Source organism: Ruminococcus turbiniformis (assembly GCF_020687545.1).
GTDB classification, from domain to species: Bacteria; Bacillota; Clostridia; order Lachnospirales; family Lachnospiraceae; genus Mediterraneibacter; species Mediterraneibacter turbiniformis.
In genome coordinates, this window is sequence record NZ_JAJEQX010000004.1 from 113,218 (window position 1) to 158,125 (window position 44,908).

The following is a 44,908-nucleotide window of genomic DNA, read 5'->3' on the forward strand; positions in this document are numbered from 1 at the left end:
GCTTTCTTTCTCATCGGTTCTCCCGTCAGAATTTTGGAAAGTCCGGTTCTTTTCGCCCCTTCAATATCGCATACCCCGTCGTTTCCGACCATAATGGCTCTCTCAGGCAGAATATGATACTGATCGATAAGTTTTGAGAAAAAAGCCGGATATGCTCTATGGACAGAATCCGGAAAAACTGCCCCGCCTGGCGGACCAGCGATTCGTCCGCGCTGATGCCTTTCTCTGAAAAGAGGGCGCTGAACACATCCTCGATCCGGATCTCCGGGTGGGACTCGTGGGCGTCGTTTCTGATTCCTTTTTTCCCTCTCCCGAACGTATCCACCAGCCTCTCATACGACTGTCTCAATTCATCCGGCAGATACTGCGCCCCATAGCAGGCATAAAAGAGCGTCATTTTCTCCCAAAGCAGCGGACTGCTCTCGTCCGTCCGGATATCCACAAGGGTCCCGTACAGATCAAAGATACATGTCTCGTACACACTATACACAGCGCTCCATCTCCTCCTGAATCTGCTTTTCAGAACATTTCATCGCTTCCAGCGTCTTCTCAAAGAGCATGTTCAGCTCCCATCCAAGCTGCTCCGCCCCGGTGCGGATAATATCTCTCGAACATCCTGCGGCAAACCGTTTGTCCTTGAACTTTTTCTTCACACTGGAAACTTCCATATCGCAGACACTTTTTGACGGACGCATGAGAGCCGCCGCCCAGATCAGACCTGTCAGCTCGTCTGCCGCAAAGAGTACTTTCTCCATCTCATGCTCCGGTTCTATATCGCTGCAGATTCCGTATCCGTGGGAGCAGACCGTGCGGATCATATCCTCACCGACGCCCGCCGGCGCGAGAAGTTCCGGAGCCTTTTTGCAGTGTTCTTCCGGGTACATCTCAAAGTCAATATCGTGCAGCAGCCCGCAGATTCCCCAGTAGTCCTTTTCCTCTCCGTATCCGAGATCGTCCGCATACCAGCGCATGACCGCCTCCACGGTGAGCCCGTGCTGAATATGAAATGCCTCTTTGTTGTACTCCTTTAAAAGCGCAAGCGCTTCCTCTCTTGTAATTTTACTTGTTCTCATCACTGTTTCCTCCATTCTCCACTCCGTATACATACAGCTCCTGCAGCGCTCTCGTGGCGCAGATATATGCCGCCTGAGAAGCCAGCGGATTGTCCTTTTCCGGCTGAATCATAAACACCTGGTCAAATTCCAGCCCTTTGGCCAGATAAAACGTCGTCACGGTCAGCCCCCGCTTAAACGCGGAGCTGTCCCGGTCCACATAGGACGCCTCTGTGCCGCGGTTCTTAAGCAGCCGGTACACGTCATATGCCTCTTCCTCTGTCAGAGTCAGGACCGCACCCGTCTCATAGCCGTCCTCTCCCAGATTCAGATTTTCTGACACCGCATCCAGAAGCGCGTCAGCAGACGAGAATGTTTCTTCCTCCACCGGCTTTCCATGTCTCTCCAGCAGATCGAGATCCGTGATTCCGCTGATCTTTCCCGCATATCTGGCAATCTCGTACGTGTTTCTGTAGCTTTTCTTAAGGATCACCGTCCGGATATCACGTCCAAGTATTTTCGGCAGGAACTTCAGCACATCATGCTGTTTCGTATCCAGAGTCTGCGCATAGTCGCCGAGGATTGTCATCCTGCACTCGAAAAGACTTTTCAGAATCGTGTACTGAAGGAAAGAATAATCCTGCATCTCATCGATGACAAGATGTTTGATATTTTTCCTCGAGTTTCGTCCTGTAAGCCGGTATTTCAGATACAGCATGGGGAACACGTCCTCATACTGCAGTTTTCTCCTCTCATACGGCACATCCGGAAGGGGATCGAATCCGTAATCCTCAAGGAGCCACCCATAGATCTCATAAAGGTCTTTCGACACATACATGCTGTCAAATTTCCCTTGAAGAAGTTCCCTGTCCTCATCGGAAATATCGCGGCCTTTCAGCGTCTCATAGGCGTCCACAAAATATTCCATGACCGCGTCCATTCTTTTGAGCAGCGGCGTCTCCTGAAACTTAAAGTAGAACAGGCGGATCAGATCTTCCTCCGTCAGTTTAGCCCCACGGAAACTCACCTCTTTAAAATCAATCAGCCTGTCTTCCAGTGTGGCGAGAAAACCTTCTGTCATTCCGACGAAATCCTCGGACTGTTTCAGACGGAACCGCTCTTTCTCCCCGCTGTCCGGAAATTTCATGATGCGCTCCAGATGATCATACCGGTCTTCACAGTCCGGCACCGCGCCTTTCAGCTCATGGTAGGCGTATATATCAAAGCTCATCTCCTGAATATTTTCCTCGCCCAGCTCCGGAAGAATATGGGAGATATAATCCGCAAACACACTGTTGGGCGACAGGATCAGTACGTTGGACGACTTCAGATTCTCCCGGTCGTGGTACAGAAGATAGGCAATCCGGTGGAGCGCGATGGACGTCTTCCCGCTCCCCGCCGCTCCCTGAATTACAAGGATCCGGTCCTTTGTGTTCCGGATGATGGCATTCTGTTCCTTCTGGATTGTCCGCACGATATTTTTCAGCTTTACATCCCCGCTGCTTCCGAGTTCCTGGCGCAATATCTCATCATCAATCTTCGTATCGCTCTCAAATGCGTAGACCATCTTTCCGCCGCGGATCTTGTACTGCCACTTTGAGGTAATCTCCCCTCTGATCTCTCCCGCCGGAGCCTCGTAAGACGCCTCTCCTTTGTCGTAGTCGTAGAAAAGGCTGCTCACCGGGGCTCTCCAGTCGTAAATAAGAGGTGTCATTCCGGTCTTTTCCGCGAAGTTCCCGATTCCGATATAAAACGGCTCGGATTCCTCCTCCCCTTCAAATGCGAAGTCAACCCGTCCGAAAAACGGCGCGTCCAGCATCTTCTCGAAGCGATGCTTCAGCTTCAGCTTCTCGGTGTTTGCATTCGTCTGCTGAAGAAGCGCCTGCCGGTTGTCATACTCTTCGTACCCGTACTGGTCCATCTCAGTGTAGTTGTCCCAGTAGTACTCGTGCATGTTCTCGATCTCTTTCTGGCCTTCGCTTAAGTCCTCCCTAATCTCCTTCAGTCTGTTTTCTATTTTCACTGTAACATCTTTCAGAAAAAGTGTACCGTCTGTGTTTTTCTCATTTATGGTCATACCTGTTTCTCCAGTCTGGCTTTTCCCGCTCTGCAGCGTCAGTGTACAAGGGGACGGCCGTATTGTCTCCTTTGTGCACTGAAGCTATTCAAACGCGGTATACTCAATAGTATAACATGTATTTTTTGAAAAAAAATCACAAATTAATCATATTTTCCTTTTATGATACTGTAACAGAATAATCACAGAGAAATGAGGTAAGGGATATGAAGAAGGAAAACCGGAAGATGGCACAGGAACGAAGGGCAAAGGAGCGCCGCAAAAAAGAGCTCAGAAGAAAAATAAGCAAAGGCATTGTCATAGGAGTTCCTTCCCTTGCAGCTATCATTCTGATCATCGCCATTGTTGTCTCTGCCTTTACTTCGGATTCTGCTTCCGAAAGTGATTCTGCAAACAGTTCCGACAGCTCTTCCGCAGACTCTTCCTCCGGCAGTTCCGATACTGAAGGAAGTCAGGGTACAGACAGCACGGATTCTGAAGAGGAGACTGATTCCGAAGCCGCATCGGCAGAATACTCCACGGACACGTCTCTCACCGTGGAGGACGGAGACACGGTAAACATCGACTATGTAGGATCCGTTGACGGCGTGGAGTTTGACGGAGGCAGCACAAACGGCGCAGGGACGGATCTTGTCATCGGCTCCGGTTCTTATATCGATGATTTTGAGGAGCAGCTCATCGGATATCACCCGGGCGATCAGGTCGACGTATACGTCACTTTCCCGGATGACTACAGCAATAATCCGGATTTGAGCGGCGCGGAGGCACTGTTCGAAGTGACGATCAACGGGATCTACAAATAAAAACACAGACAGACGGGAAGAAATAGCATCTTCCCGCCTGTCTGCATTCTCCTATTTTCTTTTCAGACTGTTTAAATACGCTTTCTCCTCCGGACTCACCCGATAAGATTCCCGGATCTTCTGGATCGCCTTGTTGTGTGTGAAATCATCCATCGCACTGTTTTCAATCAGGCTCCTTGTCTTCTCGGGAAATTTCACATAGCAGACCTGGATTGTCCAGGCTACCCCCATCTTCGTATAGTAACCCTCATGCCGGATCTCATTGCAGAGCGAAAGGATTTCATCAATATGCGTCTCATCCACAAAGTGGGACATCATTGACACGATCATGTACCGGAGTTCAAATTCTTCTTTGCTGTTTTTGAACTCAAGAAGATAGGAAAACCAGTAGTCCGGCTCCTTTTCCATAAACTTATAGCCATTCACGGAGCTGTCGCATACCGCCCAGTTCCGGATATGGGGAACGAAGCGGTCCAGATAGCTTCTGCGCTCTTCCCGCTCCATTTTCGCCGCTCCGATCACCAGTCCGGCCAGCATGATCTCCTCGTGAAAGGAGTCCTCGCCAAGCTCATCCAGAGCCTCCTGCAAATACGTCCTGAAATCTTCTTTCACAATCTCCTTCGCAAGTTTCCGTAGCGCCGGAAGGCGGATTCCAAGAACATGTTTTTCGTCCGGAATCAGCTTCTGACTGAACTCTTTATAATCTTCCTCCACAAGGCTGTGCATCCTATCTCTGATTGCTTCTAACATTCGTAAACTCCTTACCTTCCAGAATTATTTCTTTCTCTGTACGCATTTTATCACCTGTCATGCCTTTGAAGGAAAAGCGAAACTTATGACTGCAACGAGCCAGCCCAGCGCACAGATCATCCATGACAGTTTTTTACCTTTTCCGCTCCTCATAAGCATCCCCTCCGATCCGCTGCATTAAAATGAGGAAACCGTACCCGCGATACAGCTTCACGCCGTATCCGGGCACGGTTTCCTCCTTCCGCCTGATTTTCCGGAAAATTACTCTTTGCTCTTGATGTACTCGTCGATTCCCTTTGCTCCGGCTTTTCCCGCACCCATGGCAAGGATAACCGTAGCCGCGCCTGTCACGGCGTCTCCGCCTGCGAATACGCCTTCTTTGGAAGTCTGTCCGTTTTCCTCGTCAGCGACGATACATTTTCTGCGGTTTGTCTCCAGACCTTTCGTCGTGGAGGAAATAAGCGGGTTCGGAGATGTACCAAGAGACATGATTACCGTATCCACCTCGATATCATACTCAGATCCCGGAATTTCCACCGGACGTCTTCTTCCGGAAGCGTCAGGCTCTCCCAGCTCCATCTTGATAACCGTCATGCTGGTGATGTTTCCGTTCTCATCTACATTGATCTTCTTCGGGTTTGTCAGAAGATCAAAGATCACGCCCTCTTCCTTCGCGTGGTGTACCTCTTCCACTCTGGCCGGAAGCTCTGCCTCGCTTCTTCTGTACACAATGTGAACGTCCGCACCGAGACGAAGCGCTGTTCTGGCAGCATCCATAGCCACATTTCCTCCGCCGACTACGGCCACTTTCTTTCCTGCCGCGATCGGTGTGTCGTAGGAATCGTCAAATGCCTTCATCAGGTTGCTTCTTGTCAGGTACTCGTTTGCGGAGAACACTTCGTTCGCGTTCTCTCCCGGGATTCCCATGAACATCGGAAGACCTGCGCCTGAGCCGATAAATACCGCCTCAAATCCTTCTTCCTCCATCAGCATATCGATCGTCGTGGACTTTCCGATCACAACGTTTGTCTCGAATTTTACGCCCAGCTCTTTGACTTTCTCGATCTCTTTTGCAACGACTTTCTGCTTCGGAAGACGGAATTCCGGAATACCGTACACAAGAACGCCGCCCAGCTCGTGGAGCGCCTCGAATACAGTCACGTCATATCCCATCTTCGCCAGATCTCCGGCGCATGTAAGTCCGGACGGACCGGAACCGATGACAGCCACTTTGTGTCCGTTCTTCCTCTCCGCGCCAACCGGTTTGATGTCGTTTTCAAGCGCATAGTCTGCCACGAATCGCTCCAGCTTTCCGATGGAAACCGGCTCGCCCTTGATTCCGCGTATACATTTTCCCTCACACTGTGATTCCTGAGGGCACACACGCCCGCAGATTGCCGGAAGCGCGCTTGACTTTCCGATCACCTTATACGCTTCCTCGATATTTCCTTCTTTTACCTCATGGATAAACGCCGGTATATCAATTGCCACAGGACATCCCTGCACGCATTTCGCGTTCTTGCAGTTTAAGCATCTTGTGGCTTCTTCCATAGCTTCTTCTTTATTATATCCGAGACAAACCTCTTCGAAGTTCGTCGCGCGTACTTTCGGATCCTGCTCTCTTACCGGAACCTTTTTTAACATATCTGCCATTATTCGTCACCTCCGCAATGTCCGCATCCGCCGTGGTGCGTGTCGCCCTCCTGGAGCTTTAACATCGCACGGCCCTCTGCTGTCTTGTACATCTGGCTTCTCTTCATCGCCTGATCAAAATCCACAAGATGTCCGTCAAATTCCGGTCCGTCCACGCAGGCGAATTTGATTTCATCGCCTACCTGAAGGCGACAGGCTCCGCACATACCCGTTCCGTCGACCATGATCGGGTTCATGCTCACAATTGTCGGGATTTCCAGCTTCTTTGTAAGGAGGCAGACGAATTTCATCATGATCATCGGTCCGATCGCCACGCAGACGTCGTACTTTTCTCCCCCGTTTACGAGCTCTTCTACCATTGTAGTCACCATTCCGGCATGTCCGTATGTACCGTCATCCGTACACGGATAGTAATTGCCCGCGACAGCTTTCATCTCGTCCTCAAGAATAAGCATGTCCTTTGTCTTTGCGCCTACGATCACATCTGCGTCGATTCCACGCTCATGAAGCCACTTCACCTGCGGATAAACCGGTGCGGCTCCGACACCGCCTGCTACAAAGAGCATTTTTTTCTTTTTCAGAGTGTCAATATCCTCGTTCACGAACTCGGAAGCACAGCCAAGCGGTCCGGTAAAATCACGGAAATAATCCCCTTCCTTTAAGCTTCCCATCTTTGTCGTGGAAGCTCCGACTTCCTGGACAACGATTGTAATCGTGCCTGCTTCCCTGTCATAGTCACAGATCGTTAAGGGGATACGCTCGCCCTTCTCGTCCATCTTTACAATCACAAACTGTCCGGGCTGGCAGTGCTGCGCCACGCGGGGCGCATGTACGTCCATCAGAAAAATCTTGTCGGCCAGTTTTTCTGCTTTCATTATCTTATACATGGTCTTCCTCCTTGAAAAATCGCTCTTTGAATATAATACGCCATAATCCGCGCATTGGCAAGTAATAAATCAGGCCATCCGATTACGGATGGCCCATCTGTAAAAGGCATTTATCCTGTTCTGCTTTTCCTGCTCTGCTTTAGAAATCAACCTCTGTTCCGTAATATGTACATGTGAGAAGTTTCTCCATGGCAGCCGGATCGATTGCACGCGGGTTGGAGCCTGTACATGCATCGCCTACCGCGAGCTCAGCGATCTGAGCGACTTTCTCCTTGAACTCATCCTCGTTGATTCCGAACTCTTTTAAGGATTTCGGGATATTGAGTTTTACATTAAACTCATTGATCTTCTCTCTTAAGCTGTTGATCAGCGCCTGCTCAGATGTTCCGTCAAGTCCCATTCTGCGGGCGATCTCAGCGTAGCGGCTTGCTGCGACCGGATCCTTTGCATTGTATGCGATTACATAAGGAAGATAGATTGCGTTTGCGCATCCGTGCGGAATGTGTCCTGTGGAGAACGCTGCTCCTGTCTTGTGCGCCATGGAGTGAACGATTCCGAGAAGTGCATTGGAGAATGCCATTCCCGCCAGGCACTGCGCGTAGTGCATCTGCTCTCTTGCGTCCATATTGCAGTTGTAGGATGCCGGCAGATAATCAAGCACCATCTCAATCGCCTGAAGCGCAAGCGGATCTGTGAACGGTCCGTGCAGTGTGGATACATACGCCTCGATTGCGTGTGTAAGAGCGTCCATTCCTGTATAAGCGACCTGTTTCACCGGGAGACCTGATACAAGATCCGGATCAACGATTGCAACGTCCGGAGTAATGTTAAAGTCAGCCAGCGGATATTTCACACCTGTCTGATAGTTTGTAATAACGGAGAATGCCGTTACCTCCGTAGCTGTTCCGGATGTGGACGGGATTGCAGCGAATTTCGCTTTTGTCCTGAGTTCCGGGAAGTTGAACGGAACGCACAGGTCTTCAAATGTCGTGTCCGGATACTCATAGAACGCCCACATTGCCTTTGCAGCATCGATCGGTGATCCGCCGCCCATCGCAACGATCCAGTCCGGCTCAAATGCGCGCATTGCCTCAGCGCCCTTCATAACCGTCTCTACAGACGGATCCGGCTCTACACCTTCAAACAGCTGTACTTCCATCCCTGCTTCTTTCAAGTAGTTCACAGCTTTGTCAAGAAATCCCTGGCGCTTCATAGAACCGCCGCCAACGACGAGGATTGCCTTTTTTCCTTTAAGGTTTTTCAACTCTTCAAGGCATCCTTTTCCATGGTAAATGTCTCTTGGTAAACAAAATCTGCTCATTTTCAAGACTCTCCTTTATGTATTGTTATTTTTTTAACGTGCTCATTATAACTCTTTGTTAAAAAAAATACAACCCTGATATTGTAAAAATCGCATAAATTTTTTTCAATATCAGAGCTGTATTTATTGACAGAGCTGTTCTTCGCATTTTTCGGAGGAATTTTTCCTGTAAAAAGCGACGGTTATTCTGTTGTAATATAGTTTCTTGTAGTCACGTCTGTTGCTTTTCCATTATTATTATTCACAAGAATCGCATTGAAAATTGTCTGCGTGTCAGCCGGCATATCAACCGGTCCGGAATACTGATACGTCGTTGAGGACGAAGGATCCGGTGTCGAACCGTCCATTGTATAGTAGGCTGTATACCCGTCCGGAACCGTAATCGTAATCTGCGTCGGTTCCGTATACTGTCCGGTGGACGGAGTAACCGCAGGTGCGTTTGCAATCGGGAACTCAATCGTATATGTCGCCGATGATACAACACTCGGGATTCCGTTCGCATTGACGGCAATGGCCCGGATCTCAAACTCGCCTTCATTCTGCAGAAGGATCGGTTCCGTATATTCTGTTCCCGTCTCAGCAGTAGGGTCTGTGCCGTCGGTTGTATAATAGATCGTACCGCCGGTATCCGAGAGAATCGTAATCTCCTGGACCTCATTGTACGTTCCCGCTTCCGGTTTAAATTCCGGAGCCGCGGAAACATAGTCTGACACTGCACTTAAAACTGAACTGTCTTCGCAGTCATTCAGAAGCGCTGATATCTTATCCTGCTGTTCTGTGTCGATATAGAAGTCAATCGCTGCCTGATAGAGCTGTGCGTTTGTCGGCTGTGTCTCGATCACGTCAAGGAAGACGTCCTCCGCGCTCTCCAGGTCATCCTGATCAATATAGACCTCTGCCCAGCCCGTATATGCCTCCGGCCGGGAATCGTCCTTTATGATCGCGCGCTGGAAATACTCCTCGGCCGCATTGTAATTGTTGTTCTGAAGCGCCCGGTACCCTTTCTGCATCATCCCGGTATAGGAATTCTGATAAGCGACAAATATTACAACACCGATAAAGACAATCACACAGAAAAGAGCAATCAGCAGTCTGCGCCTTTTCCTTTTCGCCGCTTCCAGACGCTTCTGCTGTCTCTGGGACTTAAGATCCGCCGTGTTCTGACGCTTTACAGCCGGATCTGTGCCCTGACGCTGCCGCCTGATCTCATCTGTGCCTTGTCGGTGCCGCATGGACTCGTCTCTGTCCTGTGCCTGCTGTTTCTGTCTGCTGTTTCTGCGGAGTTCTTCCGCTTCCGGAGAACTTTTTCTTCCCTTTCTTCTCTTTTCCCTGATCCGGTCCATCTCGCTCTGGCTGAGCACACGGGTCGAATTTACATTCTGTGTCAGGCTGTCTCTTCTGTACCTTCTGATATCATCCGTCTGCATCGGACGTGTAGCGCCTTCCACAGAACCTTTTACCTCCCGTGCAATGACATCTTCGAGAGGGTTGTAATCCGGCACGATCTGCACTTCTGCGCCACATTCGGGGCATACCATCTGATCATCCGGGATATTGGCTCCGCAATGCGTACATCTCATGATCTTTCCTCCGTTAGCGTATCGTTTCCACACAATTATTCATCAGCATGGCGATCGTCATGGGGCCTACACCGCCCGGAACAGGAGTGATCGCCGAAACTGCCGGCTCCACGCTGTCGAAATCCACGTCCCCGCAGAGATGGTTATCCGCGTCTCTGTGCATGCCTACATCGATGACAACAGCGCCCTCTTTCACATAGTCCGCTGTGATAAGCCGTTCCTTTCCGACAGCTACGATCAGAATATCTGCCCTCTTTGCAATCTCTTTCAAATTCTTTGTCCGGGAATGCGCCACGGTAACCGTCGCATTTTCGCGAAGCATCAGCGCAGCCATCGGTTTTCCGACTATATTGCTTCTTCCGATGATCACACATTCTTTCCCTTCGATCGAAATTTCCGAGCGCTTTAAAAGCTGAATAATCCCGGCCGGCGTACAGGAAAGGAAGCCTTTTTCTCCAATCCATAATCTTCCTACGCTGACAGGATGGAATCCGTCCACGTCTTTGTCCGGAGAAATCGTTCGGATAATCCGGTCTTCATCAATATGTTCCGGAAGCGGAAGCTGGACAAGAATCCCGTTTACCGACACGTCTGCATTCAGGTCTTCAACCAGTTTTACAAGTTCTTCCTCCGTCGTACTCTCCGGAAGTTCGTATGCTCTGGACTCGATTCCGATATACGCACAGGCTTTTTTCTTATTTCTCACATATACTGTGGACGCCGGGTCATCCCCCACCTGCACAACAGCAAGACAGGCATGCCTGCCCTGGGCTTCCAGGCGCTTTACTTCCTCTTTCAGTTCATCTTTGATCTGCTGGGAGATCAGTTTTCCATCGATTCTCTGTGCCATTTTATTCTCCTTTAAAACAGTCCTGTGATCCTGCCGTCGTCTGTCACATCAATCCCGTTTGCAGCCGGCACCTTCGGCAGACCCGGCATTGTCATGATTGCCCCGGTAAGCGCTACGACAAACCCGGCGCCAGCGCTCACATACACCTCGCGGATATGGATGTCGAACCCTTCCGGTCTTCCAAGCTTCTTTGCGTCGTCGGACAGAGAATACTGATTCTTTGCCATGCAGACCGGGAAGGCTCCAAATCCCAGCGCTTCAATTCTGTCGATCTGTTTCGCGGCAGCCGGCTCATACACAACGCCTTTTGCCCCGTAGATCTCTCTGGCTATGGTCTCGATCTTCTCCCGGATCGAAAGGCCGTCCTCATACAGCGTATGGAACTCTGACTTTTTGTTTTCCAGAGTATCAAGAACCTTCTCTGCAAGAGCGATTCCGCCTTCTCCGCCTTTTTCCCACACTTCGGAGAGTGCGAATTCACAGCCTCTCTCCTCGCAGAATCTGCGGATAAATTCATTCTCTGCCTCTGTGTCTGTGACGAAAGAGTTGAGCGTCACAATCACAGGAACTCCGTATTTCTGTATATTTTCAATATGTTTTTCAAGATTTACAATTCCTTTTGCGAGTGCGTCCAGATTTTCCTCTGCCAGATCACTCTTCGCAACTCCTCCATTATACTTCAAAGCGCGTACAGTTGCAACCAGGACGACGGCATCGGGTTTTAAACCCGCCATCCGGCACTTGATGTCAAAGAACTTCTCCGCCCCGAGATCTGCACCGAACCCGGCCTCCGTAATCGTGATGTCACTCATCTTCAGTGCCATCTTTGTGGCTCTTACGCTGTTGCATCCATGTGCGATATTGGCGAACGGTCCGCCGTGAACGATGGCCGGAGTGTGCTCCAGTGTCTGAATCAGGTTCGGCTTAATCGCATCTTTTAACAGCGCTGCCATCGCCCCTGTCGCCTGAAGGTCGTCTGCGGTTACCGGTTCTCCGGCGAAATTATATGCCACGATGATTCTGCCGAGCCGTTTCTTTAAGTCGGCCAGATCATCCGCAAGGCAGAGGATTGCCATGATCTCGGAGGCAACTGTGATGACGAAGTGATCCTCCCTTACCATGCCGTCCATCTTATTTCCAAGACCTACCACGATATTTCTGAGCACACGGTCGTTCATATCAAGACAGCGTTTCCATACAACCTGTCTCGGGTCAATGCCGAGAGAATTTCCCTGCTGAATATGGTTGTCCAGCATGGCCGCCAGCAGATTGTTGGCCGACGTAATCGCGTGGAAATCTCCCGTAAAATGCAGATTCAGATCTTCCATCGGCACAACCTGGGCGTATCCGCCGCCCGCGGCTCCTCCCTTGATGCCGAAGCAGGGTCCGAGGGAAGGCTCTCTCAGGGCGATCAGTGCGTTTTTCCCGAGCTTCGCCATGGCCTCGCCGAGTCCGACCGTTGTGGTCGTTTTTCCCTCTCCCGCCGGAGTGGGATTGATTGCGGTTACGAGAACCAGCTTTCCGTCCTCGTTATCCTTGATTCTCTCCCAGAGTTCGTCGGAAAGTTTCGCCTTATATTTTCCGTAAAACTCAAGCTCATCCTCGCGAATGCCTGCTCTGGCCGCAACGTCTCTGATGTGTTCCATCTTTGCTTCCTGTGCGATCTGAATGTCTGTCTTCATGCCGTTTTCCTCCTCTGCATCTCTTTTCTCTTTTGTTTCCGCTAGTTGCTGCTGATATATTCTTCAAATTCTTCTTTGGTCATAAGCACTTTCCTCGGCTTCGTTCCTTCCTCCGGGCCTACCACGCCGGCCTCCGCCAGCTGATCCATAATCCGGGCGGCGCGGTTGAATCCGATCTTGAACATGCGCTGAAGCATTCCGATGGAAGCCTTCTCCTTATCGATAATCAGCCTGCCCGCGTCAGCAAAATATGTATCCCGGCTGTCTTCCGCCCCGTCTGCAGCAGCGGCCGCAGTACCCGACGGAAGATTTGTATTCATATGCTCTTCCAGTTCCTCGCTGTAGGCCGTATTTCCGTTTCTCTTTATCAGATAGTCCACCACATCCTGGACTTCCTTATCCGACACGAAGGAGCCCTGGACGCGAACCGGCTTCGGATATCCTGACGGATAGAAAAGCATATCTCCTTTTCCGAGCAGCTTCTCCGCGCCGTTCATATCTATGATCGTCCGCGAGTCCACGCCAGACGACACAGAGAAAGCGATTCTCGACGGCATGTTCGCCTTGATCAGTCCGGTAATGACATTGACAGACGGTCTCTGCGTCGCAAGAATCAGATGCAGGCCGGCCGCCCTGGCAAGCTGCGCCAGACGGCAGATCGCGCCTTCCACCTCTCCCGGGGCCACCATCATAAGATCCGCCAGCTCGTCGATAATAATGATGATCTGCGGAAGCTTTTTCCGGATCTCTTCACCGGTCTCCCCGTTCTCGACTTTCTCGTTAAATCCCTTTAAGTCTCTTACATTGTACTCCGCGAACAGCTTGTACCGCTTTTCCATCTCGGCCACCGCCCAGTTGAGGGCACCGGCGGCCTTCTTCGGATCTGTCACAACCGGAATCATCAGATGCGGAATCCCGTTGTATACGCTGAGTTCCACAACTTTCGGATCTACCAGAATCAACTTGACCGAATCCGGATCCGCTTTGTAGATAATACTCATAATCAGCGTATTGATACACACGGATTTACCGGAGCCGGTGGCGCCTGCCACAAGCAGATGAGGCATTTTGGCGATATCCGCAATTACGACTTTGCCCGCGATATCTTTACCGACTGCAAACGTAATCGGTGAAGCGCTGTTTTTAAACTCCGGTGATTCCAGAAGATCCCGAAGCATCACGGCTGTATTTTCCTTGTTCGGAACTTCAATTCCGACCGCGGCTTTTCCCGGAATCGGAGCCTCGATTCTTAAATCCGCCACAGCCAGATTCAGTTTGATATCGTCTGCCAGTCCTACGATCCTGCTCACCTTTACTCCCTGCTCAGGCTGCAGCTCGTAACGTGTGACAGACGGCCCGCAGCTTGCGTTGGTCACGTGGACGCCCACGCCGAAGTTGCGCAGCGTCTGTTCCAGCTTTAAAGCCGTTGAACGCAGATGGGCGTCAGAATCGCCGCCGCTTCTCTTTCCTTTCTTAAGCAATGAGACAGGCGGTGTATGATAAACCTTCGGAGCTTCAGCCTGGGCGGACGCTGCGGCAGCCGCCACACTCTCCGTCTCCGCCGACACATCGGCCGCATCCTGGGCTTTGTTTCTCCGCGGTTTCTTTCCATTTACAGAGATCCCGCCGCTGTCCGCCTGCTGATCCGGGGTCTCCGCTGCTCCACTCTGTTTTGCACTCTCTCCGGTATCCTCCGGCATATCAGGCATATCAGTGTCCGGTACATCCGCTTCTGCCCGGTTTATGACAAAATCACCGGAAGACATGTCTGCGGAACCGGAAGCCGCATCCGCGAACCCGAACGCATCCTTCTGGGAAAGTCCGGACCCGGCCATCTCCTCCGGTATCAGTTCGTGCATGTCCGGATTCTTCCGTCTGCCCCGGCGTCCGGTTTTCTTCTCTTCCGGCGCCTTTTCCGGTTCCAGAGTAGTCGCAAAGGAGACGCCGGATACTTTTCTGTCTTTTCGAAGACCGGTCTCCCGGCCTTTCTCTCCGGCAGCAGAAGCTGCTGTTCTTCCCTTCTGCTGTTCCTTTTTCTGTTCTTCCCGTCTCTGCGCTCTTAAGACAGCCGTCTCCTGGTGCTTTTTCTTCGCACCTTCATACGCTCTTCTGCTCTGTCTGCCCAGCGGAGCCAGAAGCGAACGCTCTGTCACAAGAATCACACAGATCACAGACAGCACAAAGAGCACTACATAGGTGCCGATCACGCCGATTAAAGGACACAGAAGCGTGACAATCGCGCCTCCCGTAAGTCCCCCGGCGTTTCTGTGACTGCTGGACGCATGATAATACGAGAGCAGCGAAGCCCCCGGCGTATAGTCGTTAAAAACAAGTTCCAGAATCGCTGTCAGAAACAGGAACAGGAATACTGCGGCCACGGTCTTGACATATGCGTGAGCATTTCCCCTGTTGGAAATCAGAAACGCCGCAAGCCCGAAAATAAGAAAAGGCAGCAGATATGCCATAAGTCCGAATGTGCCGAACAGAACCGATGAAACCGCCTCCCCGACGATTCCTCCGACTCCGAAATTGCTGAGCACAAGCAGGATACACAGCGCCAGAATAATCAGGATGCCGATCTCCCCCATAAGCTCTGATTCCTGACGCCCCTTTTTTGAATTGTTTTTTGAATTACTCCTCGGACTGCTCTTTGTCGTCTTTCTCTTTTTTGTAGATTTGGCAGCCATATAACTCCCCCTTAAAAATTTACATACTACAGTTTAGTATATCATCATTTAAAAATCATGTCATCCCTTTTTTCTGCGCTCGTCAATCAGTTCATGAAGCTTTGCGAATGCCTGACTGATTCCTCCGACCTCGTCGATCAGCCCTTCCCGGACTGCCTCTTCCCCTTCCAGCATCGTCCCCACATCCTTTACAAGCTGGGTAGAATCCAGCATCAGCTCTAAAAGCCGCTCCTGAGTAATGCGGGAATGAGACGCGATAAAACGGGCGATGCGGTCCTGCGTTTTCTCCATGTTCCGGTAGCTCTGAATCACTCCGATGAACATGCCTGTGGAGCGGACCGGATGCACGATCATCGTTCCGGTCGGAACAATGAACGAATAGTCCGCGGACACCGCAAGCGGCCCTCCGATGGAATGGCTTCCTCCCAGCACGAGCGAGACCGTGGGTTTGCTCAGAGACGCGATCATCTCCGCGATTGCAAGCCCGGCCTCCACATCTCCGCCGAGCGTGTTCAGAAGAATGAGGACACCTTCTGTCTTTTCATCCTCCTCGGCCTCCGCAAGCCGGGGAAGAAGATGTTCATATTTTGTCGCCTTCGTATTTCCGGACACTGCCTCATGCCCCTCGATCTCTCCGATAATCGTGAGAAGCTGAATCCCCCTCTTTGAATGTCCGTTCCCGAGATCCAGTGTACCCGTCTCTCTAATTTCCGTATTTTCCTCGTTTCTCTCTGCCTGCACGGTCTCTGCTGTATGATCTCTGTCTGAGTGACTGTGTTCCATATGCGCTTACCTCCTCGATCTTTCTGTCAGATTTAGTATTGAGAAGGACAGTCGGTTTTATACAGAAAGTTCATTCTGTCAGGACAGAGCTTAAGGCTGGCCCGGCGTATATCCTGACATATAAAATGGTATGGATGCAAATTGTATACATCCATACCATTTTAATCAGCGGAGCGCCTGCTCCACATCCGCTATGATATCTTCCACATTTTCAATTCCGACACTGAAACGGATCAGATCCGGCTGTACTCCTGCCTCCAGGAGCTCTTTTTCATTCATCTGACGGTGCGTGTGGCTCGCCGGATGGAGCACGCAGCTTCTCGCGTCTGCGACATGTGTTACAATCGCAACCATCTTCAGTTTGTCCATCATCTCCACCGCTGCGTCTCTTCCTCCTTTCAGTCCAAAGGTAAGGACGCCGCATGTACCGTTCGGCATGTATTTCTGTGCCATATCGTAGTATTTGTCTCCTTTGAGAGACGGATAGCTTACCCATGCCACCTTGTCATGCCCTTTCAGATATTCAGCCACTTTGAGGGCGTTCTCGCAGTGCCGTGCCATTCTCAGGTGAAGCGTTTCCAGTCCGATGTTGAGGAGGAACGCATTCTGCGGAGACTGGATCGAACCGAGGTCTCTCATAAGCTGAGCTGTCGCCTTTGTGATGTAGGCGCCTTTTCCGAATTTCTGTGTATATACGATGCCATGATATGTCTCATCCGGCGTGGTCAGTCCGGGGAATTTCTCCGCGTGAGCATCCCAGTCAAAATTTCCGCTGTCTACGATTGCACCGCCCACACATGTCGCATGGCCGTCCATGTATTTTGTCGTGGAATGTGTGACAATGTCCGCGCCCCACTCAAAAGGTCTGCAGTTGATCGGCGTTGCGAACGTATTGTCCACGATAAACGGAACTCCGTGGCGGTGAGCCGCAGAAGCAAATTTCTCAAAGTCAAGTACAACAAGAGCCGGATTCGCGATGGACTCTCCGAAGACAGCCTTTGTGTTGTCCTGGAACGCCGCTTCAAGCTCTTCCTCTGTGCAGTCCGGATCCACAAACGTAGCCTCCACTCCCATCTTGCGGATCGTATGTGCATAAAGATTGTACGTTCCGCCGTAGAGCGCTGACGCGCACACGATGTGATCCCCTGCCTGAACAATGTTCATGATTGCATAAAAATTGGCCGCCTGTCCGGAAGACGTAAGCATGGCAGCGACGCCGCCCTCCAGGTCACAGATCTTTGCCGCAACCGCATCGTTGGTCGGATTCTGAAGACGGGTATAGAAATATCCGGATTCCTCCAGGTCAAAAAGCCGTCCCATCTGCTCGCTCGTCGTGTATCTGAATGTCGTGCTCTGGTAAATCGGCAGAACTCTCGCCTCTCCGTTGCCGGGCTCGTATCCCGACTGTATGCATTTTGTTTCTATTCTGTAATCGCTCATCCGCTTCTCCTCCTGCTCTTTTGTATTTATTCATTCCAGTTGTGGTACACATCCTGCACGTCGTCGTCCTCGTCGAGAAGGTCAAGCGTCTTCTGGATATTTTTGATATCTTCCTCGCTTGTCAGCTCCACATAAGTCTGCGGAATCATGGTGACAGCAGCCTCCGCCATCTCGATTCCCTCTTCTTCCAGCTTCAGGCGCACATCGCTGAACGCTTCCGGCGCGGTCAGAATCTCGTAGCTCTCCTCATCTTCCACAAAGTCTTCCGCTCCCGCGTCAAGGGCAAGCATCATCAGCTCGTCCGCATCCATGGAGCAGTCTTCCTTTGCGACAAAGATCTGGCCCTTCTCGTCGAACATAAAAGAAACGCAGCCGGGTGTTCCGACATTTCCGCTTCCTTTCGTAAATGCGTTTCTTACATTGGACGCAGTACGGTTCTTATTGTCCGTGAGCGTCTGCACAATGATAGCAGTTCCACCCGGGCCGTATCCCTCATATGTAATATGCTCGTAGTTGTCGGCGCTTCCCTCTCCCGCCGCTTTCTTGATATTTCTCTCGATGGTGTCGTTCGGCATGTTGTTTGACTTTGCCTTGGCGATCACATCTCTGAGCCGGCTGTTGTTCGCCGGATCCGGTCCGCCGCCCTCTTTAACCGCGACGGCAAGCTCACGGCCGATTTTTGTAAAGATTTTTCCTTTTGCTGCATCATTTTTTTCTTTTTTATGTTTGATATTGGCAAATTTTGAATGTCCTGACATATGTGAATTCTCCTCTTTCTCTTAATGTCCTTCATGTAAGGCAACCCAGTACATGATACGGCGCGCCCGCAAAACAGGGCGCACACTGTGCTTTACAATTTTATCACGATTCGGTGAATCTGTAAACTGTGATCTGGAAACACAATTTGGAACCTTTCTATGTAGGCAGCTCCAGGCTGATCCGGATCGCACGGTCCACTTTTCGCATCATTGCGCTGTCTATGTGGCAGACATATTCTTTCAGGCGCTGTTTGTCGATTGTCCGGATCTGTTCCAGCAGTATGACGGAATTCTTTACGATTCTGTAGTCTCTCGTGCTGATCTCAATATGTGTGGGGAGTTTCGCCTTGTTCATCCTCGATGTAATCGCCGCGCAGATCACAGTCGGGCTGTGCCTGTTCCCGACATTGTTCTGTATGACGAGCACCGGGCGTACTCCTCCCTGTTCAGATCCCACAACCGGACTTAAGTCCGCATAGTAAATATCTCCGCGTCTGATTACCAATCTTCTCACACTCCGATCAAATCAAGATACTTCATTATTCCCTGTTTCATCGGATGTATGCATCTGATTTTCTTGTTCTACGCTGCCGGACTTACGAATCAACTTCCAGTATCCTGCCATCCTGCATGTACATGCGGGGAATTCTTTTCCCGAGACAGCAGACAAACTCGTAGTTAAACCGGCCGCTGAGCGCGGACAGCTCCTCCACTGAGATCCTGTCATCTCCGTCTTCCCCGACAAGGATCACCCGGTCCATAAACTTTGTCTCCGGAATCTCCGTCACGTCCACCATGAACTGATCCATGCACACTCTGCCGAGAATCTTTGCCCGCTTTCCGTGGATCAGCACAGATCCTTTGTTCGACAGGGAGCGCGGATAGCCGTCTCCGTAGCCGACAGGAATCGTGGCCACCCTCATCTTCTTCTCTGCGGTAAACGTCCCTCCGTAGCTGATCGACGTTCCCGGCTCCACGTCTTTTACGAAAGAGACATGGCTGACCAGCGTAAGCGCCGGACGCAGACGGACTGCCTCCTTATTCACCTCGTCCGAAGGATACATGCCGTAGGTCGCGATGCCGGCTCTTGCAAGATCATGCTTCATATCCGGAAAATCAATGATTCCCGCACTGTTGTCGCAGTCAAAATAGCGGATCGGAACGTGTCTCTTCTCCATCTGCTCTTTCATCCAGAGAAAACGCCTGTGCTGCTCCAGCGTGTAGGTTTTATCCGTCTCATCTGCCTTTGCGAAGTGGGTAAACATTCCTTCCAGGCAGACGCGGGGCAGTTTTCCGATCCGCTCGATCGTCTCCGCGCTCTCCTCACTGACCGGGAATCCGATCCGTCCCATCCCCGTATCGATCTTGATATGGAAACAGACGTCTTTCCCTTTTCTCTGCGCTTCCTTCGAGATCGCCTCCGCCATCTCCTCCGTGTACACGGCAGGGCGGATCTCAAGATCGATCATCTCTTCGTACTGGTCCGGAAATACGCATCCAAGCACAAGGATCGGCTTTCTGATCCCGTGTTCGCGGAGCGCCGCCGCCTCCTCCATACATGCGACTGCAAAGCCCCACACATAGGACGTCTCCTCAAACATCCGGGCAATCGGAACCGCGCCGTGACCGTATCCGTCTGTCTTTACTACTGCGATCAGCCGGGCGTTCTCCCCGATCCGCTTTTTCATCTGTTCCATATTTTCTCTGACTGCATCAAGGTCTATTACAGCGCAAACCCTGTTATGCTGTTTCATTTTCTTTCTTCTCCTTTAGTCTGTCCGGGAATCGCTTCCCCATTTTCACACTCCGCTATGCAGCGTTCCAGCCCTTCGATCAGATCCCCCGCCAGAACACTGTATCCGCCTTTTGCGCGCCGCGCCTCATCGCCGCCGCATGCGTGCAGGTACACTCCCGCCGCCGCACTTTGAAACGCATCTTTTCCCTGGGCCAAAAGCCCGGTGATCACGCCTGCAAGCACGTCCCCGGAGCCTGCCTTTGCCATGGCGCTGTTCCCCGCAAGGTTGAGAAACGGATGCCGTCCTTCTTCGGACACCACGGTCCGGCTGTCTTTCAGCACGCAGACAGCCCCGTATTCCCGCGCGAACTCCCGCGCGGAAGCCACCCGGTCTTCTGTGATCCCGGGAATGCTCTTCCCTGTAAGACGTGACATTTCTTTCATATGCGGCGTGACAATCACCGGGCCGGGCATTTTCCCAAGCCGTCCGGTATCCCGGCTCAGAAGGTTGAGTCCGTCGGCGTCGATCACGCACGGCACGGTCACATGGTCAGTCACATAGTTGAAAATCTGTTCCGATACACTGCTCTGTCCCAGTCCGCTTCCGATGCAGACCACATCCGCCCAGGCGAGGAGTTCTCTCATCTGCTCCTCGTCAAATCCGTCATAACAGGACAGAACTGCCTCCGGGAGAAGCTGCTGCAGAACCGGCCGGTTGTCCGAAGCCGTACAGATTCTTACAAGCCCTGCTCCCACCGCGTAGGCTGCGCGCGCGGAGAGATATGCGGCTCCGGCCATTCCGCTGCTTCCGGTAATCATAAGAACTTTTCCGTAAGTCCCCTTGTGGGAATCAGGTTTCCGCTGCGGCAGCAGAGAGGCAATGTCTTCCCTGTCGTAAGTAAAGCACACGTCTTCATTATTATCGAAATACTCTGTCCGTATCCCGATCGGAACGGCCACCGTTTCCCCGGAATAATTCTTTCCGGGATAGAGCTCGCTTCCCGCTTTCACGCAGGCCATGGCCGCGGTCAGATCCGCCCGGAAAGCCGTTCCCAGGATTCTGCCCGTGCGGGCACACACTCCGGACGGAATGTCAACCGCGACTTTCGCGCACTTCTGTTCGTTCATCCACCGGATCACATCGCAGTACCGTCCGGAGATATCGCGGCTTAGCCCCACGCCGAATACCGCATCTATTATAACAGTATATTCGCGGTCCGGTATTTCAGTGAATATTTTCACTCCGGCGCGTGCGGCAATCTTTTTCTGAAGAGCGCACTCCGCACTCATGGACTCCTCCCGTCCCGCAAAAAGCACATCCGCCCTGTCCTTCTCATCTTCCAGAAGCCTGGCAATGGCAAATCCGTCCCCGCCGTTGTTGCCGCTTCCGCACACGACAAGCGCTCTCGACGTGTCAATTCCACGCCTGTGCATGGCTTCAACGGTCCCGAGCGCAGCCCGCTCCATGAGCACTAGGGAGGGAATACCGACTTCGTTTATCGTGTGCATGTCCGCAGATCTCATCTGCTCTGAATCCGGCAGATATCTCATGAACCGACACCGTCCTTTCCATTCTCAGTTCTCAGCACAGCTCTGTTCTCTGTATTTCAGCTGTGCAGTATATCACAATATACCCCGCAGTATCACTGCGGGGCCTGCTCTGTTTCCTTATAACTTCTGTCTGACTTTTTCCTGCTGCTTTCTGAATCTCTTACTTTCCGATTTCCTGCTGTCGGTTTTCTTAACTTTCCGTTCTCTTATTTCTTCTTTGCCTCTTTCCGTCTGCTGATGTTGTAGGACAGCTGCATCAGGCTGTCTGAGAGATGCACGCTCTCCACAATCACGTCTTTGGGCAGATCGAGATCCATATGTGCAAAATTCCAGATCGCCTTGATCCCGTTTGCAACAAGAAGATCTGCCACTTCCACTACCTTTGACTTCGGAATGGTAAGCGCGGCGATCTCAATTTCGTTGTTCTGAAGGAAATCAACCAACTCATCCATCATGCGCACCTGAATCCCACGGATGGACATTCCTTCCAGTCTCGGGTTGACATCAAAAAGGCTCTTCAGTATGAACCCGCTCTTCTCAAAAGAAGCATAATTGGCAAGAGCCTGTCCGAGATTGCCGGCTCCGATAATAATAAAATTATGTGTCTTGTTCAGTCCGAGGATCTTGCCGATCTCTGTATAGAGATACTTCACATTATAGCCGTATCCCTGCTGTCCGAACCCGCCGAAATTGTTGAGATCCTGACGGATCTGTGACGCGGTAACGTTCATCTTCTTGCTGAGATCGTTCGATGAGATTCTCTCCACGCCCGCCTCCAGCAGATCACCGAGATAACGATGATATCTCGGCAGCCTCGAAATTACAGCGCGCGATATTTTTCTATGTTCCATTTTTATCACCTTCCATCGCAGGCAATTTCCCACTCACTTTTATAAACCTCCAGGGATGGAATTGCTTTCTCTGCATTCTTTTCATAATCTACTTTATTATATAAAAGACTTAAACTTCTGTCAATTTTTACTTTCATTTTCACAGGATTCCGATATAATGGTAGTTGAGCGTCAGCACAAAAACGGAGGATAACTACCATGATACTCGCATGTCACAATATTGATAAATCTTTCGGAGAACGCGTGATTGTCCGCAACGGCTCGTTCCACATTGAGGAACGTGAAAAGGCCGCTCTTGTCGGAATCAACGGCGCCGGAAAGTCCACCATACTGAAAATGATCATGAACGAAGAACCTCTGGACGGCGGCGAGATCATCCTCGCCAGAGGGAAAACGATCGGATATCTCGCGCAGCACCAGAATCTTCTGCCGGGCGGTACAATCTATGAGGAGATGCGCACTGCCAAGTCGGACATTATTGAGATGGAGCAGAAAATCCGTTCCATAGAGCAGGAACTCAAATCGCTCTCCGGCGATGCCCTCTCCGACAGGCTCGAGACGTACAACCGGCTTCAGTCAGAATTTGAGGCGAAAAACGGTTACGCCTGTGAGAGCGAAATTGTCGGCGTTCTGAAGGGACTCGGTTTTTCGGAGGACGATTTCTCCAAAAAGACCGACACGCTCTCCGGAGGGCAGAAAACACGCGTTTCTCTCGGCAAGCTGCTCCTGACCAGCCCGGACATTCTTCTTCTGGACGAGCCGACCAACCATCTTGATCTGAATTCCATTGCCTGGCTTGAGACCTATCTTCTCAACTATAAAGGCGCCGTATTTATCGTCTCCCACGACCGGTACTTCTTAAACCGTGTCGTCACGAAGGTTGTGGAGATTGAAAGCGGAGAGATCCGCATGTATATGGGGAACTACCGGGCATACTCCGAGAAGAAGCAGCAGATCCGCGATGCCCGCCTCAAAGAATATTTTAACCAGCAAAGAGAGATCCGGCATCAGCAGGCAGTGATCGAAAAGCTCCGCTCGTTCAACAGGGAGAAGTCCATCCGCCGGGCGGAGAGCCGTGAGAAAATGCTGGAAAAGATGCAGCCCGTGGAGAAGCCGACGGAGGCGGTCACGGAGATGCACTTCACGCTGGAGCCCGCCCTCGTAAGCGGCAATGACGTACTGAAAGTCGAAGACCTCTCCAAGCAGTTCGACGGCCAGGTCCTCTTCCGCGATGTGAATTTCGAGATCCGCCGCGGGGAACATGTGGCCATTATCGGCGACAACGGCACCGGAAAGACGACTCTCCTGAAAATACTGAATCAGGTACAGCAGGCAGATACCGGTTCCTTTACTCTCGGTTCCAAAGTGCAGATCGGCTACTATGACCAGGAGCACCATGTTCTGCACGACGAGAAGACGATCTTTGACGAGATCTCGGACGCATACCCCACGCTGAACAACACGCAGATCCGGAATACGCTGGCCGCGTTCCAGTTCACAGGAGATGACGTTTTCAAAGAGATCCGCTCTTTAAGCGGCGGGGAGAAAGGCCGTGTCTCGCTGGCAAAGCTGATGCTTTCCGAGGCGAACTTTCTCATCCTGGACGAGCCGACAAACCATCTGGACATTGCATCCAAAGAGATTCTCGAGGAGGCGCTCAACAATTACACCGGCACCCTCCTCTACGTCTCCCACGACCGGTATTTTATCAACAGTACCGCGTCCAGGATAATGGAGCTTGTCAACCAGACTTTTGTCAACTATATCGGGAATTACGACTACTATCTCGAAAAGAAGGACGAGCTGACCAGGGTCTATGCCGCCTCTTCCTCATCCGGCCAGACACCCTCCGGACTCAGAGGCGCCGCATCCGGAGAAGCCAGAGGAGCCTCCGTTTCCGGCGGAATCTCTTCCGTAGAAAACGCAGCCGGATCTGCCGGCGGTCCTGCAGGTTCCAAGCTTGACTGGAAAGAGCAGAAAGAACAGCAGGCCCGGGAGCGGAAGCGGAAAAATGATCTGAAAAAGACAGAAGAAGAGATCAGCCGCCTTGAGGATCGGAATGCACAGATCGACATGGAAATGACGAAGGAAGAAGTGTATTCCAACTCCGTCAAATGTCAGGAACTCTCCGAAGAACGTGCCGGGAACGAAGCCCGGCTGGAAGAACTATACGAATTATGGGAAGAGCTGGCCGAATAGACCGAAAACCGGATTTTGGCCCGGCGCCGTCCAAAAAACAAGTCCGCGGATACGCATGATGCATTTCCACGGACTTATTTTTTTATCTGTGATTTTTCACTACCTGTGATCTCCCACACAGAAGACTGCAACGACACCCGGACCGGTGTGGCTTCCGATTACGGTTCCGATGTTGTTGATCATAATATTGTCGATCCCCATCTTCTCCCGCACAAGTTTTGCCACGTACTCGGCGTCCTCCAGGCAGTCGCCGTGGGTAATCATGATAATCTCGTTGTCATAGCCTTTTGCCTGCTCAGCCGCCATGTCCACGATCCTGTTCAGAGACTTCTTTCTGCCTCTCTCCTTGCCGATTACCTGAAGTTTTCCTTCGTTATCCATATGTATGATCGGCTTGATCTGCACAAGTGTTCCGAGCACTGCCGTCGTCTTGGAGACACGGCCGCCCCTGTGAAGGTGGTTTAAGTCATCCACTGTCACATCATGGCAGATATGAAGTTTGTTTTCCTCTGCCCACTGTGCGACTTCCTCGATCGTTTTTCCTTTTTCTTTCTCCTTCAGCGCGTAGTACAGAAGCATCGCCTCGCCAAGACACGCGCAGAGCGTATCCACTACGATTACCTTCGATCCCGGATATTTTTCTTCCAGCATCTGTCCGGCAATACGCATGCTGTTGAGCGTACCGCTTAAACCAGATGAAAATCCGAGATGGAGCACGTCTTTTCCTTCTTTTACAAAAGGCTCCAGCATATCAGCCGCCTCTTCCGGGTTTACCTGAGAAGTGACAGACATCTTTCCTTCTCTTAATTTTGCAAAAAATTCTTTTGCGGACAGTCCTTCCATATCCGTGTATGTCTCACCATCAATCGTATATTTTAAGGGAATTACGGGAACATGTCTCTCTTCCAGCCACTCTTTTGGCACATCCACTGTGCTGTTCACTGTGATCACATAGTCTCTCACGATTCTCTCCTCCTGATAATCTTATTTGCCCGTCTCCGGTGTGCCGGCAGGGAAACGTTTTATCGTTCAGACGGGCAGTGGTCTTATATATAATACCATTATTCCGGGCGAGAATCAAAATAATTTTCAGTTCATCTTCACATTCAGATAGTTCCGGCCCGAAAGCGTCTTGTTAAACGCCAGGAAACAGAGCACGAGAATACACCCCGCCGCAAAACCGTACAGGTTGAAAAGGGAAGTCAGCACAAGGAGCATCAGCCTCATAAATTTCAGTGCATAACCAAGTTCAAAGTTGGGCTGGGTGTAATTAGCCACCGCCACAAATGCCATGTAGAGCATCACTTCCGAGTTGAGTCATTCTTTCTATTCATGCAATTCTTTATATGTCTACAATCATCGGTTTTCCGCCACCTTTTCAATTTGTCACTTTCATATAACTATTTGTAATAGCTCATATCTTTTTATATAATGGTGTAAACTTGGTGTAAATGGTGTAAAAATTAATCTGCATTGGTGTAAATAATTTTTCGAGTTTTGCTGGTTATCAAGCACTATGATATTCCTCGCATAACCCTGAAAAATTCTTCATTTACAAAGTCGCATTCTGTTGAAATATATATATCTGCAGTAGTACGATATGACGCATGTCCCATTATCTTTTGTAGAACATTAGGATTTATATTCATTTCTGCCAACCGAGTGCAGAACGTGTGTCTGCAGATATGGCATGATATCTTAGGTAGTTGATCTTCATGGCATGCATTATATTCTGACACGATGCGATACAGATAATCATTGATTCGCGCCGTTAATATTGGCAGCCCTGTACGCGAATGGACTACAAATCCAGAATATCCATCTACATTTACTCCAAATTTAAAGGCATCAAAATATGTTGTTTCCTTTAAATACAACAATAGCTGGTATACATCGTCTGACATTGGTACTTTTCTGGTTCCGCTTTCTGTTTTAGTGGTATCAATGTGATATTTAGTTCTGCTATTTGCATCTCCTTGTACAAACTGATGATTTACATCAATCACGCGATTCTTCAAATCGATATCTTTCCATGTTAATCCAGTAGCTTCTCCAATCCGAAGGCCCGTGAGAAGCATAAGCTTAACAAGCAGCAAATAATTCTGCCCATATGGTTTCGATTCACATTCTTCCAGAAGCTTTCTTGTTTCTTCTTTCGTCATGGCTTTTCTGGGGTTCTTACCACAATAAGGTTTTATGCATCCCTCCGCATAATTTTTTCGAATCAAATCGTCGTCAAAGGCCAAATTCAGCGAGTTATTTATATATTTGTGAACGCAACGAATTGTACCATGGGAATACCCCTTTTCGTCAAGCTCTTTGTAGAATAATACAATGTCTGACTTAACAATATCTTTGATTTTTTTATTTCCCAGCCATGAATCTTTAACCCAGCGCTTATACTCTAATTCATATTTATATTTTGTACGATCTTTAAGTGTTGTTGATTGTGCTAAATATCTATCAAACAATTGATTTAGAGTGTATTCATTGGTATAAATTCCAAGCTGCAAATCTTTATTGATATCAGTTTCTTTTTTTCTTAGATCAGAGAGTGTTTTTGCATAAACATATTTCCTTTTTCCTGAAGGATCAGTGTACCGATACATATATGTCAAATCTTTCCTTTGGCTTTCTCCAGCCCTTAACACCCGACCTCTATTATCTTTTCTCCTTTCCATTATGCTTGCCCCTTTCTATTGATTATAAGAAAAGAGCCTTGACATGACACTATAAGTATATCACATCAACGCTCCCTTTGAGCTGATTTTCTCCAGTTAATAATTACCATGTGTTTATACTAGCCAGATAATCATCAAATTGCCTCCGCTTAATCAGCCTGTGTGTCCCTTTAAATAAGACAAAACTACAACCAGGCTCATTTGTCTTTTCCCGCAATTCATTGACTCCAATATGGTACATTGCTGAAGCCTCTTCCAATGTTAAATTCATCTTTTCCCATACAGGGATATCTATTTTTCCCAATACGGACGCCTCCTTCTCTTTTAGTTTTTCCAATTTTTCCTAATTAAATACACTCCATCGTTTTTCCTTCATAATATGGTATAATTCCGCATGTTGAGGAAAGCATCTTTTGGCGCGTGTATACCGTCGGATAACAGTGATAAACCCCCCATGATTACCGTTCACGGAGAGATGGAGGTTCCTAACAAAAGAGCGAAACTGTCTCCATGATAATCGGCAGGGCACTCTACCCGACCAACCGGATCAGTCGGAAGGGAATGCCGGGTGTTATGCATCTCCAGGCATGTAGTCCAGTTTATACCTAAATGAGCCTGTCCTTTTGGCCGGAATCCACGTTCCATACAGATAAGGCAGCATCTCTGCTGCCCATCTGTGAATTAAAAAAAGAGGAATTCTATATTTGTACAGCCCTTACGGGCACCTGTCCGATTGGATGTATCTATAATAACAGCTAGATAGATCACCCACATTTTTGCAGATAGGAGTTATTTTAAGAAATTCGGGCGAGAATTCTCGGTTACTTGTATCCGAGTAGTTCACTTGTCTTGTGACTGAACATATCGGGTGTTTATCCGAATGGAAAGGCGGCTTTAAGCCGCCTTTCCATTCAAATGGTTAATCCTTGGCAACACAGAGGGAGCTGTTTTCAATCTTATACACAGAATCAGAAAGCCGGTCCTCAGGTATTACTTCTGTTTTGTTAACCGTCTTTACCATTTCTTCCAGTTCCGATACTTTCATACAATTTTTTGCCTTCACCAGGATCAATTCATGTACGCTGGATGGCAAAATGAAAAAATCCTCTTTCAAAAAGTCTTTCAGCCTTTTTTGGATAGACGGAAGCAGGATGCCTGCCGCACCAAATAATTTGTTTTTGTTTGTGAGCACATACATCATTTCATCCGGATCGCACAGACAATTGCTGCCAAACAAGTTGTCACTGTCTTTAAATGGCTCTTTACAGAAACATGAATCAAGTGCACCTGTCATTGATACTAAAATCGTGTTTTTCTCGGTATTTTCACATGCAATACTAAAAACATCTTCCTCTGTAACATGGAAACGATCCGCCAATTTCCTTGTGATTCCGATGGACTCTGAATAATCACAATCCGTTTTTTCTGCATATGCAATGGCGTATAAGTCTGATACTTTCCAGTGTAAATACTGTTTTGCGTATTCCCTATCAGACGTAAGCCTCAGCACGACGTACTGTTTTAATTCGTCCCAGGAAATCAAATTTTCTATCCCAAATAAACACGGGGATTTACCCGCCTGTTGGTAATTTTTTACCAGTATCTTGGCAAGCATTTCCTGATAAACAGACTCATGGTCAATATCACCAAGTTCCCATTTTTCATCGAGTGAGCCCATAATATCACAGGCTTGTTCCAAGTATATTATTTTCTGGATGCAGCTTTCTTTTTCCCCAATGCTGAAGCCGTGCATAGTTGCATGCTCTTTTTGGACTACCCTTGATTCTACAACATAGTTTCCTCCAAGTTCTTCCCTTACTTTCTCCGCCAGTGTTGTCATAAAAGTTTCTTCAAACATAATGTTTCCTCCTTTTTTCTAAATCAATTAGAATATGGAAAATGTAATAAAAAAAGCTTCTTCGCCTCTGCTGCACATTACCTGTTTCGTTTCCCATCCCTTGCAGCCCATCATGCAAGCTTAGCGCGGCGGATCCGGATCCGAAAAAGGGCATCTCCATATGAAGATGCCTCTTGTAAAGAAAATATAATACTACTTGACTATTGTGGGGGAGCTGACAGTTCCCCATCCCCGTTAAAATAATAGTACTCCCCATCAATTTCCTGCAGACCAATCTGCATTTCTCCGGACTCCCCAAGATAATAAGTTTCACCGTCAATTTCTTGCAACCCAGTCAACATATATCCCGAACTGCTCAGGAAATACCATCCAGAGCCGTCCCAGAGCCAACCAGTCTGCATAATGCCAGCACCATCCATGTAATACCAGCTGCCATTAATTTGCTGCCATCCGGCGGTCATTTTCCCTTCATAATTGTAGTAGTACCAATTATCTCCAGAACGGTACCAGCCAGGTTTACATCTGTCAAGCAGCTCTCCGGTATCCGGGTCGAAATGATAGGCTGTCCCATTAATTGTTTGGTCCCCGGTCAGCATGCGGCCATCATCTCCGAAGTAGTAGGTCTCCCCTCCGATCACCTGCCATCCGGTAATCATGGTAACATCCGGGCCGGCATAAAACCATGCATGATCGATATACGCCCATGCATTATAGGATGCATATGGACTATTGTCGTAAATATAGCCATTTCCGTTATAATAAAATACTTGGGTTGATGTGTAGCAAAGGCCGTCCTGCATGAGAGCATATACCATGTCATCAAGGCAGACAAATACTGGATCTGTATTCTGGAGGTTAGACTGTAATGTACTCATATCCAATACTATTGCCTGTTCCATGTCTGAGTACCAATTTGTTGCATATATTTTTTTATCAAATCCTATCCTGCCGGGGAATATACTATCAAGCTGGTTATATAAATATTTCGCTTCAGAGCCGGTAATTACCGTAATATCCGGGCGTAGGGCAGAAACAAATTCACTGCAGGAGGCCAATTCTGTACCATGGTGCCCAGCTTTTAGGATATCTACATCTCCAACCTGTTCTGCGATCAATGCCTCCCGGTCCGTGGTCATGTCCCCACCCACAAAAGCAGAATGCCCATAAGCTGTGATTAACACACCAAGACTCATATCGTTCGCATCGCTCACCTGCGTCCCATGGAGCCACGGGCCATCATAATTATAAAATTCAAATTCCATGTCTCCCATAGAAAAAATGGTACTTCCCACAATTCCGTCACCAGTATCTGTATACGTCCCTTGTGGGAGACTTGGATCCAAAGCTTCAATAAAGGTAGCTCCTACATCGGCAGCCGCCTGTTTGGCCGTATCGTATATGTAGAGATTATCATATAATGCGCCCGGGCTGCTGATCACCGAGTCCGAATACCGCATCAAATACACCCTCTCCGGCTGGAATTCCCGGATCACCTCATCTGCACTTCCTATGTGGTCACTATGTGCATGTGTTCCTATATAGAAAACAAAATTTTCAGTATTTACACCAACCGAATATAAATACGAGATAACCCTTTCTTCCTGGCCACTGGTTGTTATAGTCCCCGGGCGGCTTGGGTATCCTGGATCTGAGCCATCAGGGTAATCACTATCCTCCCCTGAATCAATCATCCCAAATTTTCCGTTGCTCTCCAGTAGGATCGCATCCATGTACCCCGGAAGTGTCAGAAAGTGGATTTTCGTATCAGACGGGCCGTTTTGCTCATCTTCAGGCAATGGTTCATCATTCTCCTCATCCGCACTGGGTTCCTTATCCGGGACCTCAATTGTAATATCTTTTGCAGTGGCAGGTGCCACGTCTTCCGATGCCTTTTGATCTGTTAGATTCCCATAGCTGCAGGCGCTGCATAAGCATGCGCAAATAAAAATACCCATCAGTACACTCCCTAATTTGATCCTCTTTTTCATAGTAATGCCCGGTATTTGTTTCGCCGGGCGCCTCCTCTCTATATATTCCATTTAATATGGTATATATTCAGGAGAGGACCTTATTTTTGAGGACGCCTTTGCATATCTGGTTTCCGGTGCCTTTTTGGGATGTCCGGCAGGTAGGCCTGACCAGCCTTTAACCATGGCGGAATTGGATTATATTAACATACGAGAAACGAAAGCCAACTACATTTGCTTATGGCTGAACAGCTCCTTTTCGATTTTATGATTGTCAAGGAATAGGTCCGGCTCAAGATACCTGCTAAATACAGCGCCATTCCAGGTGACTTTTTTGCATTTAATCCACCTTTCTGCTTCCCTGTCGATTCCGTTAATAACAGTTTTCCGTCTGTGCAGGTAGTCTTTGCCGACGATAAGGTTTTCTCTTTTCACTTTTTTACCCTCCCAATTTTAAATATTAACATCTAAGAATATGGGATAACTTTGTTGCATAAAAAAAGCGGGCTGTATGCCCGCTCTGCCAGTCTCAATCTTAACCAAAATCGTTTCTGACAATCACACTCTGCCTTATACTTGCAGCAGCTTCTTCTTCTGTTCTGAATAATTGGCTTTCCGGTAGCTGTATTGCCCCGCACACTCCGATCAACTGTACAATGTATGTTGCTCCTCTCCGGCTGATTACTTTTGCTGGCATTGGCTGCTTATTATCTTCCAAAATATAGCACGAATCGCCTCTTACAAATGGCATGCAGCTCCCTCCCTTGCTACACTTCCTTTTTTGCAATATAGTTTTTCTGCATGTCCCTATTGTAGTATTCATATTTTTCAACGTCAAGAAGAACCTGATTTTATCACTATCTTTTATCACTATCAAAATTGAAGAACAAACGGCCCATCCTGTATCCTCGAATCAAAATACACGGCATGTGGATTTCTCCCCCACAAGCTTCCAGCCACTTGGCAATGGAAGGATTTCCGGGCTGCAGCAGCAGTATACCCTTCCATGTACAGCCTAACATACTGCAGCCAGCCTTTTTTAACCAATAGGCAGATTTCATCTTCTTCCTTTCTGTTCAATTCGGCCTTTTGAGACAAATACATAAATCGTGCATTTACTTGATGTGTTTCTTTTTTATTCTCTCCTGATAGCGTATAAAGCAGCTTCCCTTTTTCCAGCCTGTAATCAACAAAAAATTCTAACTCCTGTTTTAAGAACTCCTTTGCTGTTAGTTTCAAAGTCATATTATTCCCCTTTCGTAACCCCTTATCACCCCAATCAACCGCTCCATCTCAGAGCTTTCAAATACATAACTGGGCTGGTGGGATTTGAACCCACGGATCCAGGAGTCAAAGTCCTGTGCCTTACCGCTTGGCGACAGCCCACTATCTGTGTTGATTTTAACAGGTATCCATAATATGGTATTTTTTGCTGGCAGTTCCGCACCCCATCATTTATTCTTCGGTTTACGAAAAAAGACAGCATTAAGCCGTCTTTTTTCTTTACCGTATTAATTCGACGGGGAACCTGCTTTGTCAGTCCTGCCAACGAAAAGAAGGCACGCTTTCCTGTCACATCCCTTTGGCTCTTTATCTGCCTCACAGATTCCTGTCCCCATCCCATACTTTTCTTCGATCCGGTCATTATACATCCACTTTTCACACTGGCTGCAATGATTATCCTTCATCGTCTTTTCCTCCTCTTATCATTAATTTGACCATAATATGGTAATTCTTGACATCAGAGATTTTTAATTATTAATGCAAAGAAAAGGTGGTTCAGTATTGAGGCGTTCAGTGATTTCCTGAAAAACAACAGATGGCTCCCATCAAAGATTTTCCGCATTCTATGATAATCGGCAGGGTACTCCGCCTGACCAACTGGATCAGACGGAGGGGAATGACGTTATTATACATCTCCAGGCATATAGCCCCGCCTACACCACCTTCCTAAATGACTTTATAGCCGCCACAGCAAGAATAAAGCTTTACTGCATCCGTTCTGGGGGCTTTTGCCACCCCATCCAAAGCGACATACTGCCCGTAGTGCTGGCAGCCCTTTACTGTGTATTTGTTTCCCTGGTACAGGACGATATCTCCCGGACGGAGCCTATACCTGGTATAGCGGATGGACCGGCGGCCTTTTGACAGCTTCTCCCCACGGTACTTCCTCAGATTTTCTGTGTCTAGTTCCCGGTTCCTTGCCACACGCCCGGAGCAGAGTTCCGCACCCTTCCGCTTCTTCCCATCCCGGATGTCGATGTAAGAGGCATCATAAAACTTTTCCAGGATCCGGTTGTTCCTGCGTACTTTTTGTAAAGTGCGGGTTTCCGCCCGGCTGGCAGGATGGAGCTTGCCCATGGAGTAGGCGTCATTCACATGGGACTTCCCAGGCCCAGGTACTGCCGTGCCGCCTTTGTCTCCGCGCCATAAGCAGCGCGGATCTCGATGCCCGGCGTGAGCTCTTTCGCCTCACGGAAAATCGTCCAGCGCATCTGGTTCATCACGGCTGCTCCGGCATAACTGGTAAATACTTCAGGGGTGTAGCCATAAAGCGTTCCACCTTCTTTATGGTTTGCCGGCGTGTGGCACTTCGTGCAGCATGTGACCAGTTCGTCGAGTTGGTTTCCATGTCGGCCCTTCCAGTAAAGCGCATGGAGGACCCGGAGGACAGTGCCTTTCTCTACTCCTTTGACGCAGATCCGGCAGGTATACCGGTCCCTGAAAAAGACAGCTTCCCGCAAGGTAGCCAAGTTATATCTCGGACCCTGCTGATAGTCCGTGCCTTCCGGTGCCGCTTCCCCTTTTTCAATAGCCGCCAAGAGCTGTGTATCAAATACCCCGACCTCAAACACCGCCCTGGTGACAGGGCATACATCCACAATTTCCCCGAATGCCTTCACGTTGACGTCTGCCTTATGTTCTACAGATGGAGGAAGCTTCCCTTCCCGGTTCATGCGGTTATCGAATCGCGGTTTTCTGTAGCGTAGGTGGTTTCTTCTCTGATACCGGTATTTCCGCCGGTCATCCCTCCGGGACTTTTCGTCCGCCAGGGGACGGTATTCTTCTGACATGTATTCCCGGGACTCCGATTTCAGGCTGACGCCTACATGGTGGTCCCCGGTATCACAGCAGAACTCAATCGGCTGTGTATATTCTGTCGTTTCATAGTTCAACTTAATTGTAAACGGGCGGTGCCTGTATATGGATGCCCGCCCGTCTTTGAGCATGTGCCGTACCTTCCCGGCACGGACGGTCGGCATCAGGGGCCTCCCATCTTTACTGATTACGAAGATCGTCATTATGTTCCTCCAGACTACCGTTTCCGGCTGTAATGCGCGGGCATCACCCGCGTGGTCCACATCGCCAATGTTATCGCCTGGTTTGTATGCACAGGACACTGTCCCTACCCTCAGGACTGTTTAACTCTGCGCCGCAGAGCGGGGGACGTGTGGAGGATCCCCCGGTGCCTGTATATTCAGGCGTAACGTAGCAGCTTAAGCTGCTGAGGCTAATCAACCGGGCTTACAGGATATCTCCTGCAAGCCCAACCTGACCGTCTCTAACGTGTCAGACGGGGTAATTGACGTCTTCTACGAGGATGGGAGAGATTGTCGTTTCCTCCTTCCTTCCGTGATTTCCGCTGTGGATCATTTTTTTCTTATCTTTTGTCAAATCAGCGGGAATGTTAATTATTGTTATAAGGCGCTGCTCCTTTGAAAAGATATAGCATTTTTCACCATACAGTAACGGAATAGCATTCTTATTATATCTCCATATTCCATCCATCCATTTTCTGAGACGGCCCTTTGTGTTTTCCCTGCATATTCCTTCTGTATAAGCCCTGTCAACAATCCGGGCAGCAGCTTTCTTATGTAAGCCCGCCCTCTGTTTCAACCTCTTTTTTCCGTGTCTTGTAATAGTTGCCATAACAATCATCCTTTCTATAATTTTATACTGAATATGGATTATTTCTTTTTTCTTGTAGTTCTTTACTTCCCGTTCGTCTATTTTGTACCCACGTATAAATTAAAACAGTCTCCTTTTTCCACTTTTTCTATGAAATCATGAATAAAAGGAGGAGTTTTATCATGTCAGAATTATTACTGGATGCTAACACAAAGAAACATTGTATCAGAACTGCAAAGTATGCAGGGGTACTTGCTCTGAAGTTAAAAAGGACGCCATTTGAAGTTTGTAAAATCATTTTTGCTGCGCTGCTGCATGATATCGGGAAATCAAAGATTCCGGAAGAAATATTGAACAAGCCGGGTACACTTACCATGGAAGAAATGAATATCGTCAGGCAGCACCCACAAATTGGTTTTGAGATGCTCAAGGGGAAAGTATCAGATGAAATTGCAGAGATGGTACTCTGCCATCATGAAAACGTAGATGGAACGGGATATTATGGAAAGAAAGCCTCCGAGATTCCGATCGGCGCTAAAATAATACGCATTTGTGATGTATATGATTCCCTTTCTACAGAACGCCCATATAAGGCTCCCTGGGAACAGGACCGGGTGTTCGCGTATCTGGTCAACCATGCTGGTTCATTATTCGACCGGGAGTGCGTTCTTGTATTCTGCAGAACGCAGTCTGGATCCCTTCAGCGACTTCCAAAGGAATCAAAACGGCCCGTTTTTGGGCTGCAGGCTTTACGCAGGTCATCCAGCATTTAATTCCTGGTACCAGGAAAAAGGAAGCAGCGCTTCCTTTTTCCTCTCTTCTTTTTTTGTATGCCGTACCATAGAAAAGGCAGCCAAACGGCCGCCTGTTTCATGGTTATTATGGTGTTGTATCATTCTTCTTATGACTCATAGCAAAGATTTCGATTGGATCACCATCTGGATTTTCCATTCCATACACACGCAGGTTTACACATTCCGTGGTCGGGCTGTATTCCATTATGGCTCCCGGCTCACCAAATCCTTGTGTAACCAGGGAAAGTTCAATGCCTGGATATTCATTATCTAGGATCTGAGAGGCACGGATATTCCCATGTGGTGTCTTTACGATGATTTTCTTCCTGTTTTCACCGCTTTGTACATATGAAATAAAGTCTTTCGGCCTATCCCCTATCATGGTTTCCGAGATCTGGCCTATCCTTTCATACAAGCCTTGGCATTCGTTAAGGTCGATTTCATGCAAGATCAATTCCAGGCATATCTCGTGTTCCGCATACCACTGCATGCAATAGCTCCGGTACTCCTGCACCTGTTCCAGTTTCTGAAACATCAACATCTGGCCGCATATGCAATATCCCAGGTCGATTTGAATAATTTCATCTGAATCCTCAGTTTGCGGATCAATCTTCTCCGCACACATGATGCTGCGGATCTCATCGTCATCGGCCCCGGCTTCAATAAGGCGGTGCAGCGTATCCTCAAGAGCCGCACTAATGTCATCGCTATCGTTTGGAATAATACAGTGATACTTGTTGCATGTATCTGCCGATGTGGCATATTCTGCGATTGTTTCCTCCGTAAAATCAACTAAACTTTCCAACGTCACCATAATAGCTACCTCCTCTTTTCTGTTCAGTAACAATATGGAGAAAGTTTCGAAAAAATAGAGCCGCTGAAAAGCGACTCAATTTTATGGCTTATGATCAATCGTTGTTTACAGAATCAATACTAAGGGGGATTCCCATTAATTCAGCGACATATTGGCCAATGCAGAGGGCATCATGCCATGATTGCTTCGTTGGAGTGCCATCTTCGTACCACTCTGCAAAAATACAGCTTGAACTCAATGCGGTTTCATTATCGTAGTCGTACTCATAGTCGAGATCAACGAACTGCCCCAGACAATTCCATTGACAAGTAACCCTGGCGCTTTCAGTTAATTTTTCTTTGCTGATAAGCTTTGTTATAAGCTCTTCTTCAGTTGCAGTCAATCCAATTTTTTTTGCGACTTTTTCCGGGTCTTCCTTTTTATTGATATGATACATGTCAATAAAAAGCCCCCGGTCATAAGTCCAGCCTCCGGCCTGAATGATCCATAACTGTCCATCATCTAACCGTTTTACGACTAAATGATTAACCCCTTCAAAATCAACAGAGGCAAAGTTGACCGCCTTAGAATAGTCAATTGTCGCATTACAGTTAATGGGATTGATAAACACCTCTTCCTTGTTCCCGACCAACGTAACCGGCACTGGATAATATCCGGAATGAAACTCTTTAAAATTATTGATGAGAAGAGATTCCGCATCAGATAATCCAAACCATTTTATCCACTTGTCAGCCCTTTTGCGAATCATCTCAAGTTGAATTGGACCCAGGCCATTTCCTCTCTTTCGGTATTCAGCTTCCACAAGCCGGTAGAAATCATTTCTCTTTTTTCTTTTAAAGTAACGGGACAGATTCTCCTGTAAAAGCTTTTTCCGTTCTGGGAGCATCCCAAACTGCCCCTGAAAGTCTTCTGACTTTACATATTCAGTTGCAACTTTCAGATTTTCCTCGGTTGACTTGATGTTCAGGTCAGTTAAGGCAGATTTTATATCGTCTTCCGTCCAATTTTCAGAATACCAATACTCAGGCTTATCCTTGGTGGCGCTGCTGTTAAAAGCCGTGGCTTCATTATCTTTCCATGATCCCACATACTCCTCAACCTTACGGTACCGGACCTGCAGGGTGGCCAGGTCATAATCAGTATTTGCATACTGGTTACTTTTCATTGCTGTCTCCTTTGTTCTTTCCCTGCAAAGCAGCTCAGAAAACTGCGTAACAAAAACCAACTCTTTTTTTCCGGTCTTTCGGTCTGTTACAAATCCTCCAAATTCGATTGCATAACCATTTTCCATTTTTTGTTCCTCCTTTTTTGAATTCACATTTAATATGTAAAAAAGAAGAAAAGAAAAGACTGACTCAGATAGTATGCCAGCCTTTGGTAAGATGCTTCTTCTCATGCACCTCCTGCTTTGAAATTGTAAATTGGTCGTATAATCTTCTTTACCTCTACAGTTCCCCCGATATTATTTATTATGGATTCGATGGGCTTATATGCCATTGGGCACTCATCCAATGTGTCCCGCCCAACGGAAGTTGTATAGATGCCTTCCATCTCCTCCTCAAACGCTGAAACTGTAAAGGAAGACTTGGCTTCCGAACGGCTCATCAGACGTCCGGCCCCATGTGGTGCGGAACAATTCCATTCCTGGTTGCCCTTCCCGATACAGATCAAGCTGCCGTCTCTCATGTTAATGGGGATGATCAACCTCTCGCCCTTCTGTGCTGAGACTGCGCCTTTTCGGAGAATCAAATGTTGCAGATCAATGTAGTTATGGATCGTGGTAAACTCATCCACAACATGAAGTCCCATCTGCTTCTCAATCGTATCTACTATTGCCTGGCGATTTAATACAGCATATTGTTGGGCGATTCTCATATCATGAATGTAGTCATCAAACATACTTCCCTCCACATATGCTAATTGTTTTGGGATATTAGTCTGCTTTGTATTTTTTAGTTTCTTAATTTCTGCCTCAATTTGCCTCCGCTTCCCTTCAGTCTTTAACCGCTTTATAAGAGCATCCACCTCAGCCTTGGAGCAGTTGTTCAGACGTTCATAGGCAAGCTGCTGGTAAAAGGATGCAATTTCTACACCCAGGTGACGGCTCCCAGAATGAACGACAAGATACAGATGTCCTTCAACGTCACGGTCAATCTCAATAAAATGATTGCCCCCTCCCAGGGTGCCAATTGATTTTTCTGCCCTGTCCAGATTGATATGGTTCATGCAACGAAGGTTATGGAGTTCGCTGTCATGTACAAACGGATGTGTTTTTTCCCGGATGGAAAAACCCGCTGGAACATACTGATGGATTGTTTCGTCTAACTGCTTAAGATCGATGGCTGATTCTTCCAAAATGGCAACTGCCATTCCACAGCCGATGTCTACTCCTACAAGGTTTGGTACGACCTTATCTCCAATCGTCATAGTTGTCCCGATTGTGCAGCCGGCACCTGCATGGATATCCGGCATGAGCCGTATTTTCTGTCCTTTTACGAACTCCTGATTACAAAGTTCCAAAACCTGACTTATACTGGACTGATCAGCCAGTTCTGTATATACAATAGCTGTGGCATACTTACCTTTTACCTCAAACATTTCGTTTCACCTCTTTTGCCTCTATCTGTCTCAATAAATATATCATATAATTCCTGCATTTCTTTCATAAACCCGCCCCTTATTCACTTACCTGCTTTGTCCGCCATAGCAAACGCTTCTTTCTCCCCATAGGTTATGATACCATTATAAACGCGATAATCCCAACCTATTTCGTCAACAATTTGTTGTGCTTTCTCGTATGCATTCATCATGTCATCGACAGAGGCATACCCCAGTGTCTTTGCATGGTAGGCAATCTTATCCAGTCTGTACGGAATTCCGGTCTTTCTCCGGTCGATCACTTCAGATAGCTTCATTTCGTAGCAAGCGCCTTCTTTTTCTAATCCCTCGAACGAAAAGAGTGTTTCAGATAAATATCCACCATCTATATGTCTATGGTATAGTTTGGTTTCCACCAAAGTGGTGCCATCTGACATTCGAAATGTTATATGTTCATCATCTGGATAGTCGCAGGTAATTGGCAGCTGCTTTTTTTTCAGGAACTCGTCCACCGCACGTTCTACACCATCCCAGTAGTCATTTATGATCCGATAGGTCAAATTTTGCCTTTGTAAATGTTTTTCCAAGTCGCCCACTAATTCGGAAATTCGCATATCCTTATATGATATCATCATTTTCTACCTCTTTCGCCTTTTCTTTCAATGCAATTTTCGCTTTTTCAGGATCATAAAACAGCGTTTCCCCTATACAATCTGGTTCAAAATCCATCCCATCAATCAGAAGATATGGCCGGCCGTTCTCATCAAACTCAATTTGGATCTTCTCAACGGTGAAGTCAACAATATCGCTCAGGTCATCATAAAAAGTCCAGACTGTATCTCCAACCTTACATGGCAAAATCACCATGCGTCTATCTTCTTCTGCTGTTTCGTATTGTCATACCTCCCTATTCTTATTCAGGATCCATATTAGATTTGCATCGCTCAGCTTCCAACTTTGCGAACTTTTCTTTTTCCTTTTCAGGAATAAATTCATAGCTTATTTTGTCAAAATGGATGGCATCCGCGAGTTTCTTTGCTTTATCATAAGCTTCCATCATCTCCTCAATTGAGGAGTAGCCCAGTTTGTCAGCATTGTATGCAATTTCTTCCAGTTTATAGGAAATTCCATAGACCCTCCGCCCGATCGTTTCGGATATGGACATATCAAAACAGGGGCCGACCTTGACCAATGATTTAAAGGTATATTTCCGGTCAGCGATCGGTTTCTTTTTTGTGAAACTATACCTTACATCGATATCTATTACGATTTCATGATTCTCCAGCCGCAGTTCGAGATCGCTTCCTCCATTTCCATAAGTGCAATGAAGAGGAATACCATTCTCTGCGAGAAAGGTATTGGCAGCATTCTTTAGACTGTCCCAAAATTCGTTCCGCTCCAGTTCAATTAATTTCTGCCCTTTCAAATAGTTTTCCATCTTTTTTACCATCGTAGAGATCTTTATTTCTTTTTTCATTGGTCCATCCTCCGTTTGATGTTTCTATATGTAATATACACTTTTTGGAAGTATGGACATTTTTGCAGACAAAAATTCCCTTCCGCCTGTCAAAGGCAGAAGGGAATTATAATGAGATGTCAAGATGTCAGAGTCCAGTAACGAAATTGGGATCACGGTGCTTCTCGCGCCATATGGTTGCGCTTACAATGCTTCTGAGCTGATCCCGGAGCTCACGCTCCTTTTTGACATCTCGACAATCTGAAGGGATAGGACATATCCACTTTCATATATTTCTAAGTGGTTATTCACAAAATCATGGAAAGCATCTTCGTTGTTTTCCAGGTTATTGTCTGCCAAAAACGATTCGTAGTCTGTTATTACATCGGGCGGGAGGTAGGCCATTACGCCCTGCCCCTTCCAACTGGTGAAGCCTCACACGACTAAAGTCGCGTGCTTCCTAATGCCGCCTGCCGGCGGTTCCCCTTTAGGGGGATCGGACAGCCTTTCCACCATACGGCATACACTCAGCGAACAGTCGGCACTAAGCCGCCAGTGCCGCATGTATGCTAATTAACGTGGATAAGGTGCAGGTACTTCTCTTAGCGCATGAAGGAACTTTTGCCTCCATGTCCAACCTTGCCGTTTCCGGTAAGGATTTTAAGATTTCACGGATGAAATATCTCGCCCCAATGTTATAAGCAGCATTCAGGTCGCAGTGATAGACCTTGCCGCTCTGGAATTCGCAGACACTATAGGATCCATTGGTTTTTGCGGACTCCGTGCCCCTGAGCACACGGCCAGTGCCATCGAAGGCAAGACGGCTGGTGTCCCAGGCATTGATGCGGCTGATACGCATCCCCAGACGGTGCGCTTTGTCTGTAACAACTGACTGGGTGTGCCGTGCTTTCCACAGGTGCAGGCGCTGTTTCTTAGAACCCCGCTTCCTTCCTTTCAGGCCCAGATGTTCAAATACAATTACATCTACGTTATAAAGCACAGCTATGTCTATGATAAACTGTGCTGTTTTTACAGCAATAGCATCATTAATGCCTTTTGCCCTTGCCCACAGACGCGGTATCTTCCGCGCGCCGTGCTGCTGCGCTTTTTTGATACGCCCGATTGCATGTGAGAGGCAGTCGTTTTCTCCCGGGAGAAAAAAGAAGTGTTTCCCGAGGACCGTGCCGTCTGCACACATGGCAGAACATACGCAAGCGCTGTTGATGCCAAGGTCTACTGCAAGGATTTTCTGCTCTTTGAAAGGTATGGAAGTTAGCGTAGCCTGTTCTTCAAAAGAAAATGTCAGAAACCATTCCTTCCCTTTACGCATAAGGACAGGGACACATTCTTCCCGTTCCTGACAGTGATGCAGGATATAATCTACATCGGATTTGCGGAAAGTAATATCGATCCAGTCCCAGGTATTGTGGATAAACACCTTGATCCTGGCCTCATAAGCGGAAGATTCCTGATACATATTGCCTTTGTACATGCAGGGGAATACGAACCCGGCTTTTGGCAGACCAGGCTTCTTCCCGGAAGGATCCTCCTCCCAGTTCTTCAGGTTTGACAGGTAAGAAGATACCTTCCCGACTGCTTCGTTGATCGCTGCACGCCGCAGGTAGGAAGGGAACTTGTAAAACCCAGGATCCGCCTGGGAAAAGTCATATTGAACGACGGGGCGTTTCTTCGTTGCATGGGTAAGGCGCTCTACGCAGGTCATTTTGTCTTTTGCGGAACTGCAGAGCGAAACCTGGCCCCACTCCTTTAAACAGACGGATATGAAAAAGTCTACTGCCAAACGGTAGAACATGAGCGTGTCCTTAAAGATATGGCTATAATGTTTTATCTTTTTCCGGTAAGAGGTAAAAATCTTCATATGCCTTGTCACTTTCCTGTTTTCTGAGTTTCTATATATGTGCGGACCTGATCATAACTCCTGTCACTGACTGTTGCAACGAAATACGACGGGTTCCAGAGATGTCCGCCCCAGAGGAAGGACTTGATCTCCGGATGATCCAGGAATAGCCAACGGGCAGTATTGCCCTTGAGGATCTTGACCGCATCAGATAACCGGAGCTGCGGCTTGCAGTCTACAGGCAGATGGATGTGATCCGGCATGACTTCCAGTGCTGCCGGTTTCATGTCCAAGCGGTCCAGTGTCTGATTCAGGTACCGTATGACATCGTTCCGGATCTCCCCGGTAAGTACAGGTTTCCTGTACTTGGTCACCCAGACGATATGGTACTGGAGGGAATAGACATATCCACGACCATATGTAAGTTTTGATGTTGACGAATATAGCTTATCTGATTCCATGTTTATAGTGTACCATATGCAGGATGATAGGACAAGAAAAGCCCGCCTTACTCACGACTAAAGTCACGAGTCTGCGGCGGGTAACAGATCAACGCCATACCCGTACATAAATTACCCTCCTAATATTTTCCCCGCTCATCAACCACATCTTTTAATCCCTGCTTACGGATCATAGTTTTCCGCTTGAGTCGTTCCCCGTATTTCTTCAGGATGATCTTTTCGGCGTCCTCTGCAGTGTCGGCATGGATGATATCGGTAACAGCGGGTGCATATCTGCCGGCGGCCTCAAACAGGAACATGTTTTTACCTTCTCCGTATTCATGTACAGTATGCATAGGGTCAGTTATTGAAAGATCAAGCCACATCCATGCGCCCCTCTGTACACTGGACTCGTTGGTATCGTTATTGTCTACAAGATACACCTTGCTGTCATAATCGTTTCGGAATTCAATAAACATAAAAAATCTCCTCTCCTTTATTATTTCTAACAATATGGTAACAAATATGTACTTCATGTGTTTTTTGCAGAAATAATAGAACAGAGCCCATTGCCGGGCTCTGCCAACTTATTAGATGTACTATTTTTCTGTGCAATGATATAAATCTGCCGTTTCAACATATTTTCTGGCAGCTTCTTCTCCTTCATGCCGCAGAACCCAATATATGCTATACCATATTGCATCCAACTGCTGATGGGTAAGTTCCTTTTCCGGATTTTCCTCTCTAAATCGCTTAATTGCTTTACTGTATAGTTGATCCGCGATATCTCTCTTCAACATATCAATCTCCTCACCAAATTTTTAAATCTTCCTTAGCCAATTAATATTATACCAACCGCTGCCGACCGCAGAAATTTTGCAGATACGAAAACAGAGCCCATTACTGGACTCTGCTCTTTAATCATCGAATTCGTCACTTTTCTAATATGAACACAAGTCCGTCCTTATAAGTAATCTCGAACCCATATTCCCTCTTCAGCCATTCGGTAAATCCGTCCTCAAAATACGTCTTTTGGATGCACGGCTTAATGGCTTCCAACGGCTCAATAAAGCAGCCCTCTATACCAAAAGTGGATTCTGAAATCACAACCGGATCATCCATGAAAGCCATTGATGGCACCGCCCATAATAAGCATCTATTGATGTTGGGATTTGAGCTCTCTCGTCGTTGAACAACAATAGCGGTTTTGCTGCAGGTGCTATTCATAAAAGCGCTGTAGACTTTTTTGCATTTTCTTGGCGCTCTCTTCTGCTCGTCTTTCTTATGTGCTTTACCTCTGGAATCAAAATTCAATGTTTTCGGGCGCATAATACGGAAACTCTTTAACGTTCAGCTCCAAGGCAGTATCTTTGATATCTTTCGCGGTAATCCGTCCAGATTTGCCTCCTGAAATTTGAAGAATCAGTTTTGCATATTCCTCGTCTGGGTCTTCTTCTCTGTACGCCACAGCTATCAGCTTTTTAGCTTCGGCAACTGTAAGAGTCACCGTGTCCTTCCGGTATATCGTTATGCTGCACATTTTATACTCATCGATAAGCTCATCGAGGTGGATCTGTATATATCCCCGCGCAACGGCCTTCAAGAACTCTTTTGCTCTTTCCCCGAAAAAGCAGACATCCGGAATTTCTACATCCCAGTTATCCAACTGGTACAGGATATCCCCGAGTTCAGGGACAGCTGAATATTCTGCGGTGGCGGAGCCACCCAATCTCCTGGAATAGAGCCGTGGAATCCGTTATCGAGAGCCACTCGTCCGATGGTGGGAGCCATGACCCGTGTCGTGGCTCCCAGTAGGATGATTTAGTTTTTGATCATCCTTTTCCTTTGCCGCATTGAAACATCCCCGTCAATCC

The 44,908-nt window shown here is 48.1% G+C and carries 47 protein-coding genes and 1 tRNA gene (1 of these 48 cut by a window edge); 3 read left to right on the forward strand and 45 right to left on the reverse strand.

Going from position 1 to position 44,908, the window contains the following annotated elements; genetic code table 11:
* From LKD70_RS18710 to LKD70_RS03695, 3 genes are all read right to left on the reverse strand, one after another.
* Positions 1-92, reverse strand: partial view of a hypothetical protein gene (locus LKD70_RS18710; protein ID WP_407690896.1) — the 5' portion only. It extends 37 nt beyond the left edge of the window; only the first 92 of its 129 coding nucleotides appear in the window; the start codon lies at positions 90-92; its stop codon lies off the left edge, out of view.
* 390 nt (positions 93-482) lie between these two features.
* Positions 483-1,073 (reverse strand): hydrolase, encoded by a 591-nt coding sequence (locus tag LKD70_RS03690; protein ID WP_227706688.1) that lies wholly within the window; start codon positions 1,071-1,073, stop codon positions 483-485.
* Complete coding sequence (locus LKD70_RS03695) at positions 1,060-3,129, reverse strand: HelD family protein (protein ID WP_227706689.1); 2,070 nt, start codon at positions 3,127-3,129, stop codon at positions 1,060-1,062. Before LKD70_RS03695 ends, LKD70_RS03690 begins: the two co-directional genes overlap by 14 nt.
* A gap of 206 nt (positions 3,130-3,335) precedes the next feature.
* On the opposite strand from LKD70_RS03695, the gene LKD70_RS03700 reads away from it, so the two are divergent.
* Positions 3,336-3,932 carry an FKBP-type peptidyl-prolyl cis-trans isomerase gene (locus tag LKD70_RS03700; RefSeq protein ID WP_227706690.1) on the forward strand — a complete coding sequence of 199 codons (597 nt, stop codon included), beginning with the start codon at positions 3,336-3,338 and terminating at the stop codon, positions 3,930-3,932.
* Between the two features lie 51 nt (positions 3,933-3,983).
* On the opposite strand, the gene LKD70_RS03705 is transcribed toward LKD70_RS03700, so the two are convergent.
* The 16 genes from LKD70_RS03705 to LKD70_RS18505 form a co-directional block, all read right to left on the reverse strand.
* Positions 3,984-4,682, reverse strand: coding sequence for a DNA alkylation repair protein (locus LKD70_RS03705; protein WP_227706691.1), 699 nt, complete (start codon positions 4,680-4,682; stop codon positions 3,984-3,986).
* Positions 4,683-4,943: 261 nt separating this feature from the next.
* Entirely contained in the window at positions 4,944-6,335 is a 1,392-nt protein-coding gene (gene gltA / locus LKD70_RS03710) for an NADPH-dependent glutamate synthase (RefSeq protein ID WP_227706692.1), read from the reverse strand.
* On the reverse strand, positions 6,335-7,222 hold the full coding sequence (locus LKD70_RS03715) for a sulfide/dihydroorotate dehydrogenase-like FAD/NAD-binding protein (protein WP_227706693.1): 888 nt from the start codon (positions 7,220-7,222) through the stop codon (positions 6,335-6,337). Before LKD70_RS03715 ends, gltA begins: the two co-directional genes overlap by 1 nt.
* A gap of 139 nt (positions 7,223-7,361) precedes the next feature.
* Positions 7,362-8,543, reverse strand: a complete 1,182-nt coding sequence (locus LKD70_RS03720; protein ID WP_227706694.1) for an iron-containing alcohol dehydrogenase — start codon at positions 8,541-8,543, stop codon at positions 7,362-7,364.
* A 182-nt stretch (positions 8,544-8,725) separates the two neighbouring features.
* Positions 8,726-10,123: a chitobiase/beta-hexosaminidase C-terminal domain-containing protein gene (locus LKD70_RS03725; RefSeq protein WP_227706695.1), complete on the reverse strand. Its 1,398-nt coding sequence runs from the start codon at positions 10,121-10,123 to the stop codon at positions 8,726-8,728.
* A gap of 13 nt (positions 10,124-10,136) precedes the next feature.
* Positions 10,137-10,973: a bifunctional methylenetetrahydrofolate dehydrogenase/methenyltetrahydrofolate cyclohydrolase FolD gene (gene folD, locus LKD70_RS03730; RefSeq protein ID WP_227706696.1), complete on the reverse strand. Its 837-nt coding sequence runs from the start codon at positions 10,971-10,973 to the stop codon at positions 10,137-10,139.
* An 11-nt stretch (positions 10,974-10,984) separates the two neighbouring features.
* Complete coding sequence (locus tag LKD70_RS03735) at positions 10,985-12,655, reverse strand: formate--tetrahydrofolate ligase (RefSeq protein ID WP_227706697.1); 1,671 nt, start codon at positions 12,653-12,655, stop codon at positions 10,985-10,987.
* A 41-nt stretch (positions 12,656-12,696) separates the two neighbouring features.
* Positions 12,697-15,342, reverse strand: a complete 2,646-nt coding sequence (locus tag LKD70_RS03740) for an FtsK/SpoIIIE family DNA translocase (protein ID WP_227706698.1) — start codon at positions 15,340-15,342, stop codon at positions 12,697-12,699.
* Positions 15,343-15,402: 60 nt separating this feature from the next.
* Positions 15,403-16,125, reverse strand: a complete 723-nt coding sequence (locus LKD70_RS03745; RefSeq protein ID WP_227706699.1) for a ClpP family protease — start codon at positions 16,123-16,125, stop codon at positions 15,403-15,405.
* 165 nt (positions 16,126-16,290) lie between these two features.
* Complete coding sequence (locus tag LKD70_RS03750; RefSeq protein WP_227706700.1) at positions 16,291-17,565, reverse strand: O-acetylhomoserine aminocarboxypropyltransferase/cysteine synthase family protein; 1,275 nt, start codon at positions 17,563-17,565, stop codon at positions 16,291-16,293.
* 26 nt (positions 17,566-17,591) lie between these two features.
* The gene (locus tag LKD70_RS03755; RefSeq protein ID WP_227706701.1) at positions 17,592-18,323 is read right to left on the reverse strand and encodes a YebC/PmpR family DNA-binding transcriptional regulator; all 732 of its coding nucleotides are present in this window, start codon (positions 18,321-18,323) and stop codon (positions 17,592-17,594) included.
* A 157-nt stretch (positions 18,324-18,480) separates the two neighbouring features.
* Entirely contained in the window at positions 18,481-18,828 is a 348-nt protein-coding gene (locus LKD70_RS03760; protein WP_227706702.1) for a type II toxin-antitoxin system PemK/MazF family toxin, read from the reverse strand.
* Between the two features lie 91 nt (positions 18,829-18,919).
* On the reverse strand, positions 18,920-20,077 hold the full coding sequence (gene alr, locus LKD70_RS03765; RefSeq protein ID WP_227706703.1) for an alanine racemase: 1,158 nt from the start codon (positions 20,075-20,077) through the stop codon (positions 18,920-18,922).
* The gene (locus LKD70_RS03770; RefSeq protein ID WP_227706704.1) at positions 20,074-21,609 is read right to left on the reverse strand and encodes an NAD(P)H-hydrate dehydratase; all 1,536 of its coding nucleotides are present in this window, start codon (positions 21,607-21,609) and stop codon (positions 20,074-20,076) included. Before LKD70_RS03770 ends, alr begins: the two co-directional genes overlap by 4 nt.
* Positions 21,610-21,815: 206 nt before the next feature.
* On the reverse strand, positions 21,816-22,460 hold the full coding sequence (locus LKD70_RS03775) for a redox-sensing transcriptional repressor Rex (RefSeq protein ID WP_227706705.1): 645 nt from the start codon (positions 22,458-22,460) through the stop codon (positions 21,816-21,818).
* A 5-nt stretch (positions 22,461-22,465) separates the two neighbouring features.
* Positions 22,466-22,597, reverse strand: a complete 132-nt coding sequence (locus tag LKD70_RS18505) for a hypothetical protein (RefSeq protein ID WP_265104737.1) — start codon at positions 22,595-22,597, stop codon at positions 22,466-22,468.
* A 61-nt stretch (positions 22,598-22,658) separates the two neighbouring features.
* Here LKD70_RS18505 and abc-f point away from each other — a divergent pair, with 61 nt between their 5' ends.
* Positions 22,659-24,659, forward strand: coding sequence for a ribosomal protection-like ABC-F family protein (gene abc-f / locus LKD70_RS03780; protein ID WP_227706706.1), 2,001 nt, complete (start codon positions 22,659-22,661; stop codon positions 24,657-24,659).
* A 99-nt stretch (positions 24,660-24,758) separates the two neighbouring features.
* On the opposite strand, the gene LKD70_RS03785 is transcribed toward abc-f, so the two are convergent.
* The 14 genes from LKD70_RS03785 to LKD70_RS03850 all read right to left on the reverse strand — a co-directional run bounded on the left by LKD70_RS03785 (position 24,759) and on the right by LKD70_RS03850 (position 35,095).
* The gene (locus LKD70_RS03785) at positions 24,759-25,622 is read right to left on the reverse strand and encodes a DegV family protein (protein WP_227706707.1); all 864 of its coding nucleotides are present in this window, start codon (positions 25,620-25,622) and stop codon (positions 24,759-24,761) included.
* A 126-nt stretch (positions 25,623-25,748) separates the two neighbouring features.
* Positions 25,749-25,952 carry a spore germination protein gene (locus LKD70_RS03790; protein ID WP_456115007.1) on the reverse strand — a complete coding sequence of 68 codons (204 nt, stop codon included), beginning with the start codon at positions 25,950-25,952 and terminating at the stop codon, positions 25,749-25,751.
* Between the two features lie 221 nt (positions 25,953-26,173).
* Complete coding sequence (locus LKD70_RS03795) at positions 26,174-27,340, reverse strand: tyrosine-type recombinase/integrase (protein ID WP_227706708.1); 1,167 nt, start codon at positions 27,338-27,340, stop codon at positions 26,174-26,176.
* A gap of 103 nt (positions 27,341-27,443) precedes the next feature.
* Complete coding sequence (locus tag LKD70_RS03800) at positions 27,444-27,644, reverse strand: excisionase (protein ID WP_227706709.1); 201 nt, start codon at positions 27,642-27,644, stop codon at positions 27,444-27,446.
* Positions 27,645-28,259: 615 nt separating this feature from the next.
* Positions 28,260-29,198, reverse strand: coding sequence for a DUF5688 family protein (locus LKD70_RS03805; protein ID WP_227706710.1), 939 nt, complete (start codon positions 29,196-29,198; stop codon positions 28,260-28,262).
* Between the two features lie 200 nt (positions 29,199-29,398).
* On the reverse strand, positions 29,399-31,153 hold the full coding sequence (locus tag LKD70_RS03810; RefSeq protein ID WP_227706711.1) for an MBL fold metallo-hydrolase: 1,755 nt from the start codon (positions 31,151-31,153) through the stop codon (positions 29,399-29,401).
* Between the two features lie 240 nt (positions 31,154-31,393).
* Positions 31,394-31,600 (reverse strand): hypothetical protein, encoded by a 207-nt coding sequence (locus tag LKD70_RS03815; RefSeq protein ID WP_227706712.1) that lies wholly within the window; start codon positions 31,598-31,600, stop codon positions 31,394-31,396.
* Between the two features lie 100 nt (positions 31,601-31,700).
* The gene (locus LKD70_RS03820) at positions 31,701-31,916 is read right to left on the reverse strand and encodes a hypothetical protein (RefSeq protein ID WP_227706713.1); all 216 of its coding nucleotides are present in this window, start codon (positions 31,914-31,916) and stop codon (positions 31,701-31,703) included.
* Positions 31,917-32,038: 122 nt separating this feature from the next.
* The gene (locus LKD70_RS03825; protein WP_227706714.1) at positions 32,039-32,410 is read right to left on the reverse strand and encodes a hypothetical protein; all 372 of its coding nucleotides are present in this window, start codon (positions 32,408-32,410) and stop codon (positions 32,039-32,041) included.
* Positions 32,411-32,479: 69 nt separating this feature from the next.
* Positions 32,480-32,551: transfer RNA gene (locus LKD70_RS03830), tRNA-Gln, on the reverse strand.
* A 125-nt stretch (positions 32,552-32,676) separates the two neighbouring features.
* The gene (locus LKD70_RS03835; protein ID WP_227706715.1) at positions 32,677-32,853 is read right to left on the reverse strand and encodes a hypothetical protein; all 177 of its coding nucleotides are present in this window, start codon (positions 32,851-32,853) and stop codon (positions 32,677-32,679) included.
* 262 nt (positions 32,854-33,115) lie between these two features.
* A complete protein-coding gene (locus LKD70_RS03840) occupies positions 33,116-33,544 on the reverse strand; it encodes a hypothetical protein (RefSeq protein WP_227706716.1) in 429 nt (142 codons plus the stop codon).
* Positions 33,541-34,467 carry an RNA-guided endonuclease IscB gene (iscB, locus tag LKD70_RS03845; protein ID WP_227706717.1) on the reverse strand — a complete coding sequence of 309 codons (927 nt, stop codon included), beginning with the start codon at positions 34,465-34,467 and terminating at the stop codon, positions 33,541-33,543. The genes LKD70_RS03840 and iscB overlap by 4 nt, the downstream gene beginning before the upstream one ends.
* A gap of 268 nt (positions 34,468-34,735) precedes the next feature.
* The gene (locus LKD70_RS03850; protein ID WP_227706718.1) at positions 34,736-35,095 is read right to left on the reverse strand and encodes a hypothetical protein; all 360 of its coding nucleotides are present in this window, start codon (positions 35,093-35,095) and stop codon (positions 34,736-34,738) included.
* A 161-nt stretch (positions 35,096-35,256) separates the two neighbouring features.
* Here LKD70_RS03850 and LKD70_RS03855 point away from each other — a divergent pair, with 161 nt between their 5' ends.
* Positions 35,257-35,847: an HD-GYP domain-containing protein gene (locus tag LKD70_RS03855; RefSeq protein WP_227706719.1), complete on the forward strand. Its 591-nt coding sequence runs from the start codon at positions 35,257-35,259 to the stop codon at positions 35,845-35,847.
* Positions 35,848-35,953: 106 nt separating this feature from the next.
* On the opposite strand, the gene LKD70_RS03860 is transcribed toward LKD70_RS03855, so the two are convergent.
* From LKD70_RS03860 to LKD70_RS03915, 12 genes are all read right to left on the reverse strand, one after another.
* Positions 35,954-36,682 (reverse strand): hypothetical protein, encoded by a 729-nt coding sequence (locus LKD70_RS03860; protein WP_227706720.1) that lies wholly within the window; start codon positions 36,680-36,682, stop codon positions 35,954-35,956.
* 94 nt (positions 36,683-36,776) lie between these two features.
* The gene (locus tag LKD70_RS03865; protein WP_227706721.1) at positions 36,777-37,973 is read right to left on the reverse strand and encodes a hypothetical protein; all 1,197 of its coding nucleotides are present in this window, start codon (positions 37,971-37,973) and stop codon (positions 36,777-36,779) included.
* Positions 37,974-38,074: 101 nt separating this feature from the next.
* Entirely contained in the window at positions 38,075-39,280 is a 1,206-nt protein-coding gene (locus LKD70_RS03870; protein WP_227706722.1) for an RtcB family protein, read from the reverse strand.
* An 83-nt stretch (positions 39,281-39,363) separates the two neighbouring features.
* Positions 39,364-39,915, reverse strand: a complete 552-nt coding sequence (locus LKD70_RS03875) for a hypothetical protein (RefSeq protein WP_227706723.1) — start codon at positions 39,913-39,915, stop codon at positions 39,364-39,366.
* On the reverse strand, positions 39,899-40,147 hold the full coding sequence (locus LKD70_RS03880; RefSeq protein ID WP_227706724.1) for a hypothetical protein: 249 nt from the start codon (positions 40,145-40,147) through the stop codon (positions 39,899-39,901). Before LKD70_RS03880 ends, LKD70_RS03875 begins: the two co-directional genes overlap by 17 nt.
* Positions 40,148-40,193: 46 nt before the next feature.
* Positions 40,194-40,757 (reverse strand): hypothetical protein, encoded by a 564-nt coding sequence (locus LKD70_RS03885; RefSeq protein ID WP_227706725.1) that lies wholly within the window; start codon positions 40,755-40,757, stop codon positions 40,194-40,196.
* A gap of 523 nt (positions 40,758-41,280) precedes the next feature.
* Positions 41,281-42,615 (reverse strand): transposase, encoded by a 1,335-nt coding sequence (locus LKD70_RS03890; protein ID WP_227706726.1) that lies wholly within the window; start codon positions 42,613-42,615, stop codon positions 41,281-41,283.
* An 8-nt stretch (positions 42,616-42,623) separates the two neighbouring features.
* Positions 42,624-43,055: an IS200/IS605 family transposase gene (gene tnpA / locus LKD70_RS03895; protein WP_227706727.1), complete on the reverse strand. Its 432-nt coding sequence runs from the start codon at positions 43,053-43,055 to the stop codon at positions 42,624-42,626.
* 119 nt (positions 43,056-43,174) lie between these two features.
* Positions 43,175-43,513, reverse strand: coding sequence for a hypothetical protein (locus LKD70_RS03900; RefSeq protein ID WP_227706728.1), 339 nt, complete (start codon positions 43,511-43,513; stop codon positions 43,175-43,177).
* Positions 43,514-43,633: 120 nt separating this feature from the next.
* Positions 43,634-43,834 carry a hypothetical protein gene (locus tag LKD70_RS03905; RefSeq protein WP_227706729.1) on the reverse strand — a complete coding sequence of 67 codons (201 nt, stop codon included), beginning with the start codon at positions 43,832-43,834 and terminating at the stop codon, positions 43,634-43,636.
* 133 nt (positions 43,835-43,967) lie between these two features.
* On the reverse strand, positions 43,968-44,165 hold the full coding sequence (locus tag LKD70_RS03910; protein WP_227706730.1) for a hypothetical protein: 198 nt from the start codon (positions 44,163-44,165) through the stop codon (positions 43,968-43,970).
* A gap of 172 nt (positions 44,166-44,337) precedes the next feature.
* Positions 44,338-44,763 (reverse strand): hypothetical protein, encoded by a 426-nt coding sequence (locus LKD70_RS03915; protein ID WP_227706731.1) that lies wholly within the window; start codon positions 44,761-44,763, stop codon positions 44,338-44,340.
* Positions 44,764-44,908 lie beyond the last annotated feature (145 nt).

What these genes read in the sequence shown, in the direction of transcription:
- LKD70_RS03690 (WP_227706688.1), bottom strand. Translation starts at nt 1,073, where the DNA reads ATGAGAACAAGTAAAATTACAAGAGAGGAAGCGCTTGCGCTTTTAAAG.
- LKD70_RS03695 (WP_227706689.1), bottom strand. Translation starts at nt 3,129, where the DNA reads ATGACCATAAATGAGAAAAACACAGACGGTACACTTTTTCTGAAAGAT.
- LKD70_RS03700 (WP_227706690.1), top strand. Translation starts at nt 3,336, where the DNA reads ATGAAGAAGGAAAACCGGAAGATGGCACAGGAACGAAGGGCAAAGGAG.
- LKD70_RS03705 (WP_227706691.1), bottom strand. Translation starts at nt 4,682, where the DNA reads ATGTTAGAAGCAATCAGAGATAGGATGCACAGCCTTGTGGAGGAAGAT.
- gltA (WP_227706692.1), bottom strand. Translation starts at nt 6,335, where the DNA reads ATGGCAGATATGTTAAAAAAGGTTCCGGTAAGAGAGCAGGATCCGAAA.
- LKD70_RS03715 (WP_227706693.1), bottom strand. Translation starts at nt 7,222, where the DNA reads ATGTATAAGATAATGAAAGCAGAAAAACTGGCCGACAAGATTTTTCTG.
- LKD70_RS03720 (WP_227706694.1), bottom strand. Translation starts at nt 8,543, where the DNA reads ATGAGCAGATTTTGTTTACCAAGAGACATTTACCATGGAAAAGGATGC.
- LKD70_RS03725 (WP_227706695.1), bottom strand. Translation starts at nt 10,123, where the DNA reads ATGAGATGTACGCATTGCGGAGCCAATATCCCGGATGATCAGATGGTA.
- folD (WP_227706696.1), bottom strand. Translation starts at nt 10,973, where the DNA reads ATGGCACAGAGAATCGATGGAAAACTGATCTCCCAGCAGATCAAAGAT.
- LKD70_RS03735 (WP_227706697.1), bottom strand. Translation starts at nt 12,655, where the DNA reads ATGAAGACAGACATTCAGATCGCACAGGAAGCAAAGATGGAACACATC.
- LKD70_RS03740 (WP_227706698.1), bottom strand. Translation starts at nt 15,342, where the DNA reads ATGGCTGCCAAATCTACAAAAAAGAGAAAGACGACAAAGAGCAGTCCG.
- LKD70_RS03745 (WP_227706699.1), bottom strand. Translation starts at nt 16,125, where the DNA reads ATGGAACACAGTCACTCAGACAGAGATCATACAGCAGAGACCGTGCAG.
- LKD70_RS03750 (WP_227706700.1), bottom strand. Translation starts at nt 17,565, where the DNA reads ATGAGCGATTACAGAATAGAAACAAAATGCATACAGTCGGGATACGAG.
- LKD70_RS03755 (WP_227706701.1), bottom strand. Translation starts at nt 18,323, where the DNA reads ATGTCAGGACATTCAAAATTTGCCAATATCAAACATAAAAAAGAAAAA.
- alr (WP_227706703.1), bottom strand. Translation starts at nt 20,077, where the DNA reads ATGAAACAGCATAACAGGGTTTGCGCTGTAATAGACCTTGATGCAGTC.
- LKD70_RS03770 (WP_227706704.1), bottom strand. Translation starts at nt 21,609, where the DNA reads ATGAGATATCTGCCGGATTCAGAGCAGATGAGATCTGCGGACATGCAC.
- LKD70_RS03775 (WP_227706705.1), bottom strand. Translation starts at nt 22,460, where the DNA reads ATGGAACATAGAAAAATATCGCGCGCTGTAATTTCGAGGCTGCCGAGA.
- LKD70_RS18505 (WP_265104737.1), bottom strand. Translation starts at nt 22,597, where the DNA reads ATGAAAGTAAAAATTGACAGAAGTTTAAGTCTTTTATATAATAAAGTA.
- abc-f (WP_227706706.1), top strand. Translation starts at nt 22,659, where the DNA reads ATGATACTCGCATGTCACAATATTGATAAATCTTTCGGAGAACGCGTG.
- LKD70_RS03790 (WP_456115007.1), bottom strand. Translation starts at nt 25,952, where the DNA reads ATGGCATTTGTGGCGGTGGCTAATTACACCCAGCCCAACTTTGAACTT.
- LKD70_RS03795 (WP_227706708.1), bottom strand. Translation starts at nt 27,340, where the DNA reads ATGGAAAGGAGAAAAGATAATAGAGGTCGGGTGTTAAGGGCTGGAGAA.
- LKD70_RS03805 (WP_227706710.1), bottom strand. Translation starts at nt 29,198, where the DNA reads ATGTTTGAAGAAACTTTTATGACAACACTGGCGGAGAAAGTAAGGGAA.
- LKD70_RS03810 (WP_227706711.1), bottom strand. Translation starts at nt 31,153, where the DNA reads ATGGGTATTTTTATTTGCGCATGCTTATGCAGCGCCTGCAGCTATGGG.
- LKD70_RS03820 (WP_227706713.1), bottom strand. Translation starts at nt 31,916, where the DNA reads ATGCCATTTGTAAGAGGCGATTCGTGCTATATTTTGGAAGATAATAAG.
- LKD70_RS03825 (WP_227706714.1), bottom strand. Translation starts at nt 32,410, where the DNA reads ATGACTTTGAAACTAACAGCAAAGGAGTTCTTAAAACAGGAGTTAGAA.
- LKD70_RS03835 (WP_227706715.1), bottom strand. Translation starts at nt 32,853, where the DNA reads ATGAAGGATAATCATTGCAGCCAGTGTGAAAAGTGGATGTATAATGAC.
- iscB (WP_227706717.1), bottom strand. Translation starts at nt 34,467, where the DNA reads ATGACGATCTTCGTAATCAGTAAAGATGGGAGGCCCCTGATGCCGACC.
- LKD70_RS03850 (WP_227706718.1), bottom strand. Translation starts at nt 35,095, where the DNA reads ATGGCAACTATTACAAGACACGGAAAAAAGAGGTTGAAACAGAGGGCG.
- LKD70_RS03855 (WP_227706719.1), top strand. Translation starts at nt 35,257, where the DNA reads ATGTCAGAATTATTACTGGATGCTAACACAAAGAAACATTGTATCAGA.
- LKD70_RS03860 (WP_227706720.1), bottom strand. Translation starts at nt 36,682, where the DNA reads ATGGTGACGTTGGAAAGTTTAGTTGATTTTACGGAGGAAACAATCGCA.
- LKD70_RS03865 (WP_227706721.1), bottom strand. Translation starts at nt 37,973, where the DNA reads ATGGAAAATGGTTATGCAATCGAATTTGGAGGATTTGTAACAGACCGA.
- LKD70_RS03870 (WP_227706722.1), bottom strand. Translation starts at nt 39,280, where the DNA reads ATGTTTGAGGTAAAAGGTAAGTATGCCACAGCTATTGTATATACAGAA.
- LKD70_RS03875 (WP_227706723.1), bottom strand. Translation starts at nt 39,915, where the DNA reads ATGATGATATCATATAAGGATATGCGAATTTCCGAATTAGTGGGCGAC.
- LKD70_RS03880 (WP_227706724.1), bottom strand. Translation starts at nt 40,147, where the DNA reads ATGGTGATTTTGCCATGTAAGGTTGGAGATACAGTCTGGACTTTTTAT.
- LKD70_RS03885 (WP_227706725.1), bottom strand. Translation starts at nt 40,757, where the DNA reads ATGAAAAAAGAAATAAAGATCTCTACGATGGTAAAAAAGATGGAAAAC.
- LKD70_RS03890 (WP_227706726.1), bottom strand. Translation starts at nt 42,615, where the DNA reads ATGAAGATTTTTACCTCTTACCGGAAAAAGATAAAACATTATAGCCAT.
- tnpA (WP_227706727.1), bottom strand. Translation starts at nt 43,055, where the DNA reads ATGGAATCAGATAAGCTATATTCGTCAACATCAAAACTTACATATGGT.
- LKD70_RS03900 (WP_227706728.1), bottom strand. Translation starts at nt 43,513, where the DNA reads ATGTTTATTGAATTCCGAAACGATTATGACAGCAAGGTGTATCTTGTA.
- LKD70_RS03905 (WP_227706729.1), bottom strand. Translation starts at nt 43,834, where the DNA reads ATGTTGAAGAGAGATATCGCGGATCAACTATACAGTAAAGCAATTAAG.
- LKD70_RS03910 (WP_227706730.1), bottom strand. Translation starts at nt 44,165, where the DNA reads ATGGCTTTCATGGATGATCCGGTTGTGATTTCAGAATCCACTTTTGGT.